Raw genomic sequence first — 56,068 nt, 5'->3', positions numbered from 1 at the left:
GGGGTGTGGGATTGCGGGGGTGGTGGCCACCGGGCGGGAGGTGAGTCTGCGGAGCTACCGGCTCTTCGCGGCTCGGGATCCTCGGGTGTTGATCGGGATCGATCCGGAGGGGGTGTGGGGGGAGCCGGAGTTGATCGGTTTGATGGCCGAGAAGTGTGGGGTATCTCCCGATCCGCGCTATGTGGAAGGGCCGGATCTGATCGATCCCGTACGTACGCTGCTCGCCTTCGACCGGTTCGCCGAGCGGATCGCCGAGGTGGCTCAGCGCAAGGGGCCGGTGCTGATCGGGACCGGACATCCGCACCGGCTGCTCGGTTTCTACGCCGGGCTCGCGGACGCTTTGTCGGCGGCGGGATGTGCTGTCCTCACACCGGCGCAGGGTCGCTGTGTCGACATAACGACCCGGTTCGGTCTACGCACGTACAACCTTGATTACGTACGGGGCGTCGCGTTCGTGCGGGCACATGGTGTGCCAGGTCCCGGTGGTGCGCCCGGCGCGCACTCGCACTCGCCGCTGCCCGTTCGGCTGGCGCTGGCGGCGCTCGCCGAGGCCGGCGGGCCGCTGCCGGAGCTGGTGATCGGAGACCATGGCTGGGTCTGCGGGGCAGGTCAGCTGGGGTTCGAGGCCATCGGGCTCGCCGATACGGACGACCCCGCGCTGTTCGTCGGGGAGGCGGAGGGGCGCGTGTCCGTCGTCGTGCCCCTTGATGACGGCGTGCGGTCTGATTACTACCTGCCGCTGACCCGCTACGTACTCAATCGAGCGTGTCTGTCACAGTAGGCCGCCGATGGGTGCACCTCTTCCCCACTCGCATCACCCGCCCCTACATTGGGGAGTGAGCACGCAACGACGAAGAGTCACCGGAAGGGGAAGCCGGTGACCGTCGAGTGCGGAAGGTTCAGGTGTGTCATGGCTGCTGGCGATCAGAGGCCTCTGAGCGAGGTTCAGTTCCTTACCGTGGCGGAGGTTGCCTCGGTGATGCGAGTGTCGAAGATGACCGTGTACCGGCTGGTGCACAGTGGTCATCTGCCCGCGATTCGGGTGGGGCGGTCTTTCCGCGTCCCCGAGAACGCGGTTCATGAATACCTCCGCGACAGCTATGTGGGGGTGGAGACGGCCTGACGGTCCCCTCGATTACGACCTCAGCGCTCGGGCGGGTAGGCTAAGCCCTCGTAGGTCGTATGGGCCCATGGCGCCCAGCACCGAGTGATGAGAAGTGAGCGAGGGTTGTCGTGGGCTCTGTAATCAAGAAGCGGCGCAAGCGGATGGCCAAGAAGAAGCACCGCAAGCTGCTCAAGCGCACGCGCGTTCAGCGTCGTAACAAGAAGTAGCCGCCGTAGAGCGTGGTGTGGCCCCGCATCGGACCGAGGTCCCGTGCGGGGCCATCGTCATGTCGACCCGCTAAGTTGGCCGCAGCGGTGTGGTAGGTCTGGCTGGAAGGAAGGCGCTGGTCTTGGGCAAGGTCGTGCTGGTGACCGGAGTGGCCCGGCGGCTCGGCGGCCGGTTCGTGCGCCGGATCCAGCGTGACCCGGAGGTGGACCGGGTGATCGCCGTGGACGCGGTGGAGCCGGAGCACCGGCTCGGCGGGGCCGACTTCATCCGGGCGGACATCCGCCAGCCCACCATCGCCCGGGTGCTCGCCGAGACCGGCGCCGACACGGTCGTCCACATGGATGTCACCGCGACCGCCCTGGGCAGCGGCAGCCGGACCATGGTCAAGGAGACCAACGTCATCGGCACGATGCAGCTGCTCGGCGCCTGCCAGAAGTCGCCGGCGGTGAAGCGGCTGGTGGTGAAGTCCAGTACGAATGTGTACGGATCCGCGTCGCGCGATCCGGCCGTGTTCACCGAGACCACCCCGCCCAAGTCGCTGCCCAGCGGCGGTTTCGCCAAGGACACCGTCGAGGTCGAGGGGTATGTGCGCGGGTTCGCCCGGCGGCGGCCCGATGTCGCCGTGTGTGTGCTGCGGTTCGCCAACATCCTCGGGCCGAGCGCGGACTCGCCGCTCGCCGCGTACTTCTCGCTGCCGGTGCTGCCGACGGTTCTCGGCTACGACCCGCGGTTGCAGTTCGTGCACGAGGACGACGTCATCGACGTCCTGCGGATCGCCTCGTACGAGCCGCGGCGCGGGACCCTCAACAGCGGCACGTTCAATGTCGCCGGGGACGGGGTGCTGCTGCTCTCGCAGTGCTCGCGGCGGCTGGGCCGCCCGACCGTGCCGCTGCTGCTGCCGGCCGTCACCTGGGCCGGGTCGCTGGTGCGGACGCTCGGCATGACCGACTTCTCGCCCGAGCAGATCCGGCTGCTGACCCATGGCCGGGTGGTGGCGACGGCCCAGATGCGCGAGACACTGGGATTCCGGCCGAAGTACACCACCGCGGAGACGTTCGCGGACTTCGCGCGCGGCCGTGGCCCCGGGCTGGTGCCGCCCGAGGCCCTCGCCCGGGCCGTCGACCGGCTCGCCGCGCTGCCCGTGGCCGGCGGCGGCCACCGACCGAGCGCGGATTAGGGACCCGTCGGCAGGGCCCCCGCGCCGACCAGCGCCAACCGAGGAGCGCAGCAACGATGGCGGATGCCAAGGTCATTCCGTTCGACGACGACCGGTCGCGCGGCGGCGCCGCACAGCGCCCGTCCCGGCGCCGGGCCGCCGGAAGCCGCCGGGGCAGCGGGAAGCCCGCGCCGGTCCATCAGCTGGACGAGCATCTCGACCGGCCGGCGGACGGATCTGTGGATGGACTCGTGGTGCAGGATGATGTTCCCGTGACGAGTGAGGAGCCAGAGCCAGAGCCAGAGTCGGGGCCGGGGCCGGAGGGCGGCCTCGGTGGTCTGGAGCGGCGGATCGCGGGCGGGCTGGCGTTTCTGCGCCGCCGTCTCACCGGGGACTACGAGGTCGACGACTTCGGCTACGACGAGGAACTCACCGACCAGGTCCTGATGTCCCTGCTGCGCCCGGTGTACGAGAACTACTTCCGGGTCGAGGTGAAGGGCATCGAGAACATCCCGGCCGAGGGCGGTGCGCTGATCGTCGCCAATCACTCCGGGACGGTGCCGCTGGACGGCCTGATGATGCAGGTCGCCGTGCACGACCACCATCCGGCCGAGCGGCATCTGCGGCTGCTGGCCGCCGACCTGGTGTTCGTGCTGCCGGTCGTCAATGAACTCGCCCGCAAGCTGGGCCACACCCTGGCCTGCGCGGAGGACGCCGAGCGGCTGCTGGCTCAGGGGGAGCTGGTGGGGGTGATGCCGGAGGGCTTCAAAGGCATCGGCAAGCCCTTCGGCGAGCGCTACAAGCTTCAGCGGTTCGGCCGGGGCGGCTTTGTCTCCACGGCCCTGCGCCAGGGGGCGCCGATCGTCCCGTGCTCGATCGTGGGCGCCGAGGAGATCTATCCGATGCTCGGCAACGCCAAGACCCTCGCCCGGGTGCTGGGCTTCCCGTACTTCCCGCTGACCCCGACCTTCCCCTGGCTGGGCCCGCTGGGCGCGATTCCGCTGCCGACGAAGTGGACGATCCAGTTCGGTGAGCCGATCCCGACGGACGGCTATCCGCCGGAGGCGGCGGAGGACCCGATGCTGATGTTCAACCTCACCGACCAGGTCCGCGAGCAGATCCAGCACACGCTGTACAAGCTGCTGGTGCAGCGCCGGTCCGTGTTCTTCTGAGTTCCTCTGAGTTCTTCTGACCCAGGGCCCTTCGGGTACGTACGTACGACGACGGGGGCGCCCTTCGTCTGGAAGGGTGCCCCCGTCGTCGTACGAGGTGCGGTGCTGCCGGCTGCTACTCGGCGTCCTCGCTGTCGATGCCCAGGCCGGGCAGGAGGCCCGGGAGGAGCGGTGGGAGGGTGACGTCGGGTTCGGTGGTCGGGGGTTTGGTCTGGGTCGGGCTGGCGCCGCCGGTGTTCTTCGGCGGGTCCAGGAGGCCGCCGGTGTTGCCGCCGAGCAGGCCGTCGTCCTCGGTGTCGCCGGAGTCGGCGGGGCGGCTGGGGGTGCCCGTACGGGACTGGCCGCCGTCCGTCGTGCTCTGGCCGGTGCTGGGTGTGGAGGACGACGCCTTGCCGGGGTCGGTGGCGCCGGTGGACCCGCCGGTGCCGGGGCCGCTCTCGCGGTTGCTGCCGTCCGTGCTCCCGCCGGTCTGTGCCGGGGGTTGTGGGAGCAGGGACTGGAGCGGGGCGACCTCTTGGTCTATGGCGTCGAAGACCGAGTTCACCTGCTCGCTGACGTCGCCGAGCTGGACCGGGAGCTTGTCGCGCAGGGCGCCCCAGGTCTCGCGGTGGGACTGCGAGAAGGAGGAGAGCGCCTGGATGGGGCCGAGCGAGTCGGGGTCGCGCTCGTAGACCGCGGTGAGCAGGCGTTGGCCCTCGGTGGCGTCGTGGGTCATGCCTGACAGGGCGCGGCGGATCTCGCCCAGGGATTCATGATCGAGGGGGCCGCTGCGGCCCCGCTCCATCAGCCGGCGGGCCTCGTTGAGCCGGGTGGACGCCTGGTCGAGGTAGGCCTGGCCGCGCTCGTCGTCGCCGTCGGCGAGGCCGCGTTTGAAGTCCTCTATGCCGCGCTTGAGGCCGTAGAGCGAATCACCGGGGAGGGCGTCGGTGCTGGCCGCGGCGACGCCGCCGAAGGCGCCCGCCGCCACGCTGACGCTCAGGCCGCCGGCCGTGAGGCCCTTGGCGAGGCGGCTGCGTGGACGGAATTTCCCCAGCGAGGTCGCTCGGTGAGCACCCTTGCTTCTGCGGGACCTCTGCTCGGGTACCGAAGGGTCCGTTGCCACCCCTCCGGCGGTGCCCGCCTGGAGCATCGCCTCCATCGCGGCCACCAGTTGCGCCCGCTGAACGACCTTGACCTCGGGGTCCATCTCCGGTCGCGGCAGTTCGCCGAGACTCGACGCGAGGGCCAACAAACGGCCCTGCTCGGTCGGTTCGGCGGCTGCCGCGGCCGGTGGAGATCCCTCGGACGGCTCGGCCGCCGTGCCCCGGCCGGTCTGCTCCTCCAGGGCCTGGGCGAAGGCGTTCGCCCGCCGGTGCGCCGATACGTTCGCGATCACTGGCGGCACCTCCTCTCGTCATGACGGTCGACTCCCCAGGGGATCCTGAGGGTTGCACGCCCTGACCAGGTGCGCACGATCGAGTGATCGGCGTCGGCCAAGGCGTGACCACAGGGAGCCTGCATCCCGCACAACGAGTGGCGCGGCACTTGGGTTACGGACTGCGGATGATCGGATCGGGGAGTCAACGGACTTTCACTGACCGTGAGTTGATGGTTGCTGAACGTGTGTGAACGGTGTCGGGGTCAGCGGGCGTCGTCGGGGAGCAGCCGGGCGAGGGTGCGGACGGCCCGGTACTGGAGGGTCTTGATGGCGCCCTCGTTCTTGCCCATGACGCGGGCGGTCTCGGCGACGGACAGGCCCTGGAGGAAGCGCAGGGTCACGCATTCCTGCTGCTGGGGATTGAGCCGGCGGACGGCTTCGAGCAGGGCGGCGTTGGAGAGGGACTCCAGGACGGAGTCCTCCGGGGAGCGCTCGACCTCGTTGGCGTCGAGCATCTCGCCGGTGGTGACCTCCAGGCGGAAGCGGCTGGATTTGAAGTGGTCGGCGACCAGGTTGCGGGCGATGGTGACGAGCCAGGCGCCGAAGTCGCGGCCCTGCCAGGTGAACGTGCCGATGCGGCGCAGGGCACGCAGAAAGGTCTCGCTCGTGAGGTCTTCCGCGGTCGCCTTTCCGCCGACGCGGTAGTAGATGTAGCGGTAGACCGTGTCGCTGTACTGGTCGTAGAGGCGGCCGAACGCTTCGGCCTCGCCGGCCTGGGCGCGCTCCACGAGATCCATCATTCGGGCGCTGTCGCTGTCGGCCGCGGGACGGCGGGCGGTGGCGGTCGCGGGGGCGGCGCCGGTCGTGCGGGACCGTCTGCCGACCGCGGCGGTGCCCTCGGCGAGTGCGTAGCACGGGCCTACGGGCGCGGTGGCGGAGGCGAGCGCGGGGATGGCGTACGCGGTGGGGACGAGGTCGCGCAGCAGTTCTTGGACCGTTGCGCGCAGCGTAGCCAGGCCCGAGGCGTCAACCCCGACGTGTGGGTACACGGGACTCCCAGAGGCAGAGCTTCCATCACGTGCAGTGCGGGACCGTTCACCCGTCGTAGCGACGGAGGGGTACCGGTTTGCGTCTGAGGAGAATAACGCTTCGTGCAGGCCCTGCTACACCCAGTTGCTCAAATCATCGATTACGTCGCTTCTGTAACCGGTTGACGGTCGATCAAGTGCCTGATGTTGAGCGGTTGTTGATCGAATTGGGTCGGGTTGGGGGTGGAAGTGGGGCGTGTTGTGGCGGTGTGCGGACAACAGGGGTGGTCAGGGGGTTTTGCGGGCACGGTGCGATGATTGGCCGGTTTTGGATATGGGGGGCATTGGAGTGAGGGGGGATGGTCGGGTGTGTCGGTGATTGTGCGGTGCGGGGTGTTGTGGTGCGGGGCGGGGGGATTCTTCAGCGGCGTTTTCTGTGGAGGGCGATTGCTGCTGCTGTGCCGCCTGCTACCGCGCCTACTCCCGCTGCCGCCGGGATGCCCACCTTCGCCGCCTTGCGGCCGGTGCGGTAGTCGCGCAGGCGCCAGTCGAGGGTGCGGGCGTGTTTGCGGAGCTTGCTGTCGGGGTTGATGGCGTAGGGGTGGCCGACCAGGGACAGCATGGGGATGTCGTTGTGGGAGTCGCTGTAGGCCGCGCAGCGGGTCAGGTCCAGGTGCTGGGCCGCCGCCAGGGCGCGTACCGCCTCCGCCTTCGCCGGGCCGTGCAGGGGTTCGCCCACCAGTTTGCCGGTGTAGACGCCGTCGACGGACTCGGCGACCGTGCCCAGGGCGCCCGTCAGGCCCAGGCGGCGGGCGATGACCGTGGCGATCTCCACGGGGGCGGCGGTGACCAGCCAGACGCGCTGGCCGGCGTCCAGGTGGGCCTGGGCCAGGGCGCGGGTGCCGGGCCAGATGCGCTCGGCCATGTACTCGTCGTAGATCTCCTCGCCGATCGACATCAGCTCGGCGACCCGGTGGCCCTTGACGATGGACAGGGCGGACTCGCGGACGTCCTGCATGTGCTCCGGGTCCTCGAAGCCGGCCAGCCGGAACCACGTCTGCTGCCAGGCGAACTTCAGCAGGTCACCGGTCTCGAAGAACTTCCGCTTGTACAGGCCGCGCCCGTAGTGGAACAGCGCGGCGCCCTGCATGACGGTGTTGTCCAGGTCGAAGAAGGCGGCGGCCTTCGTGTCGCCGGGCACCGGGAACTGCGACTCCGGCGCCTGCTCCTCGTCGGGGACCTCGGGCTCGGTGCTCTTGCGGGCGGCCTCGGCCGAAGCCTCGCCTGCCAACACGCTCCGCGCCGTGGCGGGGCGCCTACGGGGGGTGAGCCATCGGAGAGCGGCCATGTCCGTGAGCATAGCCATTCTGTTCGGTGGTTCCGGAGTCGGGAGGTTTGCGGGGTGTGAACTCTCCGCATCTGTGACGTAAAGGGGGCGGCGGGCCGCGCCCGCGCGGGGGCGGCGGGACAATGGCGTCATGAGTCCCCTCTTTCGGCGGAAGGATCCCGCCCCGCACGCGCGCCTGGTCACCCTCGTCCGCAAGCCCGGCTGCCATCTGTGCGACGACGCCCGGGTCGTGGTCGAGAAGGTGTGCGGGGAGGTGGGAGTGGCGTGGGAGGAGCGGGACATCACGGGTGACCAGGCCCTGTACGACCGGTACTGGGAGCAGATTCCGGTCGTGCTCGTCGACGGAGCGCAGCACACGTTCTGGCGGGTGGATGAAGACCGGCTGCGAAGAGCGCTGACCGGGCGGTCCGGCCAGTCCGGCCGAGCCGGCCGATCCGGCGGGTCCGGGCCGGTCTGAGTAGTCCGAAAATCGCTTAGGATCGATGGCGAATCGGTCTCGGGGGCGTTGATCGTAGAGGAGAGTGTGCGATTTGCCCCCCGGAGTGATGGGTCGGTGGTTCCTGTGCGCCGATTCCCTGGGTAGTCGCCGGGAGCGCGTGACCCCGGTCACGTTCGCCGGGCAAATCGGACACCATCTTTGTGCACGCGTTCACAAAGACATAGCCTGCTGTCGACGGGGCGGTCCGAGGACACCGGAGACATACGCCCGCCCGCAGCCCCGCTCTACCCGCAGGAGCACCGTGGCAACTGGCCGAACTCACCGACCGGCGACCCGTAGCCGAGGGATTCCCGAGGCCACCGTCGCCCGGCTTCCGCTGTACCTCCGCGCCCTCACCGCGCTCTCCGAGCGTTCGGTGCCCACCGTCTCATCCGAGGAACTCGCGGCCGCGGCGGGGGTCAATTCCGCGAAGCTGCGCAAGGACTTCTCGTATCTGGGTTCCTACGGGACGCGTGGTGTGGGCTACGACGTCGAGTATCTCGTGTACCAGATCTCCCGTGAGCTGGGGCTGACCCAGGACTGGCCGGTTGTGATCGTCGGTATCGGTAATCTCGGCGCCGCGCTCGCCAACTACGGGGGGTTCGCCTCGCGCGGCTTCCGGGTGGCCTCGCTGATCGACGCCGACCCCGCGCTCACCGGCCGGACCGTCGCCGGGATCCCGGTGCGGCACGCGGACGACCTGGAGCAGATCATCCAGGACAACGGCGTGTCGATCGGCGTGATCGCGACCCCCGCGGGCGCCGCCCAGCAGGTCTGCGAGCGGCTGGTGGCCGCCGGGGTCACCTCCATCCTGAACTTCGCGCCGACCGTGCTGAACGTGCCGGAGGGCGTCGACGTGCGCAAGGTCGACCTCTCCATCGAGTTGCAGATCCTCGCCTTCCACGAGCAGCGCAAGGCCGGTGAGGAGCACGCCGCCGCCGAGGCCGCCGCCGCCGTACCCGCCGCGGCCGGGGCGAAGGAGTCCGCCGAGCAGGGGCCCGACGGGGACGTACCCGCCGTGATGCCGGCATGAGTCTGCTCGTCGTCGGGCTGAGCCACCGCAGCGCCCCGGTCAGCGTCCTGGAGCGGGCCGCGCTGGGCGCGGACGCCCGGATCAAGCTGGCGCAGGACACGGTCGCCGCCGAGCCGGCCACCGAGGCCGCGGTGCTGGCCACCTGCAACCGCATCGAGCTGTACGCGGACGTGGACAAGTTCCACGCGGGCGTCGCCGAGCTGTCCACGCTGCTCGCCCAGCACAGCGGGGTCGGCCTGGAGGAACTCACTCCTTATCTCTATGTGCACTACGAGGACCGGGCCGTCCACCATCTGTTCTCGGTGGCCTGCGGGCTCGACTCCATGGTGGTCGGCGAGGGGCAGATCCTCGGCCAGATCAAGGACGCGCTGGCGACCGCGCAGGACCTGCACACCGCCGGGCGGCTGCTGAACGACCTGTTCCAGCAGTCCCTGCGGGTCGGCAAGCGCGCCCACTCCGAGACCGGCATCGACCGGGCCGGGCAGTCCCTGGTCAGCTTCGGGCTCCAGCAGCTCGCGGCGGGCGCGGACACCGACGGCTGGGCGCGCGGCAGGAGAGCCCTGGTGATCGGCGCGGGCTCGATGTCCTCGCTGGCCGCGGCCACCCTCGCGCGGGCCGGTGTCACCGAGGTCGTGATCGCCAACCGCACCGCCGAGCGCGCCGAGCGGCTGGCCGAGATACTGCGCCAGAGCGACGAAACGGACGTGGCGGCCCGCGCGGTACCGATGGATGCGGTGCCGGACGAGCTGACACGTGCCGACATCGCCGTCTCCTGTACCGGCGCGACCGGGCTCGTCCTCGGCGCCGACCTGATCGCCGACGCCGTCCAGGGCCGTACGGGTGCGCCCGCCGTGGCGATCGACCCCGGCGCGGAGCCCCGTAGCGGCGCGACCGCGGGGCTGCCGGCCACCTCTGTGGGGACCGAGGACGGGTGTCCGCTGGATCTGGCCGCCGTGCAGCCCGGGTTCTCCGTCATGGGTGAGGCCGCCGTCGCCGGGATGGACGCGGCGACGCTGGAGCAGCACGCCACCTGGGCCGCGGGCGGGGCCGCCGCCGGGCGGCGCGAGGCCGGGCGGCGCGGGGCCGACGCCCAGCTGATCACCGCGCTGGCCGCGACCGCCGCCACCGCCGGGCGGGTCCCCGAGCACCGCAAGCCGGAGCCGGTCGCCGAGGCGCCGCGCCCCGAGCCGGTGCTGTTCCTGCTCGACCTCGCCATGCCGCGCGACATCGACGCCGCCGTGCACCGGCTCGCCGGGGTGCGGCTGGTCGACATCGAGTCGCTCGCCGGGGCCTCCGCCGACGCGCCGATGGCCGCCGATGTCGACCTGGTGCGGGCCATCGTCACCGCCGAGGTCGCCGCGTTCGGCGCCGCCCAGCGGGCCGCCCACATCACGCCGACCGTGGTGGCCCTGCGGAGCATGGCCGCCGATGTCGTCACCCAGGAGATCACCCGGCTGGAAGGCCGGCTGCCCGCGCTCGACGACCGGCACCGCGCCGAGATCACCCAGACCGTGCGGCGCGTCGTCGACAAGCTGCTGCACGCGCCGACCGTACGGGTCAAGCAGCTCGCGGCCGAACCCGGCGGCGCCGGGTACGCGGACGCGCTGCGCACCCTGTTCGACCTCGACCCCGAGACGGTCGCCGCCGTCTCCCGGGCCGAGAACAGCACGGAAGCCGAGGGCCGACGGGTATGAGTGACAAGGCACTGAGACTGGGGACGCGGCGCAGCAAGCTCGCCATGGCCCAGTCGGGACTGGTGGCCGACGCCGTGCGCCGGGTGACCGGACGGCCGGTGGAACTCGTCGCGATCACCACCTACGGCGACACCTCCCGGGAGCAGCTCGCGCAGATCGGCGGCACCGGGGTGTTCGTCACCGCGCTGCGCGACGCGCTGGTGCGCGGCGAGGTCGATTTCGCCGTTCATTCGCTCAAGGACCTGCCGACCGGGCAGCCGGCCGGGCTGGCGCTGGCCGCCGTACCGCCGCGTGAGGACCCGCGCGATGTCATCGTCGCCCGGGACGCCCTGAAATTCACCGACCTGCCCGCCGCTTCCCCGACAGGGGTCGCCCGGATCGGGACCGGCTCGTCGCGCCGCATGGCGCAGCTGAACGCGTACGCGCGCGGCCATGGGCTGGACATCGAGATGGTGCCGATACGCGGAAACGTCGACACCCGCATCCGATACGTGCAGGATGGGGAACTCGACGCCGTCGTCCTCGCCGCCGCCGGGCTCAACCGGATGGGCCGGAGCGACGAGGTGACCGACTTCCTGTCGGTCGACACGATTTTGCCCGCCCCCGGCCAGGGGGCACTGGCGATCGAATGCACCGCGGACAACGCGGAGCTGATCGCCGCGCTCGGCGAGATGGACGACCCGTTCACCCGGGCCGCCGTGACCGCCGAACGGTCCCTGCTCGCCGCCCTGGAGGCCGGCTGCTCCGCCCCTGTGGGCGCGCTGGCCGACCTTCTGGGCGGCGGGCAGATTGTCAAGGAAATGCGCCTGCGGGGCGTCGTCGGCACGACCGACGGCACCCGGATGGTGCAGCTGTCCACCACCGGTCCCGTGCCCGAGACGCACGAGGGCGCAGTGGCTCTCGGCCGCGAACTCGCCGCCGAGATGCTCGCCCAGGGCGCGGCCGGTCTGATGGGGGAGCGAGCACAATGAGCCCCACCACCCTTCCCGCCGGTCCGGAACACGGGCACGTCACCTTCCTGGGTGCCGGACCCGGAGATCCGGGACTGCTTACCTTGCGCGCCGTGGAGGCGCTGGGCCACGCGGATGTGCTGGTCGCCGAGCATGAGGTGCTCGACGTCGTGCGCGTCCACGCGAGACCGGGCGTCGCCGTCGTGAACACGGACAGGGATCCCTCCGGGGGCTCCGATCCGGGCACGGGCGTGCCTCAGCTCACGGTGGTTGACGGTTCGTCAACTACCGCCCGGGGCCCCGCTGAGCGGGATGCCGCACATCTTGTCATGCAGGCAGCGCGGGGCGGCAGGCGGGTCGTGCGCGCGGTGTCCGGGGACCCCGGGCTCGACACGTACGCCGTCGCCGAGATGCTCGCCTGCGTCGCCGCCGGGGTGCCCTTCGAGGTGGTGCCCGGGATCGCCGCCGCCGTCGGGGTGCCCGCCTATGCCGGGGTCCCACTGCGGGACGCGGAGGGGGCGGACGTCCGGTTCGTGGACGCCCGTACCGCCTCCGACCGGTGCTGGACCGAGGTCGGCGCGTCGGACGGGACGGTCGTCGTGTCCACCTCGCTGGACTCGGTCGCCGCGGCGGCCGGTGAGCTGGTGTCGGCCGGCCGCAAGCCGGACACCCCGATCACCGTCACCGTCGGCGGGACCACGACCCGTCAGCGCACCTGGACCGCGACGCTCGGCACGATCGCGCAGACGCTGAAGCAGGCCAAGGTGCTGCCCTCGCCCGAGGGCGGGCGGGCGGTGATAGCCGTGGTCGGGGAGCGCAGCGCTGCCGCCCAGCGTGAACAGTTGTCGTGGTTCGAGTCCAAGGCACTGTTCGGGTGGCGGGTGCTGGTGCCGCGGACCAAGGAACAGGCCGCGTCGCTCTCCGACCAACTGCGGTCGTACGGTGCCGTACCGCACGAGGTGCCGACCATCGCCGTCGAGCCGCCGCGCACGCCCCAGCAGATGGAGCGGGCCGTGAAGGGGCTGGTGACCGGGCGGTACGAGTGGATCGCCTTCACGTCCGTCAACGCGGTCAAGGCGGTGCGGGAGAAGTTCGAGGAGTACGGGCTCGATGCCCGTGCCTTCGCCGGGATCAAGGTCGCGGCGGTGGGGGAACAGACGGCGAAGGCGCTGATCGCCTTTGGTGTGAAGCCCGATCTGGTGCCCAGTGGGGAGCAGTCGGCGGCGGGGCTGCTGGATGACTGGCCGCCGTACGATCCGGTGTTCGATCCGATCGACCGGGTGTTTCTGCCGCGGGCCGATATCGCCACGGAGACGCTGGTCGCCGGGTTGATCGAGCTGGGGTGGGAGGTGGATGACGTCACCGCGTACCGGACCGTGCGGGCGTCGCCGCCGCCGGCCGAGACGCGTGAGGCGATCAAGGGGGGCGGGTTCGACGCGGTGCTGTTCACCTCGTCCTCCACTGTGCGGAATCTGGTGGGGATCGCCGGGAAGCCGCACAACGTGACGGTGATCGCGTGTATCGGGCCGGCTACCGCCAAGACGGCCGAGGAGCATGGGCTCCGGGTGGATGTGATGGCTCCTGAGCCGTCTGTGCACAGGCTCGCGGAGGCGTTGGCCGAGTTCGGGACGCGGCGGCGGGCTGCGGCTGTTGAGGCGGGGGAGGCGGTTACTCGGCCGAGTGAGCGGAGGCCGGGGGCGCGGCGGCGTCGGTCTACGACGTGAGGTCTACGACGTGATGTCTACGACGTAGGGCGTGGGGCGGGTTGCTTTGCGCGGGGCGTTGGTGGGTGGCCGGCGTGGCTTTGCGTGGGGGCGTTGGCAGGTGGCCGGTGCTGGTGTGCGGGGCGGGGGGTTTTCGCTCGCCCGCGCTTGCGGGGTCCCGCTGCGCCCACCCGTGCCGCCCCAGCGGCACGACTGCCCGCAGCTACGCAGGGGGTAGCGTGGGGTTATGTCGACTTACGGTGTGTTTCCTGGGGGGCGGCCTCGGCGGTTGCGGGGGTCTGCTGTGATGCGGCGGATGGTGGCCGAGACCCGGCTGGATCCGGCGGACTTCATTCTTCCCGCGTTCGTGCGGGAGGGCGTGAGCGAGCCGGTGCCGATCGCGGCGATGCCCGGGGTGGTGCAGCACACGCGGGACAGTCTCAGGAAGGCCGCCGTCGAGGCCGTCGAGGCCGGGGTGTCCGGGATCATGCTCTTCGGGGTTCCGGAGGAGGGGAAGAAGGACGCCCTCGGGACGCCCGGTACCGATCCCGACGGGATTCTCCAGGTCGCGCTGCGGGACGTGCGGGCCGAGGTCGGGGACGAACTGCTCGTCATGTCCGATCTCTGTCTCGACGAGACGACCGATCACGGGCACTGCGGGGTGCTCGACGCGCAGGGCCGGGTCGACAACGACGCCACCCTTGAGCGGTACGCCGAGATGGCCCAGGTCCAGGCCGACGCCGGTGCCCATGTCGTGGGTCCCAGCGGGATGATGGACGGCCAGGTCGGGGTCATCCGCGACGCCCTCGATCAGATCGGGCGCGAGGACGTGGCGATCCTCGCCTACACCGCCAAGTACTCCTCCGCCTTCTACGGCCCGTTCCGCGAGGCCGTCGCCTCCTCCCTCACCGGGGACCGCAAGACCTATCAGCAGGACCCCGCCAATGTGCGCGAGTCCCTGCGGGAGCTGGCCCTCGATCTGGCCGAGGGGGCCGACATGGTGATGGTCAAGCCCGCCGGGCCCTATCTCGACGTCCTCGCGCGGGTCGCCGACGCCGTCGATGTGCCGGTCGCCGCCTATCAGATCTCCGGCGAGTACTCGATGATCGAGGCCGCCGCCGAGAAGGGCTGGATCGACCGGGACCGGGCGATCATCGAGACGCTCCTCGGCATCAAGCGGGCCGGCGCGCGGAACATCCTCACCTACTGGGCCACCGAAGTGGCCCGCACGCTGCGCTGACCGGCCCCGGCGGCGGGCTGTCGAGGCGGGCCGGGTGGGTCCGTCCGGTGTCCGGATCGCGGAAATGTCTGTGCAGAGTGCAGACAGTTTTCTAGGCTGCCCGGACCCGCCGCACCCGCCGTCGAAGGAGCCGCCGCCCCATGACCGTCGCCGAGCCCGTTCCCGTTCCCGTCCCCGCTCCCGCTTCCCTCCCCCCGGCCGCTGTCGCCCCCATGCCTCCGCTCGCCGCCCGGACGCGAGCCGTCGGGGGGTCCCCGGTGCGGGACATCCTCGCCGTGACCGGGCGGCCCGAGGTGATCAACTTCGCGGGTGGGCTGCCCGCGCCCGAGCTGTTCGACACGGAGGGGATCGCGGACGCGTTCCGCGCGGTGCTGGACGAGATGCCCGAGCGCGCCCTCCAGTACGCCACCACCGAGGGCGAGCCCGTGCTACGGGCCGCGCTGGCCGCCCGTATCACCGCGCGCGGCCTCGCCACCGGCGCCGACGACCTGATCGTCACCACCGGATCCCAGCAGGCGCTGTCCCTGCTCGCCACCGCCCTCCTCGAACCCGGGGACGCCGTGCTGGTGGAGGAGCCCTGTTATCTGGCCGCCCTCCAGGCGTTCGGGTTCGCCGGGGCGCGGGTCGTCACGGTGCCCGGGGACGAGCACGGCATCGACCCGGTGTCGCTGGAGGAACTGGTGGTGCGGGAGCGGCCCAAGCTGCTCTACACCGTGCCCACCTTCCAGAACCCCACCGGCCGCACCCTGCCCGCCGACCGCCGGGCCGCCGTCGCGTCCGTCGCCGCCCGGCGCGGGCTGTGGATCGTCGAGGACGACCCGTACGGCGAACTGCGCTTCGAGGGGGAGCGGGTGCCGTGGATCGCCTCCCGCGAGGGCGGTGCCGACCGGGTCGCGCTGCTCGGCTCCTTCTCCAAGGTGATGGCGCCGGGGCTGCGGCTCGGCTGGCTGCGCGGGCCCGCCGCCCTGCTGCGCGCCTGCGCGGTCGCCAAACAGGCCGCCGACCTGCACACCCCGACCGTCAATCAGCTCGCCGCCGCCCGCTATCTCGCCGACCGTGATCTCGACGCGCACGTGGGCAAGGTCGCCGCCGTCTACCGCGAGCGGCGGGACGCCATGCTGGCCGGGCTGCCGGACGCGCTCCCCGAGGGCTCGGTGTGGAGCAGGCCCGAGGGCGGCATGTTCCTCTGGGCGCGGCTGCCGGAGTCGTACGACACGACGGAACTGCTGCGGCGGGTGGTGGCGCACGACGTGGCCTATGTGCCGGGTGCGCCCTTCTACACCGGGGTGCCCGACCGCGCGACCCTGCGGCTGTGCTTCGTGACGCAGACGCCGGAGGAGATCGGGGAGGGGCTGCGGCGGTTGCGGGCCGGGCTCGGCCACTGAGCGGGCCGGGTTGTCCGGTGATCCGCCGCAGCCTCTTCTTGTGGCTCCCGGCTCACTTCACCGGTACGACCCTGACGCTGAACCGGTGGGTGCCCAGTGCCCCCGCGATCCCCAGGAAGAGGTACGCGTAGTGCTCCTGGCCGGCGGCGGCCGAGATGCCGCCGAGGTCCAGCTGGGACTCCTCGGGCCAGCCGAGGTCGGCGAGCAGCGCCGAGGCGATCCGCTTGGCGTCGGGGTCGTCGCCCGACAGGAACTGGGTGCTGGGGGCGGACAGCAGACCTGGGTCGACCATGACGGCCGCGTCCACCGTGGTGAACGTCTTCACCACCCGGACCTTCGGGAACGTCCGCTGGATCTCCTCGCCGAGCGATTCGCCGAGGTGCGAGAGCACCCCCTCGGGGGTGAAGCCGACCGCGATGTCGATCAGCACCTTGCCGCTGAGCGAGTCCTCGCCGAGCCCGGCGAGCAGGGCGACCGACTCGGTGCCGGGAGTGGCGTTCACCAGGACCTCACCGTGGGCGGCGGCGTCCTGGACGGTCGTGGTGGGCAGAGCCAGGCCGCTGCGGGCCCCGGGGTCGCGTGAGCCGAGCCGGACGTCGTGCCCGGCGGTGATCAGACGGGGAGCGAGTGCACGGGCCACATTGCCGGTGCCGAGGATTCCGATACGCATACCGGGACGCTAGGCGCGGGCCACCCCGGCCGGTATCGGGCGGGGGGACCATCGGGGGACCAGGCGGGACCTACGTCCCCGGTCCCCCGGTCTCGGTCCTGCGGTCCGGGCGGGGGGACCATCGTCAGAGCCGGTCGGGGGTGCGGATGCCCAGCAGGGCCATGCCCCGGTGCAGGGTGCGGGCGGTGAGGTCGACCAGGAACAGCCGGTTCTCCGTCTGCTCCGGGGTGTCCGCCTTCAGGACCGGGCACTGGTCGTAGAACGACGTCAGGTGCGACGCCAGCTGGTACAGATACGCGGCCAGCTTGTGCGGCTCGTACGTCCGCGCCGCCTCCAGGACCGTCTCCCCGAACTGGTCCAGATGCAGGCCCAGCGCGCGCTCCGCCGGGGCCAGCGCCAGCTCCGGGTGGGCGGCGGGGCGGGCCTCGCCGGCCTTGCGGAGGATGGACCGGATCCGCGCGTACGCGTACTGGAGGTACACCGAGGTGTCGCCGTTGAGCGAGACCATCTGGTCCAGGTCGAACTTGTAGTCCCGCACGGCGGACGTGGACAGGTCGGCGTACTTCACCGCGCCGACGCCGACCCACCGGCCGTTCTCCTCGATCTCCCGCTCCGACAGGCCCACCTTCCCGGCCTTCTCCCGGACCACGGCCGTCGCCCGGTCCACCGCCTCGTCCAGCAGGTCCTCCAGCTTGACCGTCTCGCCCTCACGGGTCTTGAACGGCTTGCCGTCCTTGCCGAGGACCGTGCCGAACGCCAGCTGGTGCGCCTTGACGTCATCGCTCAGCCAGCCGGCCCGGCGGGCGGTCTCGAAGACCATCCGGAAGTGCAGGGACTGGCGGGCGTCGACCACGTAGAGGAGCGTGTTCGCCTTGAGGTGGAAGACGCGGTCGCGGATCGCCGAGAGGTCGGTGGCCGCGTAGCCGTAGCCGCCGTCCGACTTCTGGACGATCAGCGGGACCGGGTTGCCGTCCTGGCCCTTGATCTCGTCGAAGAACACGCACAGCGCGCCCTCGCTGCGGACCGCGACGCCCGACTCCTCCAGCAGGCGGCAGGTCTCGGCGAGCATGTCGTTGTACCCGGACTCGCCGACGATGTCCGGGTCCCGGACCTCCATGTCCAGCTTCTCGAAGACCGAGAAGAAGTAGATCTTCGACTCGTCCACGAACTTCTGCCAGGTCGCGAGGGTGCGCTCGTCGCCCGCCTGGAGGTCCACCACCCGGCGCCGGGCCCTGGTCTTGAACTCCTCGTCGGAGTCGAACAGCCGGCGGGCCGTCTTGTAGAGGCGGTCCAGGTTGGACATCGCCTGCTCGCCGCTGACCTCGGTGGTTTCGGTGGTTCCGGTGCTTTCGTGGTCCAGTTCGTGCGGGTGCTCGTCCAGGTACTGGATGAGCATGCCGAACTGGGTGCCCCAGTCGCCGATGTGGTGGCGGCGGATCACCTGCTCGCCGCTGAACTCAAGGAGCTGGACCACCGCGTCGCCGATCACCGCGGAGCGGAGGTGGCCGACGTGCATCTCCTTCGCCACGTTGGGCTGGGCGTAGTCGATGACGGTCGTGCCCGGGTGCGGGTCGGTGGGCACGCCGAGACGGCCCGTGTCGTCCGCGTAGCGCGCCGCGAGGGTCCGGGTGATCGCGTGGTCGGCGATCGTGATGTTCAGGAAGCCGGGGCCGGAGACCTCGATGTCCTTGATCACATCGCCGGTGGTGAGGTGGGCGACGACCTGGGCCGCCAGGTCGCGGGGGTTCTGCTTCTGCTTCTTGGCCAGGGCGAGGATGCCGTTGGCCTGGAAGTCGGCTCGGTCGCTTCGGCGCAGCGAAGGGTCTCCGACGGGGGCCGGGAGGGCGGTGGTGATCGCGTCGGTGAGTTGTGTGGTGACGTTGTCGCTGAGGGAGGTGACCGAGGGCATGGGAGGGGTGCCGTTTCTCCTTGATGGGTTGCCTAGACAACGTCATTGTTTCATGGGGGGTGTAGCGGTTATTTCGCTGCGGGCCGGTGGGGGCTGGTCGCGCAGTTCCCCGCGCCCCTGGGGGAGTGGCGGCTGCGCCGCCTACTCCTCCGGCTCCTTCCCGCGTCACCTTCTGGTCGGGCTCGCGTGCTGGAAAAGGCGTTTTCGTCGTTCGGGGCGTTGCTGGGAGAATGGGGGGGCGGTCGGTGTGTGTACCCGGCCTCCTCTGAGTAAGAGATCTGAGTAAAAGAAGGGCGTGCCGATCGTGGGGCAGAGCATCGAGAGCGGGGACTGGGTCTCCCGATTCGCGGATGACGTCATCGAGGAATCGGAGCGTCGGGCCCCTGGCAAACCCGTTGTCGTCGCGTCGGGGCTGTCGCCCTCCGGGCCCATCCATCTGGGGAATCTGCGCGAGGTCATGACACCGCACCTGGTGGCGGACGAGCTGCGGCGGCGGGGGCATCAGGTCCGCCATCTGATCTCCTGGGACGACTACGACCGGTACCGCAAGGTGCCCGCCGGGGTCGCCGGGGTGGACGAGAGCTGGGCCGAGCACATCGGCAAGCCGCTGACCTCGGTGCCCGCGCCGACGGGGTCCCCGTATCCGAGCTGGGCCGAGCACTTCAAGGCGGCCATGGTCGACTCGCTCGCCGAGATGGGCGTGGAGTTCGACGGCATCAGCCAGACGGCCCAGTACACCTCCGGGGTCTACCGCGAGCAGATCCTGCACGCGATGCGGCACCGCGCCGACATCGACGCCATCCTCGACCAGTACCGGACCAAGCCCAAGGCCGCCAAGAAGCAGCAGTCGCAGAAGCCGCTGGACGAGGCCGAGGTGGAGGCCGCCGAGGGATCGGGCGCCGCGGCCGAGGACGACGGCTCCTCCGGCTCCGCCGGGTACTTCCCCTACAAGCCGTACTGCGGCAACTGCGGCAAGGACCTGACGACCGTCACCTCCTACGACGACGCCAGCACCGAGCTGACGTACTCCTGCGGGGCGTGCGGCTTCGCGGAGACCGTCCGGCTCAGCGAGTTCAACCGCGGCAAGCTGGTCTGGAAGGTCGACTGGCCGATGCGCTGGGCCTACGAGGGCGTCGTCTTCGAGCCCAGCGGCGTCGACCACTCCTCGCCCGGCTCCAGCTTCCAGGTCGGCGGGCAGATCGTCGGGATCTTCGGCGGCAAGCAGCCCATCGGGCCGATGTACGCCTTCGTCGGGATCTCCGGCATGGCCAAGATGTCGTCCTCACGCGGCGGCGTGCCCACACCCGCCGACGCGCTGAAGATCATGGAACCGCAGCTGCTGCGCTGGCTGTACGCCCGCCGCCGCCCCAACCAGTCCTTCAAGATCGCCTTCGACCAGGAGATCCAGCGGCTGTACGACGAGTGGGACAAGCTCGACGCCAAGGTCGCCGACGGCTCCGCTCTGCCGGGCGACGCCACCGGGCACGCGCGCGCCGTGGGCACCGCCGCCGGTGACCTGCCGCGCACCCCGCGCCCGATGCCGTACCGGACCCTCGCGTCCGTCGCCGACATCACCGCCGGACACGTGGACCAGGCCCTGCGCATCCTGTCCGAGCTGGACCCCGAGCAGCCGCTGGGCTCGCTGGACGAGGTCCGGCCGCGCTTCGACAAGGCCGAGGCGTGGATCAACACGCAGGTCCCCGCCGACCAGCGGACCATCGTGCGCGACGAGCCCGACAGCGAACTGCTGAAGTCCCTCGACGACCGGGGGCGTGAATCCCTGCGGCTGCTGCTCGACGGGCTCGCCGGTCACTGGTCGCTCGACGGACTGACCCATCTCGTCTACGGCGTCCCGAAGGTCCAGGCCGGATTCCCCGCCGACGCCACGCCCAAGGAACTCCCGGCCGAGATCAAGACCGCCCAGCGGTCGTTCTTCGCCCTGCTCTACCACCTGCTCGTCGGCCGCGACACCGGTCCCCGGCTGCCCACGCTGCTGCTGGCGGTCGGGCAGGAGCGGGTGCGCGCGCTGCTCGGTGAGCAGGAGTAGCGTCCGGCGGCTGTGACGAGGGGGCCTCCGGTGTGTGCCGGACGCCCCCTTCGTCGTACCGGGAAGCCGCGAAGCGCGGAGGCGCTACGCGATGTGCTCGTCCTCCAGCTCCGCCATGTGGCGTTTCTGGAAGCGCAGGACCATGCGTTTGGCGTCCGCGTCCAGGAGGGGGATGCCGGAGGTCGTCTCCACGTCGCTGCTGAACTCGCGTGGGGTGGGGTAGCCGCTGCCGTTGCTGATCGACTGCTTGAAGACCAGGTAGAGGTCGTCCTCCGTGGGCTCGGCGGGGGCGGTGCCGCCGCCCTCGCCCAGTTCGCGGGTACGGCCGGGGCTCACCGGGATGGGGAAGGTGCCGGTGTCCTCCGGGGAGGGCGGGGGGTCCAGGGGGGGTTCCTCGAAACGGGCCGCCTGCTCCTCGTAGCGCTGCTGTTCCTCGTACCACTCCGCGTACTGCTCGACGGGGTTGTAGGTGGGGTCGTACGAGCCGTTGTAGTCGACCTGTTTGGGGGCGACGAACCAGGGGTTGTGGGGGTCCGAGGCGTCGGGGCCTTCGGGGGGTTGGAGGTGCGGGGCCGTGTTCGGGGTGGGGTCCGGGGGGCTGGGGAGTTCTGGGCGCTGCTCGCTGGGAGGTGCCGCCCGCTGTGGGACGGGCGCCGCCCCAGCGGCACTACTGCCCGCAGCTACGGCGGAGGCGGGCGGCAGTAGTTCCGGCGGTGGGGGTATCAGTGCTGGTTCTATTCCTGCTGCTGCCAGGCCCGCTGGGGCCGTGTCCGCCAGGGGGACGCCGTACTTGGCGAGGCGCAGCGGCATCAGGGATTCGACCGGGGCCTTGCGGCGCCAGGCCCGGCCGTAGCGGGAGCGGAGGCGGGCCTGGTAGACCAGGCGTTCCTGCTCCAGCTTGATCACCTGGTCGTAGCGGCGCAGCTCCCAGAGCTTCATGCGGCGCCAGAGCAGGAACGTGGGGATCGGGGAGAGCAGCCAGCGGGTGAGGCGGACGCCCTCCATGTGCTTGTCGGCGGTGATGTCCGCGATCCGGCCGATCGCGTGCCGGGCGGCCTCCACCGACACCACGAACAGGATCGGGATCACGCCGTGCATGCCCACGCCCAGCGGGTCCGGCCAGGCCGCCGCGCCGTTGAAGGCGATCGTCGCCGCCGTCAGCAGCCATGCCGTCTGGCGCAGCAGGGGGAAGGGGATGCGGATCCAGGTCAGGAGCAGATCCAGTGCCAGCAGGACGCAGATGCCCGCGTCGATGCCGATCGGGAAGACGTAACTGAAGTTCCCGAAGCCCTTGTCGAGGGCCAGTTCACGGACCGCCGCGTAGGAACCCGCGAAGCCGATGCCCGCGATGATCACGGCACCGAAGACGACCACGCCTATGAGAACGCGGTGCGTCCGTGTCAGCTGAAGTGGCGCGGCCACCCGTACTCCCCTTCCACTGCTTGTCGTTGCGCGGGCAACAGAGTGGCACATGTGAGCGAAGGACGGGTGGCCGGTCTCCGGTTCGTGACTACTCCGACGTCAGGTCTGGGAGGACGAAGACGTGGAAGAGGGGGAGGAAGGGGACTTCTCGGAGGGGGAGGGCGAGCCGGACGGGGTGGTGCCCTCGGCGTTCGCCTTCGTCACCGATGCCACCGCCTCCTTCGCCGCCGCCTTCGCGTCCTTCAACAGCTCGTCCGCGTCGGGGGTCTTGTCGCCCGCGAGACCGGCGCCGTTGTAGTCGAGCGTGACGACCACGTTCTCGATGCGGGCGACGACCGTCTGCTGCTTGAAGTCGCCCTCCTCCTTCTTCAGGTCGTAGCGCACGGCCGTCGCCTGCTCGCCGGTGCCGGTCAGCGGCTCCGCCTTCACGCTCTTCGCGTCCTGAATCGACTGGGCGTCCGCGACCTGCTGCTCGAAGTACTCCCGAGCGAGTTCATCGCCCGCGCCGCGCGTGACGTCCGACTCGAAGCGCAGCAGCGAGACATTCAGCCAGCGGAACTGGGAGCCGTCGACGCCGTTGTTGTCGAGGCTGCTCCAGGAGCAGCTGGCCCGGGTCGTGATGTCGCTGGACGAGCCCTCCTTGCCCTTGACGCCCTCCGGCACCAGGTCTTCGAGGGTCTTGCCCGTCAGCACGGCACAGGACTCGGGCAGTTGGCCGTACGCCGCCGCCTGCACGGTCGGGGACGGGCTCGCGGAGGGGGACGCGCTGTCGGACGGCTTCTGCGCGTCGTCGCCGCCGTCGTCGGAGCCGCCGGAGCAGGCCGCCGCCAGCAGCATCACGGGTACGGCCGCCGCCCCGAACAGGACCCTGGTCACCCGCCCGGCCCGCTTCTGACTCCGGTCGGCTCGCTGTGCTCGTCGCTGCATGGGCTGCGTGGTTCCTTCACTCATGACGCTTGTGCTTCCTGCCATCGGATCGGGGTCCGAGGGGCCACGGTACGCGGTGAAGAACCTGTGTGGACCGGGTTCGGCCGCTTCGCGGGGAAGGGTCGGGCAAGGGTGTGGAACGCGTCACAGGTCGTCAGCCGGACAGGGAATCCGCCAGCTGTGAGGCGAGATTCCGGGCCCTGTCCTGCATTTCCTCGCTGTCGGGGACCGTCCCGACGGTGGCCGGCTGCTCCTCGTACTCGATCGTCACGATCACGTTCGACGTGCGGAACGCCACAGTCACCTTGCGCTGCTCGCCCGTCGAACCGGAGTCGCTGAGCGCGTCGTCGACGAACGCCTCGTCCCCGAGGTCGTCGAGCGTGCGGGGCTGGAGGTCCGTGGGTGAGGAGGAGGGGGAGGGGGACGACGTGTCCGACGGGGAGGGGGTGGGGGCGGTGGTGGACGGGGTCGAGGAGGGGGACGGGGAGGTGTTCGACGGGGAGGGCGGGGGGGCGCTCGACGGTTCCGGGAGGTCGGCGGCCAGTTGCTTGGCGGCGAAGAGCTGCTCGGCCTGGGTGGCGTCGCTGACCGTGGAGTCGTACGACACCACGCGCTCGAAATCGACCAGGAGATGGTCCGTCGCGGTGGCCGACTCGACCTTCCAGCGGCAGCCGACCTTGCGGTCCGTGTCGTACGTCAGGGTGGCCTCGCCCTCGTACGCCACCTCGCGCTGCTGCTCGTCGGTGACCTCCTGGAGGCCGGGCAGGAGGGAGTCGAGGGTGTCGTCGGCGACCACGCCGCACGGTTCGGGGAGGGTGCGGTAGCGGCCGGGCTCGGCGGCGGCGGTGGCGGTGCCGGGCTCGCCGGGGTTGGCGTTGTCGGACTCGCCGGTGTCGCCGGAGCCGCCGGTGCAGCCGGCCAGCAGGGCCGCGAGGAGTGCGGCGACGCCGGGTACGTACGCCTTCCGCTGCACGGTCAGGCTCCTCTCGACGGGGGTGATACAGGGGGGTGAGGGGGCGGGGCTCCAGTGTCCCCGCTGGTTATTCGCTTGCTGCGCGGGGGTGGTCACTGGGGACAATGTGTATCGCACGCCGAGCCGTGAACGCCGGTCCGCTGTCCCTTTCCTAGACCTTGGCGCCGGTTTTGCGATCTGAGTCTTTTGTGGTTTTTCGGGGGTTGGGGGATGGAATGGCGTATGTAGAGATGCCGGGGGCGAAGGTATCCATCCGGATGTGGGCCGACCTTGGGTCTGTTGAGGGCGGTGCGAGGCAGCAGCGGTTCATTTGCGCCAAGGGGTAGGTGCTGGGCGCGGTCGTGGTGGCGCGCGCCCAGCTCTGTGCCGTCAGTCAGGCAGCGGCACTACCCCTTGGAGCAGATTCCAACGACGTTTCTGGCAGGGACTCCTGGAGAAGCCGAGCGCCGTAGCCGCTTCGGCGATGGTGGGTGCCGCGAGAAGGACACGGTCCATGTCGGCGGTCCATTCGATGCGGGGCGGCCTGGGCTTGGAGTCTGGCGGACGAACCCAGCGGGCCAGGAATTCCGCGGTGGTCCGCTTCCGCTCCAGAGACAGGCACCCGGGGTAGTAGAGATGGGCCGCCAGTCGCTGGGCGTTCTCCGTCACGTACCGGATGTTGTAGACGCCGTCACGGCTGTTGCGCTTCAGGGTTCGGTGGGCTCCCGTGAGATCCACGACATAGGAGGTCGTGAACTCGCCGATGGCCGTGCTCTTCGTCGTCAGCGCGACGAAGGGAAGACCCGGCTCGGTGAAGCCGACGGAGCCGTCCGCGTCGATGACGCCTCGCAGATAGTCCCGTGCCGAGAATTCGCCGCAGGGTGGGGCGACCTTGTCGGACTTTCGGCCGTAGGGCAGCCCGAGCTCATTGATTTTCGTCCGCGCTTCGAGAGAGCAGAGACTCCAGGTGGCGGAGGTGTGGCAGTCGGAGAAGTTCGTGGAGCGTGTTCGCTCGGTGATACTGCTGTAGTACGGCGTCAGCTCTTGGAACCGGCGTAGCAGATAAGTGTCCCCGGCGGTGATTTCGACGGACAAGCTGCCCTTCCGCCCCGCACCCTGCCGTAAGTGCCCGTCCGCCTGTAGGAAGCCGAACATGTACGCGTACTCGGGGACCGTCAGGTCCATGAACTCGCGGGCGCCGCTAGGCTCGCACTCAGCCATCAGGAAGTTGTTCCTTCCATACTGGTCAGGCCCTCGCACGGGATGCTGGTCCCGTACGAGGGCCGTCGGTTCGATGTTGTGGCGCGAGCCTAGATCGTCAGTTCAGCCGCCGTTCGGGTGATCGAGAGCGTTCACCCCTGGGGGTTACTTGGGCTCCCGGTACAGCTTCGTGTTCGAGGCCTGGGCCCTGGGGCGGACCACCAGCAGGTCGATGTTCACGTGGCTGGGGCGGGTGACCGCCCAGGTGATGGTCTCGGCCACGTCGTCGGCCGTCAGGGGGTCGGCCACGCCCTCGTAGACCTTGGCGGCGCGCTCGGTGTCGCCGGCGAAGCGGGTCAGGGCGAACTCGTCCGTCTTGACCAGGCCGGGCGCGATCTCGATGACCCGGACCGGGCGGCCGACGATCTCCAGGCGCAGGGTCTCGGCGAGGACATGGGCGCCGTGCTTGGCGGCGGCGTAACCCGCGCCGCCCTCGTAGGTGCCGTGGCCGGCCGTGGAGGTGAGCACGACCACCGTGCCGTCGCCGCTCGCCTCCAGCCGGGGGAGCAGGGCCTGGGTGAGATGGAGGGTGCCCAGGACGTTCGTCTCGTACATCTGGCGCCAGTCGGCCGGGTCGCCGCTCTCCACCGGGTCCAGGCCCAGCGCGCCGCCCGCGTTGTTCACCAGGACGGCGATCGTCTTGAACGCGGTCGCGAACTCGTCCACGGCCGCGCGGTCGGTGACGTCCAGCGGGTAGGAGGTGGCTTCGCCGCCGGCTGCCGTGATCTCCTCCGCCAGCGCCTCGATGCGGTCCTTGCGGCGGGCGGTGAGGACCACGCGGTAGCCGGCCGCCGCCAGCTGACGGGCCGTCGCCGCGCCGATTCCGCTGCTGGCGCCGGTCACGATCGCGATGCGGGAGGGGGACATGGGTGCTCCTGGAGGATGGCGTGGTGCGTGTGCGGTTCTGGTCAAGGATAGGAAGGGTGAAGGGGAGGGTGAGGGTGAGGGGGAGAAGGGCCGGGGCGGTCCCGTCAGCGTCCCCTCGGCCTCCGTCAGGCTCCCTCGGCCTCCGTCGGCCTCCCTCAGCTTCCGTTGCGCGGCGCCCACATGATGACGGCCATGCCCGCCAGGCAGATCGCCGCGCCCGTGAGGTCCCAGCGGTCGGGGCGGTAGCCGTCCGCCACGGCGCCCCAGGCGATCGAACCGGCGACGAAGATGCCGCCGTACGCCGCCAGGATGCGGCCGAAGTGGGCGTCGGGCTGGAAGGTGGCGACGAAACCGTAGGCGCCCAGGGCGAGGACCCCGCCGGTGACCCAGAGCCAGCCGCGTTGTTCGCGGTACCCCTGCCAGACCAGCCAGGCGCCCCCGATCTCGAAGAGGGCGGCCACGACGAACAGGGCGGCTGAACGCAGGACGAGCATGGGGGCAGCCTCGCATGAGGGGGTGGCGTGGTGACGAGGGGTGGGCGGGGGTGGACGTGAGGGGACGTGGGGGGACGTGGGCGCGGGATCACCTGTTGGACGGCGACTGGCCGGGCGCGCTGCGTGGGATATGTACCGGTATCGTCGTTTTGTGGTGCCGATCGGGTGAGTGGGTGGTTCCGCGTGGTGGTGCAGTGGGTGCGGGGCGGGCTGGTGGCGGGGCTCGTCGCGGCCGGGGTGGTCGTGCAGGGCGCCTCGCCCGGTGCGGCCGCCGACGCCGGGCAGGCCGAGGCCGATCTCGCCTATCACGGGGCGGCTCTGATGAGCGCGGGCCGGGTCGATGTGCGGTTCGTACCGCGTAATCACGGGCCCGCCGATGTGTCCGACGCGACCGTCCGGCTGACCTGGTCCGCGCCGCTCGCCGACCGGCAGGAACTGCCCGCCGGGTGTGCCCGTTCGGGGGAGCGGGTGCTGCTGTGCCGTACCGGGGCGCTCGCCGCCGGTGAGGTGGGGCAGGCGGTCGGGCTGCGGGTCTGGCTGCGGGCGGCGCCGACCGAGGTGCTGATGGAGTTCGACACCGTGTGGGGCGGCGGGGCGGTGGACCGGAACCGGGACAACGACCGGCAGCGGGTGCTGGTGCTCGACACCGGGGACACCTACTACTTCTGACGTCCTGCTTCTGACGTCGCTCCCGGCACCGGGGACGCCTGCCGCTCCTGACGTCCAGGACGTCCAGGACGTCCACTACAGGTACAGGGAGCTGAGTGGCATGCGTGCTGTCGTGGTGACGGAGTTCGGCGGGCCCGAGGCGGTCCGGGTCGTGGAGACGCCCGTGCCCGAGCCGGGGGACGGGCAGGTGCGGATCAAGGTCGGCGCCGCCGCGCTCAACCCGGTGGACGCCGCCGTGCGGGCCGGTGCCTTCGGTGGCCCGAGCGGTGGTGCGACGACCGGGTTCGGCTGGGACGCGGCCGGGACCGTGGACGCCGTCGGCGCGGGCGTCGGGTGGCGGCCCGGGGAACCGGTCGTGGCCCTGCACACCGGCGCGGTCAAACCGCTGGGGACGCACGCGGAGTACGTCGTCGTGGACGCCGGCGAGGTCGCGAAGGCGCCCGCCGGGGTGGACGCCGTACACGCGGCCACGCTGCCGCTGAACGCCCTGACGGCCGCCCAGGCCCTGGATCTGCTGGGGCCCGGGTGGGCGGGCTCACTGCTGGTGACCGGGGCCGCCGGAGCGGTCGGCGGGTACGCCGTGCAGCTCGCCGCCCATCGCGGGACACCGGTGACCGGGTGGGCCCGCCCGGCCGACGAGGATCTGGTGCGCGCGCTGGGCGCGTCCGGGTTCACGACCGGCGGCGAGGGTTCCTACGACGCCGTGCTGGACGCCGCCGCTCTCGGCGGGGCCGCGCTGGAGCGGGTGCGGGACGGCGGTGTGTACGTCGGGGTGCTGCCCGGCAGCGAGCCGGAGCCGGTACGCGGGGTGCGGACCGCCGCCGTCGCCGTGGCGGCCGACGGGGCACGGCTCGCGGAACTGGTCCGGCTGACGGACGACGGGGCGCTGACCCTGCGGGTCGCCGCGACCTACCCCCTGGCCGACGCCGCGAAGGCGCATGAGCGGCTGGCGGAGGGCGGGGTACGGGGGCGGATCGTGCTGGTGCCCTGAGGGAGCGGGCGGGGGACTCACGCCGTGGGCCCACGGCCGCCCTCGCGCTACTCCGGCCCCGCGTTCGCCGCGTACGTCGTCGGGGTCACCCCGACCGTGCCGGTGAAGTCCCTGACCAGGTGGGCCTGGTCGGCGTAGCCGAGGTCGGCCGCCAGGGTGGCCCAGTCGACGTGCCGGCGGGTGCCGGCCAGTTCCAGGGCCTCGTGGATGCGGTAGCGGAGGATCACCCACTTGGGGGCGACGCCGACGTACGCCGCGAAGAGGCGTTGCAGGGCCCGTACGGACAGGTCCGCCAGGTCGGCGAGGTCGGTCACCCGGCGGACCGTGCGGTCGGCGCGGACGCGCTGGACCAGGTCGGCGGCGAGGTCGGCCTGGGGGTCGGGCTCGGGGGCGAGGGCGAGAAGGAAGGAGTCCAGGGCGGCGAGGCGGCGGTCGGTGGGGTCAGTCGCACCGGGGGTTTCGGGGGTCCTTGGGGCCTGGAGGGCCTGGGGGGCCTCGGGGGTCGTCAGGGTGCGGGCCATGGCCTCGGTCGCCGCCGGGAAGACCGACTCCGCCGGGAGCACCTTTCCCGTCCAGTGGGTCGCCGGGATGCCCGGGGTGTACGGGCGGAAGCCGCCGGGGCGGAACTTCACCCCGCACACCCGGCCCCGGCCGGTCAGCTTGCGGGTGTAGAGGCCGGTCGGGATGCCGGTCAGCTCGGCGTGGGGCGGGCCCTCGGCCTCGTCCCACTGGAAGGTCAGGTTGACCGACGGGTGCGGGACGATGTGCGTGGCGTACGGCTCGGGCAGGTCCCAGTCGATCAGCCAGTACCGCTCCACATGGCGGCGCAGCTCGGGCGCGGGCAGGTGGCGGCGGAACCGTACGCGGGTCAGCAGCCCGGCCGGGTCGACGATCCCGCGGGTGTCGCGGTGGCGGGGTGCGGCGGCCATGTCCCGGATCGTACGGCCGGTCCGCCGGTGTGTGCCCTTGTCCGTCGGCGTGTGTCGTTGTCCGTCGGTGTGTGCCGTTGTCCGTCGCGTTTCTTCAAGCCGGGGGCGGGTCCGGTTCCTACCGTCGGGGCATGGACAGCGAGAGTGTGAACGCGGGTGCGGTGGGTGCGTACGGCATCGGGGAACTGCTGGGCAGGGCGCGGGAGCGGGCCGTACCGGTGGTGCGGGGGCTGCCCGACGCGGTGCTGGGCGCGCCCACGCCCTGTGCCCAGTATGACGTGAAGGCGCTGGTCAACCATGTTTTCCAGGTGGTCGTGGAGTTCCAGAAGCTGGCGGCCAAGGGGGCCGCTGACTTCTCCGGGGCGGTGCCCGACCTGGTCGGCGGGGAGCCGGGGTGGCGGGAGCGGTTCGTGACGGAGACGGACCGGCTGGTGGCGGCCTGGGCGGCGCCGGGCGCGGAGGAGGGCACGGCGGGGGCCTGGGAGATGCCCGCGCGGGTGGTGGGGTCGATGGTGCTGCTGGATCTGACCGTGCACATGTGGGATCTGGCGCGGGCCATGGGCGGGGACTACCCGGTGGACGAGGGGCTGGCGCCCGTCGTGGCGCAGCTCACCGTGACGGTGGAGGGGCTGGCGCCGACCGCGCGGGCCTCGGGGGTGTTCGGGGAGCCGGTGGAGGTGGGCGAGGACGCCACGGCCTTCGAGCGGCTGCTGGGGCGGACGGGACGGGATCCGTACTGGCGGCCGGCGGGGATCGGTGGCCGGTAATCCGGCCGGGCGGCGGGCCGGGGGTAGGCCGGGAACGGGCCGGGCCGGACATTGGGCCGGTAACGGGCCGGACATCGGGCGGGGCGAGGGCCGGACATTGGGCGGGGCGAGGGCCGGACATCGGGCCTGGCGCGGGCCGGACATTGGGCCGGGAATAGCCGACAGGAGGTCATGGTTCTCCGGGTATAGTTGAACCGTAAACAACCTGGAGGGTGTGAGCGACCATGCAGTTCGGGATCTTCAGCGTCGGGGATGTCACCCCGGATCCGACCACGGGACGGACGCCGACCGAGCGCGAGCGGATCAAGGCCATGGTCGCCATCGCGCTCAAGGCCGAGGAGGTGGGCCTGGACGTGTTCGCGACCGGCGAGCACCACAACCCGCCCTTCGTGCCGTCCTCGCCGACGACCATGCTCGGCTACATCGCCGCCCGCACCGAGCGGCTGATCCTGTCCACGTCCACCACGCTGATCACCACCAACGACCCGGTGAAGATCGCCGAGGACTACGCGATGCTCCAGCACCTGGCCGACGGGCGCGTCGACCTGATGATGGGCCGCGGCAACACCGGACCGGTCTACCCCTGGTTCGGGCAGGACATCCGCCAGGGCATCAACCTCGCCGTCGAGAACTACGCCCTGCTGCGCAGGCTGTGGCGCGAGGACGTCGTCGACTGGGAGGGCAAGTTCCGCACGCCGCTCCAGGGCTTCACGTCCACCCCGCGGCCCCTGGACGACGTACCGCCGTTCGTCTGGCACGGCTCGATCCGCTCGCCGGAGATCGCCGAGCAGGCCGCCTACTACGGCGACGGCTTCTTCCACAACAACATCTTCTGGCCGGCCGACCACACCAAGCGGATGGTCGAGCTGTATCGCAGGCGCTACGCGCACTACGGGCACGGCACGCCGGAGCAGGCCATCGTCGGGCTCGGCGGACAGGTCTTCATGCGGGCCCGGTCGCAGGACGCGGTGCGCGAGTTCCGGCCGTACTTCGACAACGCGCCGGTCTACGGGCACGGGCCCTCCCTGGAGGACTTCACCGAGCAGACCCCGCTGACCGTGGGCTCGCCGCAGCAGGTGATCGAGAAGACGCTGGGCTTCCGCGAGTACGCCGGTGACTACCAGCGCCAGCTGTTCCTGCTGGACCACGCCGGGCTGCCCCTGAAGACCGTCCTGGAGCAGCTCGACCTGCTCGGCGAGGAGGTCGTGCCGGTGCTGCGCAAGGAGTTCGCGGCGGGCCGGTCGGCGCAGGCGCCGGAAGCGCCCACGCATACGTCACTGGTGGCGGCGGCGAAGGCCGCCAGGGCCGCAGCTGGGACCGAGAAGGAGGTGAGCGCCGTATGAGGCTCGTCGTCGTGTCGGCGGGGCTGAGCGTTCCGTCGTCCACGCGGCTGCTGGCGGACCGGCTGGCGGCGGCGGTCGTGAAGGCCGCCCCGCCCGCCGCCCCGGTGGACGTGCGGGTGGTGGAACTGCGGGAGCTGGCCGTCGAGATAGCGCACCACTTCACCAGCGGGTTCCCCGGCCGGAAACTGGCCGAGGCGCTGGACGCGGTGACGCGCGCGGACGGACTGGTCGTGGTCACGCCGGTGTTCACGGCGTCGTACAGCGGGCTGTTCAAGTCGTTCTTCGACGTGCTGGACAAGGACGCGCTGGACGGGAAGCCGGTGCTGATCGCCGCGACCGGTGGTACGGCCCGGCACTCGCTGGTGCTGGATCACGCGCTGCGGCCGCTGTTCTCGTATCTGCGGGCCGTGGTCCTGCCGACCGGGGTCTACGCGGCCTCGGAGGACTGGGGCGCGGAAGGGCTGGACGAGCGGATCGAGCGGGGCGGCGCGGAACTGGCCGCGCTCATGGCGGGCCGGTCGGCGCGGACCGGGGACACGGTCACGGAGTCGGGGCGGCCGTCGGTGAGCGGGCGCTCGCCCGAGCGGAGTCCGGCGGCGCTGACGGACACGGCGTTCGAGGTGATCCCCTTCGAGCAGCGGCTCGCTGCGCTGGCGGAGGGGTGAGGCCGGGAGACGCCGGGGCCGGTGGCCGGTGAGACGCCGGTGACCGGTGACCGGTGAGGCGCCGGTGCCGGTGCCGGTGTCGGTGGCCGGTGACGTCGGTGTTCGTGACCGGGTGAGAGGCGAGTAAGAAGGCAGCCCCGCGGGCGCATGACAAGGTGTGCGCCCCCGGGGTTTTGTCACACTGGGTCCGTGGCTCCCACTGTGCTTCTCGCCGAGGACGACCGTGCTATCCGACATGCCCTGGAGCGTGCCCTCACCCTGGAGGGCTACCGGGTCACCGCGGTCGCCGACGGGGTGGAGGCGCTGGCCAGCGCCCATCGCACCCCACCGGACGTCCTGGTGCTGGACGTGATGATGCCCGGCATCGACGGCCTCCAGGTCTGCCGGGTGCTGCGCGCCGAGGGCGACCGGACGCCGATCCTGATGCTGACCGCGCTGGTGGAGACCCAGGACCGGATCGCCGGCCTGGACGCGGGCGCCGACGACTACGTGGTCAAGCCGTTCGACGTGGAGGAGGTCTTCGCGCGGCTGCGGGCGCTGCTGCGGCGGACGAGCGGGGGCGAGGGCAACGGGGAGCGGGGCGGTGGCGGCGGTGGCGGTGCGGAGGGCGCGGAGGGCGCGACCGGTACCGGTGCCGGTGCCGGTGCCGGTGCCGTGGCGGCCGTCGGCCCCGGTGGGACGGCCGCCGGTCCTGCCGAGGCCGCCGCACCCGGCGTATCCGGCGGAGCCGACCGCTCCTCCGCCATCGCCGCCCGGCAGCTCACCGCCGCCGGGCTGCGGATGGACCCCGAGGCCCGCCGGGTGTGGCGCGGGCAGCGGGAGCTGGAGCTGACCCGGACCGAGTTCGAGCTGCTGGAGCTGCTGGTCCGCAACGAGGGGATCGTCCTCGACCACACCACGATCTACGACCGTATCTGGGGCTACGACTTCGGGCCCGGCTCCAAGAATCTCGCCGTCTACGTCGGCTATCTGCGCCGAAAGCTGGACCAGCCGGGCGCCCCGCAGCTGATCCACACGGTCCGCGGGGTGGGCTATGTGCTCCGGGAGGACTGAGTGTGCCTCGGCCGCCCCGGGCGGCTGACCCGGCTGCTGTCGTTGCGGACCACGTTCGCGGTGTCGTTCGCGCTGGTCGCCGCCGCCGTGACGATCCTGGTCGGGTTCCTGTCCTACAGCTCCGCCGCGGGCCTGCTGCGGGTCGACAAACAGTCCATCTTCGACGAGGTGGTCAGCGACCTCCAGGGTGAGGTGCGCGAGCAGCGGATGACCCCGCTGGACTTCTCCTCCTCGGCGCCCGGTCATGATCTGGTGCGCCCGGCCCGTACGGATGTGCAGGTCCTGGGGCCGGACGGCGGTGTCGTCGACAAGGGCAGCCCCGGGCTGCCGGTGACCGGCGATGACCGGGAGATCGCGGGGGCGGCGGACGCCGGGCGGCTCGTCGTGCACAAGGACATCGACGTCGGCGGCGATGTGTACCGGATAGCCACCGTCGCCCTGGGCGACGGGCGGGGCGCGGTGCAGGTGGCGCAGGAGTTCAGCGACACCGAGGATCTGCTGCGCAACCTCCAGCAGCGGACCCTGCTGCTGATGATGGCGGTGGTGACCGCCGCCGGGCTGTTCGGCTGGTGGCTGGCCCGGCGGATCACCCGACGCCTGGTGATGCTCACCTCCGCCGCCGAGGCGGTCGCCCGCACCCGGCGCCTGGGCATCGACGTACCCGTGGCCGGGAGCGACGAGGTGGGACGGCTGGGCCGGGCCTTCGACCGGATGCTGGGCCGGCTCGCCCAGTCGGAGGACGATCAGCGGCGGCTGGTGCAGGACGCCGGGCACGAACTGCGCACCCCGCTCACCTCGCTCCGTACCAATATCTCCCTGCTCCGCCGGATCGACGAACTGCCGCCCGGCGCCCGGGAGGAACTGGTGACCGATCTCGGTGACGAGGCACGGGAGCTGACCGACCTGGTGAACGAGCTGGTGGACCTCGCCGCCGGGCAGTCCGACACCGAGCCGCCGCACCGCGTCGACCTCGCCGAACTCGCCGAGGACGTGGCGGGGGCTACCCGGCGGCGCACCGGGCGGCCGATCGTGGTGCGGGCCAGCGGCGACACGTCGGCCCTGGGCCGGCCGCAGATGCTGACCCGGGCGCTGACGAACCTGGTCGAGAACGCGGCGAAGTTCGACCGGGGCGGGAGCACGCCGATCGAGATCGTCGTCGCGGGTCCCGCGCGGCCCGGCACCGTGCAGGTGGAGGTGCTGGACCGGGGGCCGGGCGTCGCGGACGCCGATCTCCTGCGGATCTTCGACCGCTTCTTCCGCGCCCCCGACGCCCGGGCGCTGCCGGGGTCGGGGCTCGGCCTGTCGATCGTGCGGGAGGTGGCGCTGGCGCACGGGGGAGCGCCGTTCGCCCATCGCCGGGAGGGCGGGGGGTCGGTCATCGGGTTCACGGTGAGCGGGGGGCTGGGGGAGGAGGACGGGGGTGGGGAGGAGGAGTGACGCCGGGGGGTGGGTGGGGGTGTTCCACGAGGGGGAGGCGGGGGTGTTCTACGACGGTGAGGGTGACGGTGGCGGCGGTGCCGACAGTGACGGTGGCGGCGGTGCCGACGGTGATCGATACCGACGGTGACGCTGGCGGCGGTACCGACGGCGATGCCGATGCCGACGGTGATGGCGGCGAGGGCCGGGGGCCAGGTCCCGGGGGCTAGGACGCCGGGCCCTGTGCCCGGTATCCCGACACCCCCTCCTGCCCCAGGGCCGCCGTCAGCGTCACGTACAGCTGCCCGCCCGCCGCGAAGGCGTCGGTGATCTCCTCGCCCAACGGCCCGTCCGGCAGCGGGATGTCCGCCTTGGCCTCGCCCGTGGTCTCCACCACCAGCGACAGCCGCCCGTCGGTGATGTCCCGCAGGAGGTACTGGGTGCGGGTGACGACCGGCACCTCCACGGACGCGTCCGGGCGGTAGGTGGCCTCGTACGGGGTGTGGGTGAAGATGCAGACGCCGGTGAGGCGGACGGCCTCCCGGTCGATGGAGACCGTCGAGATCCTGGCCGGATGCCCGTGCAGAAGGGCGTAGCCGTTGGGCCGCAGCCCGGTTGCCGGGGTGCGGTAGGTCGTCGGCCCCGCAGGGTGAATCGCCATTGCCGCTGTTGCCGTGCGTACGTCCATCTCGCTCATTCCGCGCCTCTCGACCAGCCGGACCGTCGGACAACTGGCGGGGCCGGATGGCTCGTTCCGTCGGAGCGCCCCGCGCCGCATGGCCAACGAGCGGAGGCCCGGGGAGGCTACGACACGGTCCGCCACCCGGTGCCGTCCGGCCCGTCCGGTGCCCGCGCCGGGGAGCCCCGTCGGTCTAGACCTTTCTGCGCCGTACGGGGTTCCGCGACCGCCCCAGTGGGCAGACGTGTGGTGGATCACGTGTGCAGAACTGAGCGCCGGGCGAGGTGCCGCCCGTACTCAGGCACAGGACGCACAGGACGCACAGGACCTCGGAGCGGATGCCCGGACGCGGATGCGAGGATGAGGCGCCATGGTCGCAGGGTGGTGTTCTCGCACAGTACGGGCCGCGTTGTTCGCGGCCGTCTGTGTGCTGCTCGCCGCCCTGGGCCACGTGATGATGTCCGGCACCCAGGTGCCGGGCTGGACTCTCGCCCTCGCCCTGGGGGCGACCGGCGGCATCGGATGGTGCCTCGCCGGGCGCGAGCGGGGCCTCGCCCTCGTCGTGGGCGTCGCGGTCGTCACCCAGACCCTGCTGCACACCGGCTTCTCGCTGGCGCAGTCCGCTGTGGGCGGCGGGGCCTCCGGAGCCGAAGCCATGGACATGAGCCATATCGGGCACGTGTCCATGGGGGGCATGGGAAGCACGGGAGGCATGGGGTCGACGGGGTTGACGGGGGCGACCGGGGCGACGGGGTCGGCGGTGTCGGCGGTGTCCATGGACGCGATGGGCGCCCTCGGTCAGCTCGCTCACCTCGGACACTCCGCCGACGGCTCCTCCTCGCTCGGGATGTACGCCGCCCACCTGCTCGCCGCCCTGCTCAGCGGGGTGTGGATGGCCTTCGGGGAGCGGGCCGCCTTCAGCATCCTGCGTACCGTCGCCGGATGGCTCGCCGCGCCCCTGCGGCTGCTGTTCGGGCCGCTGCCGGTCACGGCCGAGCCGCCCTCGCCGCGGCCGCGCCGCGATGACACCGGCCGCGCGCCGCGCTGCCTGCTCCTCGTCCACTCGATCACCTCTCGGGGACCGCCCACGGGGACCGCTGTCGCCTGACGACAGTCGGTTCGCCCGGGGCCACGGCTGACTCGCCGCCCCGGGTCACGGTCGTACGCCCGCGTTCGTTGCTGGTTCCTTCTTTCTCCTCTCCATCCCTGCCGTGGCGTACGGCCCTTCCCGCTCATCACGTGACACCGGACCGCCCGCGTTCTCGCGCGCCCGCGGCCCGGCGTCCGGCATACCCGAGAAGGAAAACGACAGGTGATCACCCCAACCGAGGTCCCCCGTGGCAGATCCGCGCAGTTCGACGACGTGACGACCGCCCTCGCCCTCGCCGCCCGGGGCGGCGACGCCCTCGCCGTCGAACGGTTCGTGCGCGCGCTCCACCGCGATGTGCTGCGCTACGTCGCCCATCTCTGCGCCGATCCCCAGGCCGTGGACGATCTCGCCCAGGACACCTTTCTGCGGGCCCTCGGCAGCCTGCACCGGTTCGAGGGACGTTCCTCGGCGCGCGCCTGGCTGCTGTCCATCGCCCGGCGGGCCGTCATCGACAGCTACCGGTACGCCGCCGCCCGGCCCCGGCCGTCGGACACCGCCGACTGGCAGCTCGCCATCGAACGCGCCCAGCCGCGCGGACTGCCCGGCTTCGACGACGGCATAGCGCTGCTGGACCTGCTGGCCGCGCTGCCGGACGAGCGCCGCGAGGCGTTCGTCCTCACCCAACTCCTCGGACTGCCCTACGCGGAGGCCGCCGAGGTCAGTGGCTGCCCCGTCGGCACCGTCCGCTCCCGGGTCGCCCGCGCCCGCGCCACTTTGACGGCCCTGGTGGAGCAGGCGGAGGTCTCCGAGCCGGGGGCGGAGGGCGTGCGGCCGCTGGTGCTCACGGCGGCCTGAGCGCGCGGGGAGGGCGCCGGTACGGGGGTATCCGCATCCCCGGCCGGTGCCCCCTCCAGCCTCCAGCCTCCTGCCTCCTGTCTCCTTTCACCTCCCTCCCCCTCGCCTTTGCCATCTCTTTGCAACGCTGGCCGCCCCCGGTTCGTCTCTCCGCTCGATCCGTCACACCGGCCGCCCCCGTCTCAGTCATCCGCACCACCGGGGGCGGCCCGACGAAAGAGAGCGAACCGATGCGCCGAACCGTCCTCAGTGCCGTGGCACTCCTGTGCACCGCCGTTTTCGTGGGCGCCGCCCCCGCCTTCGCCACCGACCCGACCCCGACCCCGACCCCTTCCCCGTCCGTCTCGGTCCCGCCGAGCGATGCCCCGAGCGATGCCCCGAGCGATGCCACCAGTGCCGAGCCCAGCCCCACCGTCGCCCCCACCGAGGCGCCGACCGCCACGCCCAGCGAGGCCCCGGCGCCGGGTGCGGAGCCGGGTCAGGTCGCGGTCGTTCCCAGTGGCGCCCCCGACACCGGGGTGGTGCCCGTGGGCGGTCCGGGCTCCGGGGCATGACCTCGCCGCTCTCCCGGCGCGCGTTCGCGCTCGCGGCCGGCGCCACGACGGCCACGCTCCTCTCCGGGTGCGGGGGTGGCGGGCAGCGGGAGGAGCCGGACAAGGAGCCGGACAAGGAGACGGAGAGCGCGGCCGGGGGTGGCGCGGCCCCCGTCCGGCTGCGCATCCCGGCGATCGAGGTCGACACCCCCGTCATCCGGCTGGGGCTGGAGCCCGACGGGAGCGTGGAGGTGCCGCCGGTCACCGAGCACGACCGGGCCGGCTGGTACGAGCACTCCCCGGCGCCGGGTCAGCTCGGACCCTGCGTCCTGCTCGGCCATGTCACCGTCGGGGAGTTCGGCGACGGCGTCTTCCGCGACCTCGGCCGGCTGCGCCGGGGCGACCGGATCGAGGCGCGGCTGGGGGACGGCACCGAGACCGAGTTCGCCGTCACCTCCCTGCGCACGGTCCGCAAGGACGACTTCCCGACCGACGACGTGTACGGCGATGTGGACCGGCCCGAGCTGCGGCTCATCACCTGCGGTGGGCCCCGTACCGGCGACGACGAGTACCGCGACAACGTGATCGTCTTCGCCGGGCCGAGCGCCGGGACGCCGTGAGCCGCACCGGTACGCGGCCCGGACCGGCTCCGTACGCGGGAACGCGCGGGGCCGGTCCGGGCTCTTCGTCTGCGGAGAAAGACCCCCCACGACCTTGGAGAACGTTGAAACGGTCCCGTGACAGCGCGGCGTCCGAGCTGTTCGCCGTCCTCTATCCGAGGCTGGCCGGCTGGTGCCGCCGGCTGGTCGACGACGACGAGACGGCGCACGAGATCGCCTCGGAGGCGTTCACCCGGCTGTGGGCGCGCTGGACCAAGGTCGAGGAGCCGCGCGGGTTCCTCTATGTCACCGCCGCGAACATCGTCCGGGACCACTGGCGCAAGACGGAGCGCGAGCGGCGGGCCGTCCGCCAGGTCACCCAGGAGGCGGCGGTGCGCCCGTACGCCGAACCGGCCGACCCGTCCGTACGGCTGCTCGTGCAGTCCCTGCCGGAGCGACTGCGGGTGCCGATCCTGCTGCACTACTACGCTGACATGCCGATCCGTGAGGTGTCCGCGCTGACCGGGCGCAAGGAAGGGACCGTCAAGGCCGATCTCCACGCGGCCCGCGAACTGCTCCGCGTCCACCTGAGGAGAAGCCTTGACCACACGCTTTGACGGGGAACCGGAGCCGGGGGGTGGTGGGTTCGGTGACGCCGGTGGGCTCAGTGACCCCGGTGGGTTCGGTGACCGCGATGGGCTCAGTGACCGCGATGGGCCGCCGGACCCTGGCGGGTCTGGGGGCCCTGGCGGGTCTGGTGACGACGGTGCATCTGGGGACGACGGCCGGTCTGGTGACCATGGCGGGTTCGGGGACGACCCTGGGTCCGGTGATGACGGCTGGTCTGGGGGTTCTGGCCGGTCTGGGGACGCTGGCGGGTCCGGTGGCCGCCACGGGTCCGGTGATGACGGCCGGTCCAGCGGCTCTGGCCCGGCCGGGAACCATGGCGGGTCCGGTCACCATGGCCGGTTCGGAGACCACCGTGGGTTCAGGGATGACGGCCTGTCCGGTGACGACGATCTGTCCGGTGACCACCATGGGTCCGGGGACATCGGCCGGTCCGGTGACGTCGGTCGGTCCGGGGACGGCTTCCGTCTCGGGGCGGGTGGTCGCTTCGGGGACGACGTCCCGTTCGGGGAGGGGCGGTTCGTGAGGGGCGGTCTGTTCGGGGGGGACCCGCAGGGGGACGGGCCGTCGGACGACGATCCGCTCGCCGTGATCCTGCGGCCCGCCGCCGGCGACCGTCTCGCCCCGCCGCCGGGCCGTTACGAGACCATCCGCCGGAGCGCCGCGCGCCGCCGGATGCTGCGGGTCACGGCCGGTGCCGGGCTGACCTGTGCCGTCGCCGTCCTGATCGCGCTGCCGGTGTATCAGCGGGCGGTCCCCGACACGCCCCGGCAGCCGACCGTGCCGCTGGCGCCGCCCAGGCCCACGCCCAGCGCCTCCGCGCCGATGCCCTCCCCTTCCGCCTCCGCCCCGCCGTCCCCGTCCGACACTCCTCCCTCCGACACGGTCACCCCGGGGCCCTCGACCTCGACCCCGACGCCGACCGAGATGTCCACCTCGTCGGCCGGCCCCAGCTCCGTCCCCGGCCTGGGCACCCCGTCGCCCGGGTGACGACCGGCCTCACGCCGGGTACGCGTGGGTCTGGGCCGCCTTCACCGACGCCCACACCCGTACCCCCGGCCGCAGGTCCAGCTCCGCCGCCGAGACCGTCGTCAGATCGGCCAGCAGGGACAGGTCCCCGCTCAGCGCCGCCCGGAACTGGTCGCCGTGAGTCTCCATCCCCGTCACCTCGCAGTGCCAGAGATTGCGCGCGCTCGCGCCGGTCGGGCGGTCCCGGTGCAGGGTGACGGCGGTGGGCGGGAAGGCGACGAAGACCGGGCCGGTGAGGTCCTCGGTGGTGACGATGTCGGCGGCTACGGTGCCGTCGCCGTCGGCGTCCACCCGTACCGTGTGGCCCTGTGCCCGGCCCCGGTACAGGTTGAGGCCGACCAGATGGGCGATGTAGTCCGTGCGCGGGCGGCGGGCGATGTCGCGGGGGGCGCCCTGCTGCACGATCCCGCCGTCCTCGATCACGATGAGCTGGTCGGCGAGGACCATCGCGTCCAGCGGATCATGGGTGACGAGTACGGCGACCGCCTCGAAGCCGGCCAGATGGCCCCGGAGCTGGGCGCGGACGTCGAGGCGGGTGCGGGCGTCCAGGGCGGCGAGGGGCTCGTCCAGGAGCAGCAGCCGGGGCTGGGTCGCCAGGGCGCGGGCCAGCGCGACCCGCTGGGCCTGACCGCCCGACAGTTTGCGCGGCTTCTTGTCGGTGTGGTCGGCGAGGTCCATCCGGCGCAGCAGCTCGGCCGCCTGCGCGCGGGCCTCCGCCTTGCCGACGCCGTGGCAGCGCGGGCCGAAGGCCACGTTGTCCAGCGCGGAGAGATGGGGGAACAGGAGATAGTCCTGGAAGACCACGCCGACCGGGCGGGACTCCGGCGGCGTACGGTCCAGTTCCCGGCCGTCCAGGCGCAGATGGCCGCCGCTGAGCGGGACCAGCCCGGCCAGGGCGCGCAGGGCGGTGGTCTTGCCCGCGCCGTTCGGGCCGAGCAGCGCGACCACGTCGCCGGGTGCCGCCGTCAGCGTCACGTCCAGCCGGAAGGCGCCGCGCTCGACCACCAGCCGGGCGTCGAGTCCGGCGTCGGGGTCCCGGCCGGGGTCCCGGCCGGGGCGGGTGTCGGTCATGAGAGGGCCGTCCGGTCGGTCATGAAGGGGCCATCCATCGGTCGCGGAGCCCGGCCAGAACCGCGATGGACACGGCCAGCAGGACCAGGCTGAGGGCGATGGCCGCCTGCGGGTCGTTCTGGAGGGCGAGGTAGACGGCCAGGGGCATGGTCTGGGTACGGCCCGGGAAGTTCCCGGCGAAGGTGATGGTCGCGCCGAACTCGCCCAGCGCACGCGCCCAGGCGAGGACCGCGCCGGCCGCGATGCCGGGGGCGATCAGCGGCAGGGTGACCCGGCGGAACGCCGTGAAGCGGGACGCGCCCAGGGTCGTGGCCGCCTCCTCGTAGCGCTGGTCGGCCGCCCGTAGTGTGCCCTCCACGCTGATGACCAGGAACGGCATCGCCACGAACGCCTCCGCGATCACCACGCCCGTGGTGGTGAACGGCAGGGTCAGCCCGAACCACTCGTCCAGAGAGCGGCCGACGACCCCGTTGCGCCCCAGCGCCATCAGCAGGGCGACACCGCCGACGACCGGCGGCAGCACCAGCGGCAGGGTCACCAGGGCCCGGACCAGACCCCGGCCGGGGAACTCGACCCGGGCCAGCAGCCAGGCCAGCGGCACCCCGAACACCAGGCACACCAGCGTCGCCAGGGTCGCGCAGATCAGCGACAGCTGGAGCGCCTGCCATACCTCCGTACTGCTGAGCAGTTCCGGCATGTCCCGCCAGGGGGCGCGGATCAGCAGCGCGAGCAGCGGCAGCACCAGGAAGACCAGGGCGACCAGCGCGGGCAGCAGCAGCGGCAGCGGGGCCCCGCGGCCGGGGCGCAGCGGAGCACGGCGGCCGGGCAGCCGAGGCCCGCGCACACGGCGGCGCCGCGGGCCCCCGGTGAGGGTGTCCGCGGCGCCGGCCTTGCCCGAGGGGCCGGGCGAAGGCGGTGAACCGGTGGAACCGTTCGTCACGGCTGGAGGAACCCGGCGTCGGTGAGCACCTTCTGGCCCTCCGCCGACCGCACCAGCTCGATGAACGCCTCGGCGGTGCCCGCGTTGGGGGCGTCCTTGAGCAGGGTGATCGGGTAGTCGTTGATGGCGTCGGCGGACTCGGGGAACTCCACGCCCTCCACGGTGTCACCCGCGGCCTGCACATCGGTCTTGTACACGACCGCCGCGTCGGCCTCCTTCAGCACCACCTTGTTCAGCGCCGACTTCACGTCCTCCTCGTAGGAGACGGGCGTGAGCTTGAGGTCGCTGGCGTCGAGCGCGGTCTGCGCGGCGGCACCGCACGGCACCGTCTCGTCGCACAGCACGACCTTCAGATCCGGGTTGGTGAGATCCTCCAGCGAGGTGATCTTGTCGGGGTTGCCGGGCAGGGTCGCGATCTCCAGCTCGTTACGGGCGAACGTGGCGGGCGTGCCCTCCGCGTCCCCGGCGTCCGTGACGATCTCCATCGTGCGGGGGCTGGCCGAGGCGAACACATCCGCCGGGGCGCCCCCGGTGATGCTCGCCGCGAGAGCGTCGCTGCCGCCGAAGCTGAACGTCACCGTGGTGCCCGGGTGGGCGTCCTCGAACTGCTTGCCCAGCGTCTCGAAGCTGCCCTGGAGCGAGGCCGCGGCGAACACGGTGATCTCGCCGGAGAACTCCGGGGAGGCGGAACCGGACGGCGAGGCGGAGGAGTCCGACCCCGACGAGGAACTGTCGGAGCCGCCGCAGCCGCTCAGGGCCAGCATCGCGGCGGCACCTGCCCCGGCCACCTGGAACGTCCACCGGGTCCGGCGCGCGGAACGAGTCATCACGGGTCCACTCCCTCTGGTCCGACTCCGCACGGCCGTGCGGAACCGCGGAACTGCTGAGTTGCTGAACTGCGGAACTACTGAACTGCGGAACTACTGAGCTGTGGAACTGAGCTGCGGAACTGCTGAGCTGCTGAACTACGGTCTTTCGACGACCACGTTGGTCGACTTGATCACGGCGACCGCCGGAACGCCCGGCTCCAGCGACAGTTCCTCCGCCGACTCGCGGCTGACCATCGCCACCACCCGGAACGGCCCGGCCTGGATCTCCACCTGCGCCGACACATCCCCGAGGAGCACCTCGGTGACGATGCCGGACAGCCGGTTGCGGGCCGAGGAGCCGGTCGACTCCCGCTCGGCCCGCCGGGACTCGCGGGCGTAGGCGGCGAGAGCCGGCCCCGGGATGATCCGATGGCCCAGCTCATCGCGCTCGGCGATGAGTTTCCCGCCGTCGACCAGACGCCTCACGGTGTCGACGCTGACGCCCAGCAGGGCGGCGGCGGTCCCGATCCGGTAGGTGTGCATGCGCCGATGATACTGCCGCACTTGCGAGGGTAAAGTCTCTTGTCACATCGCATGAGCCTGATCACGTCTCGATATGCCTCGCATGTGCGTTTGTACGGGAGGTGGGTTCGGGTACCGTCAGACGGGAGGTGGTAGCCCGTGAGTCAGTCCCTCACAGCCACCGGTACGGCCACCCGCGCGCCGGTGGAACTCGCGCTCACCGGCGATCTGGCCCGCCCGGCCCGGCTGACCGTCCCCGACCTGCTCGGCTGGCCCCAGCACCGGGCCGACGTCGCCTTCGAGTGCGCCACCAACGGCGTCCAGCGCCACCGCTTCACCGGCCCGCTGCTGCACGACGTCCTCACCGACGCCCGCCCCGCCTTCGACCCCGGGCGCCGCAAGGACCGGCTGCGCTTCCTGATCGCCGTGCGCGGCACCGACGGCCACCACGCCCTGCTCACCTGGGCGGAGATCGACCCCGACTTCGGCCGCGCCCCCGTCCTGCTCGGCGTCACCCTCGACGGCCGGCCGCTCGACGGGGTCGGCCCCCAGCTGGTGCTGCCCCAGGACCGCTGCGGCGCCCGCCACATCAGCGGCATCGGCACGATCCACGTGGACGGCGGCTACCCCACGAGGACCGGCGACCGGTGACCCGTTGGCCGAACACCACCCGCACCCCGCCCTCCACGCGGCAGGCTGGACCCCCACCCGCCACGAGGACGCCGGGCACCCCTTCCTGAGCCGGGCCGTCCCTCGGGCGTGCCCCGGCGCAACCGACCCGAGGAGCCGCCCTCCCGTGCTGCGTCAGCTGGAGTACCTCGTCGCGCTCGCCCGGGAACGGCACTTCGCCCGCGCGGCAGCCGCCTGCTATGTCTCCCAGCCCTCCCTCTCCGCCGCGATCCGCCGGCTGGAACACGAACTCGGCGTGCCCATCGTCCAGCGCGGGAAGCGGCGCTACGAGGGACTGACCCCGGAGGGCGAGGTGGTCCTGGCCTGGGCGCACCGCATGCTGGCCGAACAGGACGCCCTGCGCCAGGAACTGTCGGCGCTGCGCGGCGGACTGGCCGGCACCCTGCGCCTGGGCGTCGTACCCACCGCCCTGCCCGTCGCCTCCCTCCTCACCACGCCGTTCTGCGACCGGCATCCGCGCGCCGGGGTCACCCTGGAGTCGCTGTCGTCGGCGGAGATCCGGCACGGCCTCGCGGAGTTCGAGCTGGACGCGGCGATGACGTACCTGGACGACGACACGCTGCACCGGGTGCGCCGCTTCCCGCTCTACGAGGAGCGGTACGTGCTGCTGACCCCGGTCGACGGGCCGCTCGGCGACCTGGACACCGCCCGCTGGTCGCAGGCCGCGGTGCTGCCGCTGTGCCTGCTCACGCCGCGGATGCGCAACCGGCGGATCGTGGACGAGTGCTTCGCCGCCGACGGGGCCGTGGCCACGCCCGCGATCGAGTCGGACAGCGTGGCCGGGCTCTACGCCCATCTCCCCGGCGGGCGCTGGTCGAGCGTCATATCGCACGCCTGGCTGCATATGTTCGGGGTGCCGGAGGGCATGCGGGTGGTCCCGCTGGAGGGCCCCGCGCACGGGCCCCGGGTCGGTCTGGTCGTCGCCCGCAGCGAACCCCAGTCGGTGCTGGCGCAGGCGCTGCTGACGGTGGCCCGGGAGGCGGGCGTGCGGGACGCGCTCGACGCGCGGCTGCGCACGTATCTGCGCACCGGCACCCTCGCGTAGCCCGCGCGGCCGGTCGACAGGTCGGTTGATAGCCGCAGGCTATGTCCTTATAGAAATGATCGCTTTGACCAGGGCGAACGGCTCCGAGGATGGTGGAACACACCTTCCAGCAACGCCAGTTGAGGAGCCGCGACCATGGCAAAGGTGCTCGCAGTCCTGTACGACGACCCCACCGACGGCTACCCGAAGACGTACGCCCGTGACGACCTGCCGGTCATCGACCACTACCCGGGCGGCCAGACCACTCCCACCCCCGAGGCGATCGACTTCACGCCCGGCCAGCTGCTCGGCAGCGTGTCCGGGGAACTCGGGCTGCGCGGCTTCCTGGAGAAGGCCGGTCACACCCTCGTCGTCACCTCGGACAAGGACGGCGCCGGGTCGGTCTTCGACCGTGAGCTGGTCGACGCGGACATCGTGATCTCGCAGCCGTTCTGGCCCGCGTATCTCACCCCGGAGCGGATCGCCGCCGCCAAGAACCTGAAGCTGGCGGTCACCGCGGGCATCGGCTCCGACCATGTCGACCTGGAAGCCGCGATCGAGCGCGGTGTGACGGTCGCGGAGGTGACGTACTGCAACAGCATCAGCGTCGCCGAGCACGTGGTGATGATGACCCTGTCCCTGGTGCGCAACTACCTGCCGTCCCATCAGGTGGTGCTCGACGGCGGCTGGAACATCGCCGACTGCGTGGCCCGTTCGTACGACCTCGAAGGCATGCAGGTCGGCACGGTCGCCGCGGGCCGGATCGGCCTCGCGGTGCTGCGCCGGCTGGCCCCCTTCGACGTCAAGCTGCACTACACCGACCGGCACCGGCTGCCGGAGGCCGTCGAGCGGGAGCTGGGGCTCACCTTCCACGAGAGTGCCGCCGCCATGGCCCCGCACGTCGACGTCATCACGATCAACGCGCCGCTGCACCCGGAGACGGAGGGCCTGTTCGGCGACGAACTGCTCGGCCAGATGAAGCGCGGCGCGTATCTGATCAACACCGCGCGCGGGCTGATCGTGGACCGGGACGCCGTGGACCGGGCGCTGCGCAGCGGGCAGCTCGCCGGGTACGCCGGTGACGTCTGGTACCCGCAGCCGGCACCGCCCGATCACCCCTGGCGGACCATGCCGCACCACGGCATGACCCCGCACATCTCCGGCTCCTCCCTGTCCGCGCAGGCCCGTTACGCGGCCGGCACCCGGGAGATCCTGGAGTCCTTCTTCGCGGGCCGCCCGATCCGCGACGAGTACCTGATCGTGGACGGGGGCGCGCTGGCGGGCACGGGCGCGCACTCGTACTCGGTGACGAAGTAGGGCCGGGGGCCCGGGGGCGGGGAGGGACGTGCTCAGACCCGGTCGATGTGCACGTTCGTCGACTTGACCCGGGCGGTGGCCTCCATCCCCACCTCCAGCCCCAACTCCTCCACGGCCTCCCGGGTGAGCAACGAGACGAGCCGGTGCGGGCCGGCCTGGATCTCGACCTGGGCGGCCACATCGCCGAGCTTGATCGCGGTGACGATCCCAGGGAAGGCGTTGCGGACAGAGGTGGCGGACGCGGGCTCGTCGTCACCCTGTCCGCCCTTGGCCAGTTCCACGGAGAACGCGGCGAGGGCCGTACCGTCGATGAGCCGCCGCCCGCCCTCGTCCCGATGGGTCGCCACCCGCCCGGCATCCGCCCACCGCCGAGCGGTATCCGGACTGACCCCAAGCAGCCGCGCCGCCTGCCCAATCGTGTATGCGTCCATACCGGCCAAGATAGGCCAGCCGGCCGGGGTGGCTGGGGGTGGCTGGGGTCGGCGGGGTCGGCCAGGGGTGGCCGGGACGGCCGGGCGGCCGTGGCTGCGGACGGTCACGGTACCTGCGGTAGCCGCCCCGCCGCCCTGGCTGCGGGTGGTCGTGCCGCGGTGGCTTCGCCGTATCCGTGTCAGCTGCGGGCAGCCCCCGCCCCACCGCCCCAGCTGCGGCAACTCCCGCCCCACCGCCCTAGCTGCGGGCAGTCGTGCCGCCGGAGCGGCACGGGGGTGGGCTGGGGGTCCCCCCTCTGGGGGAGGCACCCCGCAAGCGCGGGTGAGCGAACCCCCCCGACCAGCACCGCGACCGGCGGTCACCGCCATAACCGGCGACCAGCACAACACCCCCCGACCAGCACCACAACCCCGTACCGGCACAACACCCTCACCCCCGCCCCAGCGCCACCCGCGCCACCCGGGGCCAGTCCGCCGCCGCAGCCCCCGCCCGCAGCGCACGCCCCGCCCGGGACCGCGGACTCCCGGGACGGTGCCGCGGCACCCGCACCCGGAGAGCCCCCGGCGCACTACGGCACACGACCGGCGCCGCGAGCATGACGTGCTCCCCGTCGATACCGGCCGGCAATCCCGCGGCATCCGTCTCGATGACGATCTCAACGGCCGTGAGACGCACAACCCCCCGCGTCCGCCGCCCGTACACCAGCCGAGCCGCCTCCGCCGCACTGTCCACCCGTACGCACACCACCCCCAACCGCCCGGTGTCCAGCCGCTCCCGGCGCCCCGGATGGGCGGCGTCCACGGCCCGCCCGTAAGGGTTGTTGCTGACAAGCAGAGCTTGAAGCCCGTGTAGTTCTTGCAGCCCGTCAGGCCCGTCAGGCCCGTCAGGCCCGTCAGGCCCGTCAGGCCCGTCAGGCCCCTCAGGCCCGTCAGGCCCGTCAGGCCCGTCAGGCCCCTCAGGCCGGTCGGGCCGGTCGGGCCGGTCGGGCCGGTCAGGCCCCTCAGGCCCGCGACGCCCGCGAGACCCGTGAGACCCGTGACGCCCGCTGGATTCCGCCCGCCCCTCCCCCCTCCCCCCGTCCCCCACCCGCACCCCCAACCGCCCCGCCCCCGCCTCCGTGAGCAGCGCGGGCAGGCTGCGCAGCACGGTGCGCGACTTGGCGTCCCGATACGCCGGATCGGCGACCACGTCGGCATAGGCGCCGAAGGAGGCGTTGTTGACGAAGACCCGGCCGGCCGCGTACCCGAGGTCGACCCGGAATTCCACGGCGTCGGTCAGCGCCAGCAGCGCCGCGGCCGGGTCGTCACGGTCGAGGCCGAGATCGAGGGCGAAGTGATTGCGCGTACCGGCGGGCACGACGACGAACGGCAGATCATGATCGGCGGCGACCTGAGCCACCAGCGCCTGCGTACCGTCACCCCCCGCCACCGCCAGCAGGTCGGCGCCCTCGGCGACGGCCCGCCGGGCCAGCTCGGTGACGTCCTGCCCACCGGCCAGCAGGGCCACCCGGCAGCCGGCCGCCCGCGCCCGCTCCACCAGCCCGAACCGCGCCGCCTTGCCACCCCCGGAGCGCGGATTGATCAGGATCCAGGGCGCCCGGGCCGGCCCCACGACCGGCCGCCCCGCGTCCCGCCGGGCCCGGGGCAGCGCCGCCCGCGCCGCCGTGACCGCCAGCACCAGCAGGGCCAGCGCCAGCAGAGCGGGCCCGAGCATGCCCACCGTGGCGTACAGGACGAGCACGGCGAGGGGCGTGAGGACCGCCAGCGCGGCACCCAGCGCGCGCAGCACACCCGTGTGGGCGAGCGTCCACCACACCCCGACGGCGGCGAGGGCCAGCCCGGCGCCGCCGATCAGCACCCACAGCAGGCTGCGCAGCCCCGCCGCGACCAGCGGTACGGCGATCCCGGCCGCCAGCGCGAGCAGAGCGAGGCGGGCGAGGCCGGGACTGCCTGCGGGCGCCGCCCGCTCACCCACCGGAGCCGGAGCCGGAGCCGAACCCTGAGCCGGACCCGGACCCGGACCCGGACCCGGACCTGGGCTGGGTGGGACCGGGACCCGCTCCCGCCCCATGCCCCGACAGCACCAGTTCCTTGGCCCGGCGGAACTCGTCGTCCGAGATGTCCCCGCGGGCGCGGATCTCGGACAGCCTGGACAGCTCGTCCACGCTGCTGGTGCCGCCGCCGCTGCCGCCACCGGCCGCCGTCTTCTTGATGTAGTCGTCGAACTGCCGCTGCTGGGCCCGCGCCTGATCGACCTCCCGGCGGCCCATGTTCCGGCCGCGCGCGATGACGTAGATGAGCACGCCCAGGAAGGGCAGCACGATGCAGAAGAACAGCCAGCCTGCCTTGCCCCAGCCGCTCAGGGTGTCGTCGCGGAAGATGTCCATGACGACCCGGAAGAGCAGGATGAACCACATGATCCACAGGAAGAACAGGAGCATCGTCCAGAAGGCGCTCAGCAGCGGATAGTCGTAGGCCAGATAGTCGGATGCGCTCATGTCTCTCCTCGCCTCATCTCCGGCACCCCACCCTCATCTCCGGTTCCCCGGCTCCCTCCGCTCCCTCCCTCCTCCCTGTTCGCGGTTCTCGTGACCCGCCCAGCATCGATCGGGACCGACACCGGACGGGTCACCCCTCACGGGTGATCCCCATCCCGCGCCGGGGGCGTCAGATGGACCGGGAACACCGAACGGCACGGGGTGGCACAGGGAGGCTGGTCATGACCGCGGCGAGCGACTTCACCGCCGACCTCTCACCGGAGGAGCGGGCGGCATACGGCAGGCAGGCGCGCGGACGGGTGTCCCGCTCCACACACAGCGTGTTCGAGCCACGTCCGGACCGGCCGGACCCGATCGAGCTAATCGAACGCCAGTCCGCAACCCGGGTACCGGAACTCGTACCGGTCCGCTACGGCCGCATGCTGGAGTCCCCGTTCCGCTTCTACCGGGGCGCGGCGGCCATCATGGCGGCGGACCTGGGCCCCATGCCGGACACCGGGCTAGGGGTGCAGCTCTGCGGCGACGCCCACCCGCTGAACTTCCGGCTGCTCGCCTCCCCGGAACGCCACCTGGTCTTCGACATCAACGACTTCGACGAGACCCTGCCGGGCCCCTTCGAGTGGGACGTCAAACGGCTGGCGGCCGGTCTGGTGACGGCGGGCCGGGCGAACGGCTTCTCCCTCAAGGAGCAGAACACGCTGGTGAGGGAGTGCGTGGCGGAGTACCGGACCCGGATGCGCGAGCTGGCCGGGATGGGCACCCTCGACATCTGGTACGCGCAGGACGACGCCGACGGGCTGCGCGAACTGCTGGGCGCCAGGCCGGACCCGGAGCTGGTCCGCCGTACCGCCCAGGCCGAGCGGCGAGCCCGTACCCGTACCCATATGAAGGCTTTCGACAAGCTGACCACGGTCACCGCCGAGGGCCGCCGCATCGCCGCCGATCCGCCGCTGATCACCCCGCTGGACCAGTTGCTGGACGACCCGTCCGAGGAAGGGCGGGAGAAGGAGCTGCGGTCCCTGGTGGAGAACTACGCGCGCACCCTGCCCGCCGAGCGCCGGCACCTGCTGCGCCACTACCGCCTGGTGGACATGGCCCGCAAGGTGGTCGGCGTCGGCAGCGTCGGCACCCGCTGCTGGGTCCTGCTGCTGCGCGGCCGGGACGACGACGATCCGCTGCTCCTCCAGGCCAAGGAGGCCGGGGAGTCGGTGCTGGCCGCCCACACGGGCGGCGACCCGTACGACAACCAGGGCCGCCGGGTGGTCACCGGACAGCGCCTGATCCAGACGAGCAGCGATATCTTCCTGGGCTGGACCCATGAGACGGGCCTGGACGGGCAGCCACGGGATTTCTACGTACGTCAGCTCTGGGACTGGAAGGGCATCGCCCGCCCCGAGACCATGGACCCCCGGCTGCTCACCCTCTTCGGCCGGCTCTGCGGGGCGTCCCTGGCCCGCGCCCACGCCCGCTCCGGCGACCCCATCGCCATCGCCGCGTACCTGGGCGGCGGCGACAGCTTCGACCGCGCGCTCAGCGACTTCGCCCAGTCGTACGCCGACCAGAACGAGCGCGATTTCGAGGCGCTGGGGACGGCGGTGCGGGAGGGACGGATACGGGCGGAACAGATGTGAGCCGGACGCCCCGGCGAGGGCGAGCGCGGGGAACTTACCGGTCGGGCAGCTGCCGCATCTCCACGACCAGCAGCCCGAGGGACTGGAACCGGGACAGCAGCCCGTACAGATGCGCCTCGTCGACGACAGGCCCGAACAGCACGGTCTGCCCGGAGATCATCACGTGTCCGAACTCCGGGAACGCCTGCGTCAGCGTGTCCGACATGAGCCCCTCGACACGGATCTCGTAGCGCATGCCCACGATGGTCGCCCTGGAGCCGGCCCACGGCCTCACCCGATACAGGTGAACGGCCGCGCCTCCCGCCCCGGAGGTGTCACAGCAGCCGCAGCTCGCGGGCCCGCCGTACGGCGTCATTGCGCCGGTTGACGGCCAGCTTGCGGTAGACGCCCTTGAGGTGGGTCTTGACGGTGTTCACGGAGACACACAGCTCGGCGGCGATGTCCTGCGTCGACATCATCGCGGCCAGCCCCCGCAGCACCTCGCGCTCGCGCGCGCTCAGCTCCCCGACGAGGGGCGCCGTCCCGTCACCGGCCACGGGTGGACCGTACGGGAGCCAGCTCGCCGCCAGTTCAGCGAGCGGTGGCGTGGCGAGCAGGGGCCCGATCCAGTCCCGGGCGTCCAGGAAGGGCCGCCGCAGCCGTTCGCGCCGTCCGTCCAGCAGGGCCTGCCCGACCAGCCGACGGGCCCCGGAGCTGTCCCCGGCGGCCAGCGCGAGCCGGGCCCGCACCAGCGAGGCCCGTACGGTCACGGCGGGCCCGGCGTGACGATCGCCCCGCACGCGCCGGACCAGCCCAGCGGCGTCGTCGGCCCGCCCGGCGGCCAGCAGCACCCGAGCGGCCTCCACCGCCCCCAAGGGCGACCCGTACGCGCCCGCCCCGCCACCGATCACCTCACCGGCCACCTCACTCACCACCTCACCGGCCTCCTCGATCCGCCCTCCCGCCAGCCGGGCGCAGGCAAGGATCAGGGCCCGCTGTTCCTCGACCCAGGGGGAGGGGACGGCGGCGGAAACCTCGGGGTCGGCAGCCGCGCAGGCGGCGAGCGGATGCCCCCGGGCGAGCAGCAGCCGCGCCCGCACCAGCCCCCGTACCGCGACCACCAGGGGATCGACGGCCCGGAATCCCTCCCCGCCTTTCCCCCTTCCCCCCGAGCTTCCCCCCGAGGTCTCGTCGAGCAGGGCTTGGGCCCGGTCCAGCTCATCGCGTTCGACGGCCACGGCGGCGAGGACGAGGCCCCCGAGCCCGCACCCACCAGGAGGGCCCCCACCACTCCCCACCACCTTCCGCTCCCCCCGAGCGCCCCACCCGTACAGATAATCGATCAGCGCGAGCTGCCCCAGCGCATCGGCGTGCACGGGCGGGACAGCCCCGCCCACACTCATCAGCACCCCCCGCGCGTCCTCGAACCGCCCACCCCACAGATAGGCGGCGCCCAGGTGGGAGTGGAGCAGCGCGAGGAATTCGGGGTGCCGGTCGTAGAGGGAGGGGGACACTTCGCCGCACACGTCCTGGAACCGCTCGGCGGCAAGCGCGGCGCCCGCCGGATCCCCGGTGAGCCGAGCGGCGAGCGCATGCAGCAGCACACAGCTGACGACGGCGGGACCGGACGAGGGCGGGGAGGAAGTGGGTGCCCCGGAGACACCCCCGAGCCGCTCTTCGACAGCGTGTAGACACCGCACCCCCCGATGGACGGACATCCCCACCCCTGTTCCCACCCCCGTCTCCATCTCAAGGGCAGCGCGTACCAGCTCGGCGGCTACGGAGTCGGAGTCGGAGTCGGAATGGGAGTGGGAGTGGGAGTGGGAGTCGGCCCCCATCCCGGCGAAGAGCGGTCCGAAGTGCCCCGCGCGCAGGCCGGCGAAGAGCTGCCCGATGGCCAGCTCGCCGACGAGGGCGTCGGCCGTGAAGTCCCAGTCACCGGCGGCGGCACCCTGGGCGAGGGCCTCGGCCAGATCGCCGGACCGCAGCAGCCAGCGGGCGGCCCGCAGCCGCAAGGCGGGCTCAAGCCCGGGAAGCCGTACGCGCAGATGGGCGAGGAGGATCTCCTTGAAGAGCGGATGGAGCCGGAACCACCCGTGCCCGAGCCGCTCCACGAACGCGTTCGCCTCGTGCAGCCCGACCAGCAGCGGCTCGGCGTCGGACCGCCCGGTCAGCGCGTTGGCCAGATCGGGACGGAAGCGGGTGAGCACGCTGACGCGCAGGAGCAGATCCTGGGCGTCGACGGGTTGCCGCGCAAGCACCTCGGCGAGCAGAAAGTCGGCGACGGTACTGCGGCCCGCCTCGAACTCCTTCAGATACAGCTCGGGGTCGTCGCTCTCCAGCGCGGCCATGGCACAGAGCCGCAGCCCGGCGGCCCACCCCCGGGTGCGCTCGACCAGGGCGCGCGCGGATGCGACCGGCACGCTCAGCCCGTGCGACTCCAGCAGCGCGACGGCTTCGTCGGGAGTGAAGGCCAGTTCGGCGCCACGGACCTCGGTGAGTTCGCCGGCCACCCGGTACCGGTGCAGCGGCAGCAGGGGTTCGGCCCGGCTGACCAGCACCAGCCGAAGCCCGCCCCCGACATGCCGGAGCACGAACTCCACCTGCTCGGCGACCTCGCCCCCACCCACCCGCTCGAACTCATCGACCACGACGACAACGGGCTCCCCGCGCGCGCTCAGCTCATCGGCGAGAAGGGCCAGCATCCGCCGCTCGACCCGGACGGCGTCGCCGGGCACCCGGACGGCGGCGCTCACCCCGGCACCACACCCGCGCAGAGCCTCCAGCAGATACGCCCAGAACACCCCCGGCCGCCGATCCCCGACCTCGGCCGTCAACCAGGCCACCGGTACCTCCAGCCCCGCGGCCCAGTCCGCCACCAGCAGGGTCTTCCCGGCCCCGGCCCCGCCATTGACCACGGTCAGCGGCGTCCCCAGCCCCTCATCGAGCCTGCGCGAGAGCCGTTCGCGCCGCAGAAAGGTGGGGGGCCGCTGGGGCAGGGCCATCCGCGTACAGAGAAAGGGGTCCCCCAGCGGATCCCCCTGGTGACACGGATCCCCCTGGTGACCGGCGCCCTGAGGGCCCGTGTCACCCACCCGTCGCGCCCTGCGGTCGCGTTCGCTGTAGTCCACCAAGGCGCCCACCGCCCCATCAACCTGCCCACGGCCCGCTTCCCGGGTCAGACCACCAGCACCACACCCTCAGCATCCCAGCTTCCCCCCGCCGGCGCTCGCCGCGCCATCCGGTCATTCACTGTCGATTGTTTATCAAGAACCTGTCGGCGGCTCGCAGATAGGCAATGCTGTGGCAAAGTCATCAAGGCAAAGAATGACGCATCCCCCTCCCTCTCAAACGCACAATTAACCGCGTAAAAAGAGCCGAAGGAGAAGAAATTGAACAGTCCGAACCGGGCGGCGAGCGCTATAGGCCGACGAGCCATCCTCAAATACACGGCCACCATCGGCGCGATAGGCACGGCAGCCTCGGTACTGACAAAGAACAGCGCCTTCGCGGCGACGAACGAAGCCGACGCCAATTCGGCCCAGCATATCGAGCAGTTGTACCGGGACGCGCTGGACGAGGGCGGAAATCTGGTCGTCTGGGCGGGCGGCAGCAATCCCAACCAGGAGAACGCGACCCGTGACGCATTCAACGCCGCATTTCCCGGAATGAACGCGGTCTTCAATGTCCGCTACAGCCCGGTGCAGGCCGGAATCATCAATCGGCAACTGTCTCTCGGCGGTCTGGAGCCGGATATCGCGCAGATCCAGAGTCTGTACGACTTCGACCACTGGAAGGCCCAGAACGCCCTCCTGCCGTACCGGCCGCCGGGCGCGCAGGCGGTGTTCCCGCAGTACCGGGACCCCGACCACGCCTTCATCGGCATCATGGTCCGCTCCTTCGGCCGCGTCAGCAACAGCACCCTCCTCTCCGAAGCCGAGGCGCCCAGAGATGCCGTCGACTTTCTGGCACCCGCGTTCCGCGACAAGATCGTGGTGCCGGACCCCACCCTGGAGGACGCGATCCTGCACGCGTTCTACCTGGTGACACAGAAGTACGGTCTGGGCTACATGGAACAGTTCATGGAACAGCGGCCACAGATAGTCGCGAACGCGGGCGCGATGACCGCGTCACTGGTCGGCGGTCAGCGCACGGCGACTCTCTCCCACATCGCGTCATTGGCACCCATCCAGGGAGTCCCCCTCCGATACGCCGTACCGCGCACCGACGAGTTCATGAGCTGGCCGCAAACGGTGGCCATCTTCCGCAAGGCCCGCAACCCCGCGGCGGCGAAGCTCTACCTCGCATGGCAACTGACCGCAGCACGACAGAGCACCGGCTTGCAGTGGCCGACCCGCCGCGACGTCACCCCTGCGGGCGGCTGGAATCCCATCAACCAATACAACAGCAGGCTGAACGGATTCCGCGAATTCGTCCGCGACCGCGCGGCGGTGGAACGCTACCGGGCAGTGATCAAAACCTTCGTCTCCCCCTGACGCCTCATCACACATCCCCGGTCTCACGGGCTCCGTCAATCCCTGCCAACCACTGACGCAGGAACACCACGGGCACGGCTGCCCGATGCCCGCGATGCGAAAGCCGTGCCCCCGCGCGAGACGTCCAACCGGCGCCACGGCCCCAACCCCGTTCAGCCCAGAGACCGATCCGCAGTATGGGCCGAGTCCGCCCACGCCCACAGCCAGCAGGGCAGACTGCCCCTGCGCACCGCCGAAAGTCGCGGGAGGCGCCCGCGATGGGGATCCCGGTCGCTGTGCTGCCGTACCTGAACTCCGCCCAGGCCGCCCACCCCGCCTACCACCAGAGCCTGGACCGGCTGCGTGAGATGGGCATCCTGATCGGCTCGTACGAGCCTCACCGGCCGAAGGCCGGGGGTGGGGCGGACCGCTACCGCTGGAAGGAGGCGCTGGAGCTGCTCGCGCCCAGATTGTCCATCCAGCCGTGATCAGCGCCGCTGTGCTGGCGGCGGTTGCGTGGCCGGGGCGGGGAAGTCCTGGTCCTCCATGACCGGCTCGGCGTGGGCGCAATCTCCCGCCGTCCGGCGAGACCCGCACCCGCGACGCGATCGACGACGCCCACCGAAAAGGGCGAGGCCCGAAGACCCCGCCCACTACCACCCAATCCCCACCTCAGGGCCACACCAGGCAATAAGGCTGATGCCCCGCCTCATGCAACCGATGTGAGAAGTCCTGCCACTCATGCAGCGAATGGAAGAGGCGGGACGTTGACCTGGGATTTCTTGATGATATGCGCTGGTCGGCGTCATTTCCCAGGCTCATGTGCCCTGGATGTGCCCTCGCGTGGGTTGCCCATCAGCCGCGGCGACTGAAGCGTCTTCCACCCCGTGGAGTTCAACGAACCCGGCTCCGACATCACGTACACGATGACGGACAACTCCACGATCACCGAGGCGATCCTCAAGCGCGACCCCGCCACCCACCACTACGTCTACGGCTACCTCCCGCCCA

General features: G+C 71.8%; 53 protein-coding genes and 1 pseudogene (1 of these 54 cut by a window edge). 32 read left to right on the top strand and 22 right to left on the bottom strand.

Annotation, left to right across the window (positions count from 1 at the left end):
* The 5 genes from ACFRFC_RS36155 to ACFRFC_RS36135 all read left to right on the top strand — a co-directional run.
* Positions 1 to 781, top strand: the 3' portion of a protein-coding gene (locus ACFRFC_RS36155) for a phosphatase (RefSeq protein WP_382680181.1). Its footprint begins 47 nt before the window's first position; only the last 781 of its 828 coding nucleotides appear in the window; the start codon falls outside the window, past its left edge; the stop codon is at positions 779 to 781.
* 129 nt (positions 782 to 910) lie between these two features.
* Positions 911 to 1,123 (top strand): helix-turn-helix domain-containing protein, encoded by a 213-nt coding sequence (locus tag ACFRFC_RS36150; RefSeq protein WP_362767926.1) that lies wholly within the window; start codon positions 911 to 913, stop codon positions 1,121 to 1,123.
* A gap of 110 nt (positions 1,124 to 1,233) precedes the next feature.
* Complete coding sequence (locus ACFRFC_RS36145; RefSeq protein ID WP_003948845.1) at positions 1,234 to 1,332, top strand: 30S ribosomal protein bS22; 99 nt, start codon at positions 1,234 to 1,236, stop codon at positions 1,330 to 1,332.
* Positions 1,333 to 1,454: 122 nt separating this feature from the next.
* Entirely contained in the window at positions 1,455 to 2,510 is a 1,056-nt protein-coding gene (locus ACFRFC_RS36140; protein WP_382680182.1) for an NAD-dependent epimerase/dehydratase family protein, read from the top strand.
* Between the two features lie 56 nt (positions 2,511 to 2,566).
* Positions 2,567 to 3,661 (top strand): lysophospholipid acyltransferase family protein, encoded by a 1,095-nt coding sequence (locus tag ACFRFC_RS36135; protein ID WP_382680183.1) that lies wholly within the window; start codon positions 2,567 to 2,569, stop codon positions 3,659 to 3,661.
* Positions 3,662 to 3,776: 115 nt separating this feature from the next.
* On the opposite strand, the gene ACFRFC_RS36130 is transcribed toward ACFRFC_RS36135, so the two are convergent.
* The 3 genes from ACFRFC_RS36130 to ACFRFC_RS36120 form a co-directional block, all read right to left on the bottom strand.
* On the bottom strand, positions 3,777 to 5,036 hold the full coding sequence (locus ACFRFC_RS36130) for a DUF5667 domain-containing protein (protein ID WP_382680184.1): 1,260 nt from the start codon (positions 5,034 to 5,036) through the stop codon (positions 3,777 to 3,779).
* A gap of 245 nt (positions 5,037 to 5,281) precedes the next feature.
* Positions 5,282 to 6,067: an ECF subfamily RNA polymerase sigma factor, BldN family gene (locus ACFRFC_RS36125; RefSeq protein ID WP_382680185.1), complete on the bottom strand. Its 786-nt coding sequence runs from the start codon at positions 6,065 to 6,067 to the stop codon at positions 5,282 to 5,284.
* A gap of 400 nt (positions 6,068 to 6,467) precedes the next feature.
* The gene (locus ACFRFC_RS36120) at positions 6,468 to 7,394 is read right to left on the bottom strand and encodes an HAD family hydrolase (RefSeq protein WP_382680186.1); all 927 of its coding nucleotides are present in this window, start codon (positions 7,392 to 7,394) and stop codon (positions 6,468 to 6,470) included.
* Between the two features lie 130 nt (positions 7,395 to 7,524).
* On the opposite strand from ACFRFC_RS36120, the gene ACFRFC_RS36115 reads away from it, so the two are divergent.
* From ACFRFC_RS36115 to ACFRFC_RS36085, 7 genes are all read left to right on the top strand, one after another.
* Complete coding sequence (locus ACFRFC_RS36115; protein WP_382680187.1) at positions 7,525 to 7,851, top strand: glutaredoxin family protein; 327 nt, start codon at positions 7,525 to 7,527, stop codon at positions 7,849 to 7,851.
* 283 nt (positions 7,852 to 8,134) lie between these two features.
* Complete coding sequence (locus ACFRFC_RS36110) at positions 8,135 to 8,905, top strand: redox-sensing transcriptional repressor Rex (RefSeq protein WP_382680188.1); 771 nt, start codon at positions 8,135 to 8,137, stop codon at positions 8,903 to 8,905.
* Positions 8,902 to 10,599: a glutamyl-tRNA reductase gene (locus tag ACFRFC_RS36105; protein WP_382680189.1), complete on the top strand. Its 1,698-nt coding sequence runs from the start codon at positions 8,902 to 8,904 to the stop codon at positions 10,597 to 10,599. The genes ACFRFC_RS36110 and ACFRFC_RS36105 overlap by 4 nt, the downstream gene beginning before the upstream one ends.
* A complete protein-coding gene (hemC, locus tag ACFRFC_RS36100) occupies positions 10,596 to 11,570 on the top strand; it encodes a hydroxymethylbilane synthase (RefSeq protein ID WP_382680190.1) in 975 nt (324 codons plus the stop codon). Before ACFRFC_RS36105 ends, hemC begins: the two co-directional genes overlap by 4 nt.
* On the top strand, positions 11,567 to 13,273 hold the full coding sequence (locus tag ACFRFC_RS36095) for a uroporphyrinogen-III synthase (protein ID WP_382680191.1): 1,707 nt from the start codon (positions 11,567 to 11,569) through the stop codon (positions 13,271 to 13,273). Before hemC ends, ACFRFC_RS36095 begins: the two co-directional genes overlap by 4 nt.
* A 226-nt stretch (positions 13,274 to 13,499) precedes the next feature.
* Entirely contained in the window at positions 13,500 to 14,492 is a 993-nt protein-coding gene (gene hemB / locus ACFRFC_RS36090) for a porphobilinogen synthase (RefSeq protein ID WP_382680192.1), read from the top strand.
* 140 nt (positions 14,493 to 14,632) lie between these two features.
* Positions 14,633 to 15,877 (top strand): PLP-dependent aminotransferase family protein, encoded by a 1,245-nt coding sequence (locus ACFRFC_RS36085; RefSeq protein WP_382680193.1) that lies wholly within the window; start codon positions 14,633 to 14,635, stop codon positions 15,875 to 15,877.
* A 52-nt stretch (positions 15,878 to 15,929) separates the two neighbouring features.
* Here ACFRFC_RS36085 and ACFRFC_RS36080 read toward each other — a convergent pair whose 3' ends face one another.
* Positions 15,930 to 16,547, bottom strand: a complete 618-nt coding sequence (locus ACFRFC_RS36080; RefSeq protein WP_382680194.1) for an NADPH-dependent F420 reductase — start codon at positions 16,545 to 16,547, stop codon at positions 15,930 to 15,932.
* Positions 16,548 to 16,671: 124 nt separating this feature from the next.
* Positions 16,672 to 18,456 carry an arginine--tRNA ligase gene (gene argS, locus ACFRFC_RS36075; RefSeq protein ID WP_382680195.1) on the bottom strand — a complete coding sequence of 595 codons (1,785 nt, stop codon included), beginning with the start codon at positions 18,454 to 18,456 and terminating at the stop codon, positions 16,672 to 16,674.
* A gap of 295 nt (positions 18,457 to 18,751) precedes the next feature.
* Here argS and lysS point away from each other — a divergent pair, with 295 nt between their 5' ends.
* Positions 18,752 to 20,503: a lysine--tRNA ligase gene (gene lysS, locus ACFRFC_RS36070; RefSeq protein WP_382680196.1), complete on the top strand. Its 1,752-nt coding sequence runs from the start codon at positions 18,752 to 18,754 to the stop codon at positions 20,501 to 20,503.
* 84 nt (positions 20,504 to 20,587) lie between these two features.
* On the opposite strand, the gene ACFRFC_RS36065 is transcribed toward lysS, so the two are convergent.
* From ACFRFC_RS36065 to ACFRFC_RS36040, 6 genes are all read right to left on the bottom strand, one after another.
* A complete protein-coding gene (locus ACFRFC_RS36065; protein WP_382680197.1) occupies positions 20,588 to 21,925 on the bottom strand; it encodes a DUF2637 domain-containing protein in 1,338 nt (445 codons plus the stop codon).
* 99 nt (positions 21,926 to 22,024) lie between these two features.
* Complete coding sequence (locus ACFRFC_RS36060) at positions 22,025 to 22,876, bottom strand: DUF3558 family protein (RefSeq protein ID WP_382680198.1); 852 nt, start codon at positions 22,874 to 22,876, stop codon at positions 22,025 to 22,027.
* A 130-nt stretch (positions 22,877 to 23,006) separates the two neighbouring features.
* The gene (locus ACFRFC_RS36055; protein WP_382680199.1) at positions 23,007 to 23,825 is read right to left on the bottom strand and encodes a DUF3558 domain-containing protein; all 819 of its coding nucleotides are present in this window, start codon (positions 23,823 to 23,825) and stop codon (positions 23,007 to 23,009) included.
* Between the two features lie 369 nt (positions 23,826 to 24,194).
* A complete protein-coding gene (locus ACFRFC_RS36050) occupies positions 24,195 to 25,025 on the bottom strand; it encodes a hypothetical protein (RefSeq protein WP_382680200.1) in 831 nt (276 codons plus the stop codon).
* Between the two features lie 144 nt (positions 25,026 to 25,169).
* On the bottom strand, positions 25,170 to 25,931 hold the full coding sequence (locus tag ACFRFC_RS36045; RefSeq protein WP_382680201.1) for an SDR family NAD(P)-dependent oxidoreductase: 762 nt from the start codon (positions 25,929 to 25,931) through the stop codon (positions 25,170 to 25,172).
* 155 nt (positions 25,932 to 26,086) lie between these two features.
* The gene (locus ACFRFC_RS36040) at positions 26,087 to 26,425 is read right to left on the bottom strand and encodes a YnfA family protein (protein WP_382680202.1); all 339 of its coding nucleotides are present in this window, start codon (positions 26,423 to 26,425) and stop codon (positions 26,087 to 26,089) included.
* A 165-nt stretch (positions 26,426 to 26,590) separates the two neighbouring features.
* Between ACFRFC_RS36040 and ACFRFC_RS36035 the strand changes: the two genes are divergently transcribed.
* Positions 26,591 to 27,094 carry a hypothetical protein gene (locus ACFRFC_RS36035; RefSeq protein ID WP_382680203.1) on the top strand — a complete coding sequence of 168 codons (504 nt, stop codon included), beginning with the start codon at positions 26,591 to 26,593 and terminating at the stop codon, positions 27,092 to 27,094.
* Positions 27,095 to 27,194: 100 nt separating this feature from the next.
* Complete coding sequence (locus tag ACFRFC_RS36030; RefSeq protein WP_382680204.1) at positions 27,195 to 28,085, top strand: NADP-dependent oxidoreductase; 891 nt, start codon at positions 27,195 to 27,197, stop codon at positions 28,083 to 28,085.
* A gap of 47 nt (positions 28,086 to 28,132) precedes the next feature.
* Here ACFRFC_RS36030 and ACFRFC_RS36025 read toward each other — a convergent pair whose 3' ends face one another.
* The gene (locus ACFRFC_RS36025) at positions 28,133 to 29,014 is read right to left on the bottom strand and encodes a DUF6597 domain-containing transcriptional factor (RefSeq protein WP_382680205.1); all 882 of its coding nucleotides are present in this window, start codon (positions 29,012 to 29,014) and stop codon (positions 28,133 to 28,135) included.
* Positions 29,015 to 29,145: 131 nt separating this feature from the next.
* On the opposite strand from ACFRFC_RS36025, the gene ACFRFC_RS36020 reads away from it, so the two are divergent.
* From ACFRFC_RS36020 to ACFRFC_RS36000, 5 genes are all read left to right on the top strand, one after another.
* Positions 29,146 to 29,781 carry a TIGR03086 family metal-binding protein gene (locus tag ACFRFC_RS36020; protein WP_382680206.1) on the top strand — a complete coding sequence of 212 codons (636 nt, stop codon included), beginning with the start codon at positions 29,146 to 29,148 and terminating at the stop codon, positions 29,779 to 29,781.
* 224 nt (positions 29,782 to 30,005) lie between these two features.
* Complete coding sequence (locus ACFRFC_RS36015) at positions 30,006 to 31,124, top strand: LLM class flavin-dependent oxidoreductase (protein WP_382680207.1); 1,119 nt, start codon at positions 30,006 to 30,008, stop codon at positions 31,122 to 31,124.
* Positions 31,121 to 31,789, top strand: a complete 669-nt coding sequence (locus tag ACFRFC_RS36010; RefSeq protein ID WP_382680208.1) for an FMN reductase — start codon at positions 31,121 to 31,123, stop codon at positions 31,787 to 31,789. Before ACFRFC_RS36015 ends, ACFRFC_RS36010 begins: the two co-directional genes overlap by 4 nt.
* Before the next feature lie 189 nt (positions 31,790 to 31,978).
* Complete coding sequence (locus tag ACFRFC_RS36005) at positions 31,979 to 32,842, top strand: response regulator transcription factor (RefSeq protein ID WP_382680209.1); 864 nt, start codon at positions 31,979 to 31,981, stop codon at positions 32,840 to 32,842.
* Positions 32,843 to 34,279, top strand: a complete 1,437-nt coding sequence (locus ACFRFC_RS36000; RefSeq protein WP_382680210.1) for an ATP-binding protein — start codon at positions 32,843 to 32,845, stop codon at positions 34,277 to 34,279.
* 205 nt (positions 34,280 to 34,484) lie between these two features.
* On the opposite strand, the gene ACFRFC_RS35995 is transcribed toward ACFRFC_RS36000, so the two are convergent.
* Positions 34,485 to 34,919 carry a hypothetical protein gene (locus ACFRFC_RS35995; RefSeq protein WP_382680211.1) on the bottom strand — a complete coding sequence of 145 codons (435 nt, stop codon included), beginning with the start codon at positions 34,917 to 34,919 and terminating at the stop codon, positions 34,485 to 34,487.
* Positions 34,920 to 35,307: 388 nt separating this feature from the next.
* Between ACFRFC_RS35995 and ACFRFC_RS35990 the strand changes: the two genes are divergently transcribed.
* The 6 genes from ACFRFC_RS35990 (at position 35,308) to ACFRFC_RS35965 (ending at position 39,631) form a co-directional block, all read left to right on the top strand.
* Entirely contained in the window at positions 35,308 to 36,045 is a 738-nt protein-coding gene (locus ACFRFC_RS35990) for a hypothetical protein (protein WP_382680212.1), read from the top strand.
* 204 nt (positions 36,046 to 36,249) lie between these two features.
* Positions 36,250 to 36,882, top strand: coding sequence for a sigma-70 family RNA polymerase sigma factor (locus tag ACFRFC_RS35985; RefSeq protein WP_382680213.1), 633 nt, complete (start codon positions 36,250 to 36,252; stop codon positions 36,880 to 36,882).
* 230 nt (positions 36,883 to 37,112) lie between these two features.
* The gene (locus ACFRFC_RS35980) at positions 37,113 to 37,436 is read left to right on the top strand and encodes a sortase-dependent protein (RefSeq protein ID WP_382680214.1); all 324 of its coding nucleotides are present in this window, start codon (positions 37,113 to 37,115) and stop codon (positions 37,434 to 37,436) included.
* On the top strand, positions 37,433 to 38,035 hold the full coding sequence (locus tag ACFRFC_RS35975; RefSeq protein WP_382680215.1) for a class F sortase: 603 nt from the start codon (positions 37,433 to 37,435) through the stop codon (positions 38,033 to 38,035). Before ACFRFC_RS35980 ends, ACFRFC_RS35975 begins: the two co-directional genes overlap by 4 nt.
* 104 nt (positions 38,036 to 38,139) lie before the next feature.
* Entirely contained in the window at positions 38,140 to 38,631 is a 492-nt protein-coding gene (locus ACFRFC_RS35970) for an RNA polymerase sigma factor (protein ID WP_382680216.1), read from the top strand.
* A gap of 532 nt (positions 38,632 to 39,163) precedes the next feature.
* The gene (locus ACFRFC_RS35965; RefSeq protein WP_382680217.1) at positions 39,164 to 39,631 is read left to right on the top strand and encodes a hypothetical protein; all 468 of its coding nucleotides are present in this window, start codon (positions 39,164 to 39,166) and stop codon (positions 39,629 to 39,631) included.
* 9 nt (positions 39,632 to 39,640) lie between these two features.
* On the opposite strand, the gene ACFRFC_RS35960 is transcribed toward ACFRFC_RS35965, so the two are convergent.
* The 4 genes from ACFRFC_RS35960 to ACFRFC_RS35945 all read right to left on the bottom strand — a co-directional run bounded on the left by ACFRFC_RS35960 (position 39,641) and on the right by ACFRFC_RS35945 (position 43,033).
* Complete coding sequence (locus ACFRFC_RS35960) at positions 39,641 to 40,741, bottom strand: ABC transporter ATP-binding protein (protein WP_382680218.1); 1,101 nt, start codon at positions 40,739 to 40,741, stop codon at positions 39,641 to 39,643.
* Between the two features lie 19 nt (positions 40,742 to 40,760).
* The gene (gene modB, locus ACFRFC_RS35955) at positions 40,761 to 41,681 is read right to left on the bottom strand and encodes a molybdate ABC transporter permease subunit (protein ID WP_382680219.1); all 921 of its coding nucleotides are present in this window, start codon (positions 41,679 to 41,681) and stop codon (positions 40,761 to 40,763) included.
* Positions 41,678 to 42,508 (bottom strand): molybdate ABC transporter substrate-binding protein, encoded by an 831-nt coding sequence (gene modA, locus ACFRFC_RS35950; protein WP_382680220.1) that lies wholly within the window; start codon positions 42,506 to 42,508, stop codon positions 41,678 to 41,680. Before modA ends, modB begins: the two co-directional genes overlap by 4 nt.
* Before the next feature lie 138 nt (positions 42,509 to 42,646).
* Positions 42,647 to 43,033: a molybdopterin-binding protein gene (locus ACFRFC_RS35945; RefSeq protein WP_382680221.1), complete on the bottom strand. Its 387-nt coding sequence runs from the start codon at positions 43,031 to 43,033 to the stop codon at positions 42,647 to 42,649.
* Between the two features lie 138 nt (positions 43,034 to 43,171).
* Here ACFRFC_RS35945 and ACFRFC_RS35940 point away from each other — a divergent pair, with 138 nt between their 5' ends.
* The 3 genes from ACFRFC_RS35940 (at position 43,172) to ACFRFC_RS35930 (ending at position 46,043) form a co-directional block, all read left to right on the top strand.
* A complete protein-coding gene (locus ACFRFC_RS35940) occupies positions 43,172 to 43,663 on the top strand; it encodes a molybdopterin-dependent oxidoreductase (protein ID WP_382680222.1) in 492 nt (163 codons plus the stop codon).
* A gap of 145 nt (positions 43,664 to 43,808) precedes the next feature.
* Positions 43,809 to 44,747, top strand: a complete 939-nt coding sequence (locus tag ACFRFC_RS35935) for a LysR substrate-binding domain-containing protein (RefSeq protein WP_382680223.1) — start codon at positions 43,809 to 43,811, stop codon at positions 44,745 to 44,747.
* A 135-nt stretch (positions 44,748 to 44,882) separates the two neighbouring features.
* Positions 44,883 to 46,043 (top strand): NAD-dependent formate dehydrogenase, encoded by a 1,161-nt coding sequence (locus tag ACFRFC_RS35930; protein ID WP_382680224.1) that lies wholly within the window; start codon positions 44,883 to 44,885, stop codon positions 46,041 to 46,043.
* A gap of 32 nt (positions 46,044 to 46,075) precedes the next feature.
* Here ACFRFC_RS35930 and ACFRFC_RS35925 read toward each other — a convergent pair whose 3' ends face one another.
* The 3 genes from ACFRFC_RS35925 to ACFRFC_RS35915 all read right to left on the bottom strand — a co-directional run bounded on the left by ACFRFC_RS35925 (position 46,076) and on the right by ACFRFC_RS35915 (position 48,972).
* Positions 46,076 to 46,474, bottom strand: coding sequence for a molybdopterin-binding protein (locus tag ACFRFC_RS35925; protein ID WP_382680225.1), 399 nt, complete (start codon positions 46,472 to 46,474; stop codon positions 46,076 to 46,078).
* A gap of 430 nt (positions 46,475 to 46,904) precedes the next feature.
* The gene (locus ACFRFC_RS35920; RefSeq protein ID WP_383112688.1) at positions 46,905 to 48,449 is read right to left on the bottom strand and encodes a diacylglycerol/lipid kinase family protein; all 1,545 of its coding nucleotides are present in this window, start codon (positions 48,447 to 48,449) and stop codon (positions 46,905 to 46,907) included.
* Positions 48,442 to 48,972 (bottom strand): PLDc N-terminal domain-containing protein, encoded by a 531-nt coding sequence (locus tag ACFRFC_RS35915; protein ID WP_382680227.1) that lies wholly within the window; start codon positions 48,970 to 48,972, stop codon positions 48,442 to 48,444. Before ACFRFC_RS35915 ends, ACFRFC_RS35920 begins: the two co-directional genes overlap by 8 nt.
* 221 nt (positions 48,973 to 49,193) lie before the next feature.
* On the opposite strand from ACFRFC_RS35915, the gene ACFRFC_RS35910 reads away from it, so the two are divergent.
* On the top strand, positions 49,194 to 50,603 hold the full coding sequence (locus tag ACFRFC_RS35910; protein ID WP_382680228.1) for a DUF2252 domain-containing protein: 1,410 nt from the start codon (positions 49,194 to 49,196) through the stop codon (positions 50,601 to 50,603).
* Positions 50,604 to 50,637: 34 nt separating this feature from the next.
* Here ACFRFC_RS35910 and ACFRFC_RS35905 read toward each other — a convergent pair whose 3' ends face one another.
* Complete coding sequence (locus ACFRFC_RS35905; RefSeq protein WP_382680229.1) at positions 50,638 to 50,838, bottom strand: hypothetical protein; 201 nt, start codon at positions 50,836 to 50,838, stop codon at positions 50,638 to 50,640.
* 79 nt (positions 50,839 to 50,917) lie between these two features.
* Positions 50,918 to 53,587 (bottom strand): LuxR C-terminal-related transcriptional regulator, encoded by a 2,670-nt coding sequence (locus tag ACFRFC_RS35900; protein WP_382680230.1) that lies wholly within the window; start codon positions 53,585 to 53,587, stop codon positions 50,918 to 50,920.
* Positions 53,588 to 53,974: 387 nt separating this feature from the next.
* On the opposite strand from ACFRFC_RS35900, the gene ACFRFC_RS35895 reads away from it, so the two are divergent.
* Together ACFRFC_RS35895 and ACFRFC_RS35890 are read left to right on the top strand one after the other, a co-directional pair.
* On the top strand, positions 53,975 to 55,078 hold the full coding sequence (locus ACFRFC_RS35895; protein WP_382680231.1) for an ABC transporter substrate-binding protein: 1,104 nt from the start codon (positions 53,975 to 53,977) through the stop codon (positions 55,076 to 55,078).
* A 245-nt stretch (positions 55,079 to 55,323) separates the two neighbouring features.
* Positions 55,324 to 55,545, top strand: a pseudogene (locus ACFRFC_RS35890) (flavoprotein); the annotation flags it as partial.
* Positions 55,546 to 56,068: the final 523 nt, after the last annotated feature.

This window comes from Streptomyces sp. NPDC056734 (assembly GCF_042790455.1).
GTDB lineage: Bacteria > Actinomycetota > Actinomycetes > Streptomycetales > Streptomycetaceae > Streptomyces.
The sequence above is the reverse complement of the archived record's forward strand: the minus strand, read 5'-3'. Positions and strand labels throughout refer to the sequence as shown.

Coding starts and splice junctions, on each gene's coding strand:
- ACFRFC_RS36150 (WP_362767926.1), top strand. CDS start 911: ATGGCTGCTGGCGATCAGAGGCCTCTGAGCGAGGTTCAGTTCCTTACC.
- ACFRFC_RS36135 (WP_382680183.1), top strand. CDS start 2,567: ATGGCGGATGCCAAGGTCATTCCGTTCGACGACGACCGGTCGCGCGGC.
- ACFRFC_RS36120 (WP_382680186.1), bottom strand. CDS start 7,394: ATGGCCGCTCTCCGATGGCTCACCCCCCGTAGGCGCCCCGCCACGGCG.
- ACFRFC_RS36115 (WP_382680187.1), top strand. CDS start 7,525: ATGAGTCCCCTCTTTCGGCGGAAGGATCCCGCCCCGCACGCGCGCCTG.
- ACFRFC_RS36105 (WP_382680189.1), top strand. CDS start 8,902: ATGAGTCTGCTCGTCGTCGGGCTGAGCCACCGCAGCGCCCCGGTCAGC.
- hemC (WP_382680190.1), top strand. CDS start 10,596: ATGAGTGACAAGGCACTGAGACTGGGGACGCGGCGCAGCAAGCTCGCC.
- ACFRFC_RS36095 (WP_382680191.1), top strand. CDS start 11,567: ATGAGCCCCACCACCCTTCCCGCCGGTCCGGAACACGGGCACGTCACC.
- hemB (WP_382680192.1), top strand. CDS start 13,500: ATGTCGACTTACGGTGTGTTTCCTGGGGGGCGGCCTCGGCGGTTGCGG.
- ACFRFC_RS36085 (WP_382680193.1), top strand. CDS start 14,633: ATGACCGTCGCCGAGCCCGTTCCCGTTCCCGTCCCCGCTCCCGCTTCC.
- ACFRFC_RS36080 (WP_382680194.1), bottom strand. CDS start 16,547: ATGCGTATCGGAATCCTCGGCACCGGCAATGTGGCCCGTGCACTCGCT.
- argS (WP_382680195.1), bottom strand. CDS start 18,456: ATGCCCTCGGTCACCTCCCTCAGCGACAACGTCACCACACAACTCACC.
- ACFRFC_RS36060 (WP_382680198.1), bottom strand. CDS start 22,876: ATGAGTGAAGGAACCACGCAGCCCATGCAGCGACGAGCACAGCGAGCC.
- ACFRFC_RS36050 (WP_382680200.1), bottom strand. CDS start 25,025: ATGGCTGAGTGCGAGCCTAGCGGCGCCCGCGAGTTCATGGACCTGACG.
- ACFRFC_RS36045 (WP_382680201.1), bottom strand. CDS start 25,931: ATGTCCCCCTCCCGCATCGCGATCGTGACCGGCGCCAGCAGCGGAATC.
- ACFRFC_RS36040 (WP_382680202.1), bottom strand. CDS start 26,425: ATGCTCGTCCTGCGTTCAGCCGCCCTGTTCGTCGTGGCCGCCCTCTTC.
- ACFRFC_RS36030 (WP_382680204.1), top strand. CDS start 27,195: ATGCGTGCTGTCGTGGTGACGGAGTTCGGCGGGCCCGAGGCGGTCCGG.
- ACFRFC_RS36025 (WP_382680205.1), bottom strand. CDS start 29,014: ATGGCCGCCGCACCCCGCCACCGCGACACCCGCGGGATCGTCGACCCG.
- ACFRFC_RS36020 (WP_382680206.1), top strand. CDS start 29,146: ATGGACAGCGAGAGTGTGAACGCGGGTGCGGTGGGTGCGTACGGCATC.
- ACFRFC_RS36015 (WP_382680207.1), top strand. CDS start 30,006: ATGCAGTTCGGGATCTTCAGCGTCGGGGATGTCACCCCGGATCCGACC.
- ACFRFC_RS36010 (WP_382680208.1), top strand. CDS start 31,121: ATGAGGCTCGTCGTCGTGTCGGCGGGGCTGAGCGTTCCGTCGTCCACG.
- ACFRFC_RS35995 (WP_382680211.1), bottom strand. CDS start 34,919: ATGGCGATTCACCCTGCGGGGCCGACGACCTACCGCACCCCGGCAACC.
- ACFRFC_RS35990 (WP_382680212.1), top strand. CDS start 35,308: ATGGTCGCAGGGTGGTGTTCTCGCACAGTACGGGCCGCGTTGTTCGCG.
- ACFRFC_RS35980 (WP_382680214.1), top strand. CDS start 37,113: ATGCGCCGAACCGTCCTCAGTGCCGTGGCACTCCTGTGCACCGCCGTT.
- ACFRFC_RS35975 (WP_382680215.1), top strand. CDS start 37,433: ATGACCTCGCCGCTCTCCCGGCGCGCGTTCGCGCTCGCGGCCGGCGCC.
- ACFRFC_RS35960 (WP_382680218.1), bottom strand. CDS start 40,741: ATGACCGACACCCGCCCCGGCCGGGACCCCGGCCGGGACCCCGACGCC.
- modA (WP_382680220.1), bottom strand. CDS start 42,508: ATGACTCGTTCCGCGCGCCGGACCCGGTGGACGTTCCAGGTGGCCGGG.
- ACFRFC_RS35945 (WP_382680221.1), bottom strand. CDS start 43,033: ATGCACACCTACCGGATCGGGACCGCCGCCGCCCTGCTGGGCGTCAGC.
- ACFRFC_RS35930 (WP_382680224.1), top strand. CDS start 44,883: ATGGCAAAGGTGCTCGCAGTCCTGTACGACGACCCCACCGACGGCTAC.
- ACFRFC_RS35925 (WP_382680225.1), bottom strand. CDS start 46,474: ATGGACGCATACACGATTGGGCAGGCGGCGCGGCTGCTTGGGGTCAGT.
- ACFRFC_RS35915 (WP_382680227.1), bottom strand. CDS start 48,972: ATGAGCGCATCCGACTATCTGGCCTACGACTATCCGCTGCTGAGCGCC.
- ACFRFC_RS35910 (WP_382680228.1), top strand. CDS start 49,194: ATGACCGCGGCGAGCGACTTCACCGCCGACCTCTCACCGGAGGAGCGG.
- ACFRFC_RS35905 (WP_382680229.1), bottom strand. CDS start 50,838: ATGCGCTACGAGATCCGTGTCGAGGGGCTCATGTCGGACACGCTGACG.
- ACFRFC_RS35900 (WP_382680230.1), bottom strand. CDS start 53,587: ATGGCCCTGCCCCAGCGGCCCCCCACCTTTCTGCGGCGCGAACGGCTC.